The following is a 40764-nucleotide window of genomic DNA, read 5'->3' on the forward strand; positions in this document are numbered from 1 at the left end:
ATAGTTTGCATTTCAGTAGTCAGTTCGTTAGGTGCGGGAACGTAGATCTCCATCACGAGCTGCCGCCCGGCCTCAAAACCTTGGAATTGGACTTTCAGATACTGGGCCTTCAGCCGCGGAATAGCCGCTTTTGCAATTCCAAACGGAAATACGACCAATCGATCTAGCGTGGATTGAAGGCTTTCTATGTCGGCATCCTCAACAGGTCCGTGGATCGGCCGGTACGCATCGTTGCTTACCAATACGTCCAAGCGATTGCTTACGGCCCAGGCGGATTCGACGATCGCTACCGGAGTTTGATCAGGGATTACAAAGACGTCCGGGTTGGCGCTTCGATAGTTCGCTTTCGTTTCTGAAGAAATGAAGGCAACGTCATGCACTACAACCTGAAATCCAGCCTTGAGTAGGGTGTCGACCGCCGCAGGACCTGCGAACGTGAGCGCGTTTGTGATGAGTGCAACAGGCTTTTTCAATTCGAGTCTCCAGTTTTTATGGATTGTCTTTGCCGTCTTGGAGAGGCAGTCCACACAGCAAGCTCAATGTCGCGGTACTGGTTCCTCGGTGCGCCCTAAATGGGCTTCCTGAAACCTGCCTTTCATGGTGCTCGGCTACGCTGCCATGTAGCCAGTCAATCCTGCGGTTATTTCACTGATTACTTGCTGAGCCAATCATTCTCCAACTGCAAAACTCAGTTGATAACCACTATATATTTAATAGCTTCTTGCGCAATAGGCACGGGGGCTAGAGGCCGATTTGGCTTAAATCTCTCAAACGTGGCAGCTTGATTGCGGATTTCCGGAAGACCCAGGCTGGCTTTTGCGGATTTCAGCACCTTGCAGTGCAGCATATCTTATTGAATACTCAATTAAATCAATCACTTAAAAAATTCGCTCGGGCGGCGGCAAGCGTGGCATGGCTTGTGCAATGGTGTTGGTACAAATCAACCCATGGAGACAAACATGTTCAAAAAATCAATCCTTTCCCTTGGCGCTACCTTGGCAGTCATGGCCGGTTCGGCGCAAGCGGCCGACGATGTCATTCGCCTCGGCAATCTCAAACTCGCGCACTTTGGCGCTATCTCCTACATCAAGGAAATTGGTCCCAAATGCGGCATCAAGGTTGAGGAAAGCACGTTCGCCAAGGGCCTGGACGTGATGCAGGCCATCATCGCGGGCGAACTTGACGTTGGGGCAACAGCCTCAGAAGCGGCCATTTCAGGTCGAGCCAAAGGCGTGCCGATTTATGTGGTGGCGGGCTTTGCCACCGGCGGTGCCCGTTTGGTCGCGCGCGCCGAGCTCGGCGTCAAGTCGATAAAAGACCTGAAAGGCAAAAAAGTCGGCGTCACCCGGGGCAGTATTCAGGAAGTTTTGCTGGCTGCCGAGTTGGCACAAAACGGTCTCACGTCCGCCGATGCACCGGGCAAGGATGTGCACATCATTTACCTGTCGTACCCCGACCTGAACCAGGCGCTCCTCGGTAAAAACGTCGATGCCATCATGCAGACCGAGCCCCAGGCGTCGCAGTCCATCAACAAAGGTTTTGGCGTAGAGGTCATGAAACCTTACGACACCGCCATCGGCTCGCCTGTGCGCACGCTGGTCATGACCGAAAAGTTTTACAAGGAACGCCGCCCTCTCGCCGAGAAATTTATGCGTTGTTTTGTAGAGGCCACCAAGACCTTCATCGACAACAAAGCAACGGCTCAGAAGTACGTGACACAAACCCTATTCAAGGGCCAGATCACCGCCGAAGACTTCAATGACGCGATTGGCAATTCGCCCTATTCCTATGACATCACGGCCGCCCATATCCAGACCACCACGGACGTGATGCTCAAGCAAGGAATCGGAAAAATGACCACGCCACCGGTCGCCAAAGACTGGGTCAAAACCGATCTGCTGGACCAGGCCAAAAAATCCATGAACCTCAAGTAAGGGGATGCCTGCTATGACTAAATTTAATTGGCGAAGTTTCGGCACCGGTTTGGTTGTGCCGCTGGTCCTGATTGCGCTGTGGCACACCAGCGCAGCGCTGGGTTGGGTCAACCCGCATGTATTGCCTTCGCCGCTGGCGGTGGTGCAGCGCTGGGTGGCCTACCTGCTTCCGCAAATTCCCTTCGCGGAAGCGACCGGCAGTTGGCTGGCCTGGGCGGTGTCGGGCGAGTTGATCGTCGACTCCATTGGCAGCATGGTACGGGTGGTGTCCGGCTTCTTGATCGGTGCGGCGCTGGCGCTGCCGCTGGGCCTCATCATGGGCGCGAGCCCGCGCATTTACGCGCTGCTCAATCCGCTGGCGCAAGTGCTGCGCCCGATTCCGCCGATTGCCTACATTCCGCTGGCGATTTTGTGGTTCGGGCTGGGCAATCCACCGGCTATCTTTTTGATCGCCATCGGGGCGTTTTTCCCGGTGCTGATCAACACTATCGCAGGCGTGCGGCAGGTGGACGGCATCTACATTCGGGCCGCCCGCAACCTGGGCGCCAACCAGCGCACGATGTTCCTGCGCGTGATGCTGCCCGCTGCAGTGCCCTACATTTTATCGGGCGTGCGCATCGGGATTGGTACCGCCTTTATCGTGGTGATCGTGTCTGAAATGATTGCGGTCAACAACGGGTTGGGCTTTCGGATTCTGGAAGCGCGGGAGTATTTCTGGTCCGACAAAATCATTGCCGGCATGATCAGTATCGGCATGCTGGGCCTGGCGATTGACATGGGCGTGAACAAATTAAACAACTATTTGCTGCGGTGGCACCGCGGGCTGGAGCACTGACATGAGCGCAGGACATATCGTCGTCAAAGGCGTGAACAAGATTTTTAAAACCGCTGACAACGAGGTTGTGGCCCTCAAAGACATCAACCTGGACATTCCGCAAGGCCAGTTTGTGTGCCTGCTGGGGCCTTCGGGGTGCGGCAAATCGACCTTGCTGAATGCGGCGGCGGGGTTTTCGATGCCGACCAGCGGCAGCATCAGCGCCGATGGCAAACTGGTGACCGGGCCGGGGCCGGACCGGGGCATGGTGTTTCAGGAATACGCACTTTTTCCGTGGATGACGGTCGAAGAAAACATCCGCTTCGGCTTGGAGATCAAGGGCATGGGCAAGACGGAGATGGAGGCCATCATTGCCAGTCTGATGCAAAAACTGGGCCTCTCGGAGTTTCGCAGCCGCTTCCCCAAAGACCTGTCCGGCGGCATGCGCCAGCGGGTCGCCATTGCACGGGTGCTGGCGCTTGATTCGCCTATTCTTTTGATGGACGAGCCGTTTGGTGCGCTCGATGCGCTGACCCGACGCAACTTGCAGGACGAACTGCTGCGCATCTGGGCTGAGCTCGGAAAGACCGTTATTTTTGTCACCCACAGCATCGAAGAAGCCATTTACCTGGCCGACCGCATCGTGGTGATGACCTACCGCCCGGGCACCGTCAAGCGTGATATTTTGGTCAACCTGCCGCGTCTGCGCGACCCGGCATCGGCCGAATTCAACACGCTCAAGCGCGAACTCGGTCAACTGGTGATGGAGGAGCAACAGCGCCACCATGATTTCGAAATTCTGGCCGCAGCGGTGGATTGAGCATGACGAATACTGACCAAAACACCCCCCGGATTCCGGTCGTGGATGACGCCCAACTGGGCTTTGACGAGGTGGTTTCCGCCATCCGACTGCGGCGCGGCGGCACGCTGCTGAATCTGGACCGGATGCTGCTGAACAGCCCGGCCTATGCCATTGGCTGGAACGGCTTTTTAGGCGCCGTGCGCAATAAGCTGTCGCTGGATGCCCGGCTGCGCGAACTGGCAATTTGCACGGTGGCGGTGCTGACCCGCGCCGACTATGAATATGCCCAGCATGCACCAGAATTTCTGAGCGCCGGAGGCAGCCAGCGCCAGCTGGATGCCCTGCGCAACTTGGGTACCGCCCTGGAAAACACCGATCTGTTCAACAACGCTGAACGTGCCACGCTGGCGCTGACGCAAGAGATGACGCTGAACGTTCAGGTGAGCAAAACCTGTTTTACCGCGTTGCAGCAGGTCTTGCCCGATGCCCAGCAGCAGGTGGAGCTGGTGGGGGTGATTGCGGCCTACAACATGGTGGCCCGCTTTCTGGAGGCCTTGCAGGTCGCGCCCGAATAAACTCGGGCTCCCCACCCACTTGAGATTCAGCATGGCATTGACCTGGCGGTTTAAGTTCGCAGCCTTCGCCCTCGCCGCACTGGCCTGCATTGCAGGTGCGTTCGTGGCGGGCGAACGGCTGGCCAGCACGGCCGCGCAGGAAGCCAGTGACCGGCAATTGCAAATCATCAGTCTCGACCTGGAATCCATCCTGGAACGCTACGAAGCCTTGCCCTTTGCACTCACGTTTCAGCCCGAAGCCGCGCAAGCACTGCAACAACCTGATGCCCAAATGGTTCGGCACCTCAACCAGGTGCTGAGCGCCATCCAGCAGCAGGCCAAGGTGGCCGCCATCTACCTGATGGACCCGAGCGGCAAAACGCTGGCCACCAGCAACTGGGACACGCCTCAAAGCTATATCGGCAAGAATTTTGGATTTCGGCCCTATTTTCTGGATGCGATGCAGGGCAAGGCGGGGCGCTTTTATGGCATTGGCAGCACCACGGCAGAGCCGGGTTATTTCATTTCACAACCGGTTTACCCGACGGCCTTGCCGCTGAGCACCGCGAAACCGATCGGCGTCATCACCATCAAGATCAGCTTGGGCGACTTCGCGCGCACCTGGAACAGCCTGATAGAGCCCGTGACGTTGTCGGACCGGTGGGGTGTTATTTTCTTGAGCAACCGGCCCGCCTGGCAGTACCACAGCATTGATGCGCTCAGCTTGCCCGCCCAAAAGGAAATCGTCGATACCTTGCAGTACACCGGCCACCACATCGATCCGGTGCGCTCGCTGCCCACTGCAGTTCATGCCGAGTTTGGCCCGCCCATCGTGCATTCGGTGGGGCGTCTTGGCTGGCAACTGATGACCTTCCCCAACCAAGCCTTGATAGCCCGTAGCGGCCTCCTCTGGGCCCTGACGGCGAGCATGCTGCTGGCGATTTCAACCATTTCCTTTTGGGCGGTTCACCAGCGCAAGCGACGACTGGAAGAGCGCGGTCTGGCGCGCCTGGCCTTGCAAAACGCGGCGGAAGACCTGGACCGCAAACTGGCGCTGCGCACCGAAGAGTTGACCAGTGCCAACCAGTCCCTCAACACCAAATATGCCAAGCTGAAAGAAGCCGAGCATTTGTTGCGTGCTACCCAGGACGAATTGATTCAGGCCGGCAAACTCACCATGCTCGGCCAGATGGCGGTGGGCATGACCCATGAGTTAAACCAACCCCTGACCGCCATTCGGGCGTTCTCAGACAACGCCATGACATTTCTGTCGCGCGGCCAAGCCGACCGGGCCCTTGAAAACCTCACCCACATCAGTGCCGCCAGCGAACGCATGGGCGCCATCATTGGCCAGATGAAGGGCTTTGCGCGCAAGAGCGACTCCAGCGTGGTGCCGGTTGATCTGGCGCATTCCATTTCGTCTTCAGCACACCTGCTAGAGAGCGAATTTCATAAAAACGGCTGTTCGCTGGCGATTGACATCCAGGCGTCGTTGCAGGTCATGGGCGATGCCATGCGCATCGAACAAGTGCTGATCAACCTGCTGCGCAACGCGCTGGATGCGGCGGCGGCTTCGGAAAAAAAATCGGTGCGCCTGACGCTGTCACGCGAAGCAGACGACGCCCTGATCCGAATCTGCGACTCGGGCAGCGGTATCCCGGCGGAGGTTGCCGCACGGCTGTTCGAGCCTTTTTTCACCACCAAGCCGCACGGCAAGGGTTTGGGGCTGGGGCTAGTGATTTCATCCTCCATCGTGCAAGCCATGAATGGGCGCCTGAAAGCGCAAAACAGGCCCGGCGAAGGGGCAGAATTCTCCCTGCACCTGCCGCTCACACTCAGGAAACCAGAATGACAGAAACCTCCGCGCCACGGCTTGAAGCACTTCTGATTGAAGATGAAGTAGCGGTGCGCCAAGCAAGCACTCAGACGCTTGAACTGGCGGGGTTCACGGTGCATGCCTGCGCCAGTGCAGAAGCCGCCCAACCTTGGCTGACGCCCGATTTTGCGGGCGTGATCGTGACCGACGTGCGCCTGCCCGGCCACTCCGGGCTGGAATTGCTGGCACACGTCGTGGCACTGGACGCCGATCTGCCGGTGATTGTGATGACCGGCCACGGCCACGTCAGCATGGCGGTGGAGGCCATGCGCACCGGCGCCTATGACTTCATCGAAAAACCCTTTGCGGCGGAGCGGTTGACTCACATCGCCCTGCGCGCGCAAGAAAAACGCCACCTGGTGCTGGAGAATCGTCGCCTGAAATCCGCCTGGGCATTGAACCCGGACCTTCCCTTGCTGATCGGCCAGTCACCCGACATGGAACGACTGAAAAAGACCATCGCCAGCTTGGGGCCGATGCCCATTGACATTCTGATCAACGGCCAGACCGGCACCGGCAAGGAAGTCGTAGCCCGCCAGTTGCACGCCGCCAGCGGCCGCAAAGGGCCGTTTGTGGCGATCAACTGCGGCGCCTTGCCAGAATCTGTTTTTGAGAGCGAAATTTTTGGCCACGAAGCAGGCGCCTTCACCGGCGCCCAGAAACGCCGCATTGGCAAACTCGAATATGCGCAGCACGGTACGGTCTTTCTGGACGAAATTGAGAGCATGCCGCTCGCCTTGCAGGTCAAGCTGCTGCGGGTATTGCAAGAGCGCCGCTTGGAACGTTTGGGTGGCAACGAAAGCATTGCGCTGGACTGCCGCATCGTGGCCGCCAGCAAGGCCGACCTGCTGAGTCTCTGCGCCAAGGAACAGTTTCGCGAAGACCTGTATTACCGCATCAGCGTGGTGAGCATTTCGTTGCCACCGCTGAGCCAGCGGCGGGCCGACATCCCCTTGTTGCTGGCCTGTTTTCTACAGGCCGCCGCCCTGCGCTTCCAGCAACCCGTGCCGACCTGGACGACGCTTCAGATGCAGCAATGGCAAGCCCGACCCTGGCCGGGCAATGTGCGTGAATTGCGTAATTTTGCCGACCGTCTGGTGCTGGGGGTGGCCCAGCTTGACGGCAGCACACCCACTTTGAGTGAGCCAACCCTTGCCAGCCATGCACTGGCCGACAAGATGGACCACTTTGAGAGCGCACTGATCGCCGAGGCCCTCCAAAGGTGTGATGCGAATGTTGCCGACGCCGCCGAATATTTGGGCCTGCCGAAAAAAACGCTGTACGACAAAATTAAAAAATACCAGCTCAAGACTGCGCGAACCAACTGAATTTCTTGGCCCAACTCAAAACGCATGGCGGCTAACAATATCGATGAACGAATAAAAAAACCAGAATCGGTGAATAAGTCACAACTTTGAGGGAATAATTTTTTCAAAAGTATTGGCAGTAATTTGTAACAAAGTGAAAATTGCATAAAGCTTGAGGTGAATCAAACTTTATGGTTTTTTAAAAGCATCTTTACCAAGCCCTGTGATAGCAAACATCACTGGCTTGTAGGTGTTTTCTTGTTCCAAATGCGAAAGGGTGCCATGAACATGCTCTTAGCCGAATCGAGGGTAACGACGCGAACGTTGCTTGTTGATGACAACGTCTTGTTTCGTCGAGGCTTAGCTTCGCTTATTTCATCAGAACCTGATTTTTCGGTCATTGGCGACCTGTGTGGCGGCAAAGAGGCGGTTCAGGCGTCACTCAATATGCAGCCCGACCTCATCGTGCTGGATATCCTGCAATTTGGCAGCAACGGGCTTGATGCGGTGGCGCAGATCAAGCGGCGCCAACCCAAGACCAAAGTCATCATGCTGACCAACTTCAGTTCAGAAGACTATGTTCGCGCCGCATTGCAAGCCGGCACCGATGGCTACGTTCTCAAAGACACCAGCCTGGAGGAGTTGCTGATCTCCATGCGCCATGTTGCGCTTGGGAAGAAGTACCTGAGCCCGGATGTCTCGGGCAGCTTCATGGATACCTTTTTAAATCCTGAGAAAGTCCATGAAAAATCTTCTGGCATGAACAAACTCACCCAGCGCGAGCGGAGCATTCTTCAACTGGTTGCTGAGGGACGTACCAATAGAGGTGCAGCCGAGTTCCTCAACCTGAGTCCCAAAACGGTCGAGAAACACCGATCAAGCCTGATGCACAAGCTTGACCTTAAAAATGCGGCTGAACTCACGCTGGTGGCCATGGATTTGGGCATCGTCTCCCGGCCAAAATCATTGTCTCGTCTGGTCGGCGACCGACGCGCTCAAAATTTCTTCATGTAACCGGATTAATTCGAAATCAGGGGGTGGTCCACTCCCCCGCTTGCACCAACGCCATACCTTCGGTTGCAGCAAAACGAACGATATAGCCCCCTTTTGAAGCAAAGCGTTGCCCCGGCGCCAGACTCAGATGGGGGTAGTAACCATTGACTAAGCGGTGACTCAGCATTCCTTCAACGCGCTCTACAAGGTAGTCAGGAACGAAGCTATCCAGCATATCCGTTAAGGTCTCGGCAAGAATGCCGCAAGCGATATAGGTATCGGTTTGCACCCTCTCAGAAACCACTTCAAGCTGCTTGATCTTGAACCAAGCCAGTGGGAAATTCATGCGGACCTTACGTCCCTCTGGCAAATCGAATGGATACGCCATATGCACATGGCTGCGCCACAGCGCAGTCAGCGGCGCTTGCTCCAAACCACCCAAGGTGCCCGACACCAGAACACTGGAAACCACGGGTAAGGCTGGTGGCAGCATGGCCAGATCAGGTGGACGAAGCCACAACACCAGTGAATCCTCCGGCTTTAGTCCAAGAACTGAATTAGTCACCTCTATACGGTCCTCTGAACCAACCGGCAATGTTCGATTCTCAACAACCATGCCCGCTGACTTGGCAGCAACTTCAAGCGCATGCGCAGCAGCCAAGCCAATATCATCTTGACGAAACACCTGCACAACACGCCGCGCTGCAGGGCGAGCACCACCCTCAGCAGTTGGTCGAGTCAGAAAGCCAGCCATCAAATCGACCTCCAGCAAAACGCCGCGCGAAAAATAGACCGGGTAGAAATCACCTTCAGAGACGACTGGTAGCTCTACATTAGGAAGCAGGCAGGGTAATTTCGCGGCCTGACAAAAACGGTGCACTGGGGCCCAGGTACGACCCGCCAGTCCTGAGATCACCGCAAAAACAGGCTCAGCCGCCAACTTGGCGCGCAACTGTTGTTCCCATTGGTCAGGCTTGCCGGTAAGTTGCCAAACATGCAACTGCCAACGGCGCGAAACCCGGTACTCAATCTCGCGGTTGGCTTGCATGGGCCGATGCCCGCCCCGAATAAACGAATTTTTATCGGCAAAGAAGCGTTCCATCACGTCCAACATGGCCTTGCGTTTGATCGGGTCGGCATCCGGCGTCACGATGGTGGCAAAGTGCAGCGTGTCAATGCTTACGCCAGGAACCACCTCGGCATTTAGCGTTTTGAGATAGGCCACGAGTGAGGCCATGCTGGCATCGTCAAGGTCGAAGCGCGGCATCAGGCTATTGAGCACGCGACCATTAGGGGCCCTGCCCTCCCGAATGGCGTGGGCAAGGGTTTCATCGGTATAGGCCGCGCGGGTAGACCGGTAACCCGCAACGTGCGGCAGGCTCATGTCCTGCACGTTGGTGGAATGCGGTCGCAACAAATATTTTCCAATGATAGGGGGCACCACGATGCGCCCTTCGGTGGTGCCCAAGCCACTCGCTCGATGGCAAGTGATGCAGGCTGCAAGCATCCCGTCAACACCCACACCTGCACCCCGATCTCCGTGCAACAGGGCCCCAGAAGGTAATACGCCTTTTGTGTAAATGGCAGCACCACGCGATGTTTCGGACTCTGTACCCCAGGCAGTTGTCGCCCACAACTCGAGCAAACCACTGAAGATCAGCATCCAACAAGTAGACCGCCACCTACCGCACATCGTTGATTGCCTTGTGAGTATTACTGTGGTTTTGAAAAGTGAGATTCGCCCAACATGGGATTCAAGGCCACTTTCTCGATAAAGATATTTTGCGTCCCAGCCAATCCCTCTACGCCGGTCTCAAGTCGGTGCGCAACCAACAATCCTTCAACTGGTTTGTAGTCACGGAAGTAGGTCACCACGGTGCGTAACTTGCCATCCATTCTGCGTGGAACGCTATCAATTTTGACATCAAGAAAAGTCTGTGCATCAATCCACAAGTGCCGTTCATCGCCATTCTTCAGAACCAGCTTGAGCTTGTAGGCGCTACGGCCATCAACCAACTCCCCCCCCTCAAGGGCCACGCTCGTTCCCTTGGCAGGGTAATTGAACAAGGGCCCGTCCAACTCCTGCTGGCTGGCGGCACTTTTTAGTTCATCTTGACTAAACGGCTCGACCTCGTGGCGGCCAAGATAGGGCCGCAGCTTCCAGCCATTAGCACCGTCGTAAACCTGCACTGCCATCTCACCCTGAAACGGAATTTCCAGCCGGGTCATTGAAGGTCGTTTCAGGTCCATCTGAAACGGCAACTGAATGACCTTTGGCGCCTGCGCAAGCGGCTTGCCTACCTGTAATGCCTTGCGCATTTCGGCCTTGGCTTTTGCTCGTTCTTGCTTACTGACCACCGCCACCTGACCACCATCTGTACGGGTCTTGCCGGCGTCTAGCCTGCCGATCAAGGACATGGAACCGACTCGCTGCCAGGCTTGCAGACCACCTCGTGCTGTGGTGTTGCGATCGACAATTTGCTGCACAGAAAGAACCGGTAAATCCACAGCAACGGGCACCGGAGATATGCGTGCATCAGCGGCAGCTCGAGCTGCGGCGATGGAAGCTGGTGTAGGCTTCATGATGGGATTCAGTCCCGCAGTCCCTGTTGAGTGGGGCGCGGGAGTAGCCGCAGCCAAAGTGGTCAGTGCCAGAGTCAGCGCAGCGGCAAGCATTGAGGTTTTCAACTTCAACATGGTTACTTCTCCCGATTAAAAGCCTATTGAGGAATCAGAACTAATCCACGATCAGTCCATCGACATGCATTGCACCGGCCACCACGCTAACGCGGCTGCCCGATGTCACCAACTTACCCGGATTGCCAAAGATCATGAAATAAGTGCGGTCAGCGATGGGCGCTGCACCAGTGCGCAGTTCGCCCACGTTTTCCATCGCCGGAACCGACAGCACGTTGCCGGTAGCCTCATCGCGCAGGAAAGCCCGCGTCTGGCGATCATTGAGCAGCTTGGCTTTCTCGGGGTCCAGGACGCGGTACTTGAATGACAACATATAGCCCGATGAAACCGGTTTTACGCCAATAATCTCAACGCCCCAGTTGCGCTTGTAGTACAGGCCCTGGCGGGCACGCCAGGCGGCGGAAGTAGGCGCAAAATCTCCCCCCAGTTTCGCAGTGGCGACTGGAGCGGCAGCGGTCTGCGCGAAGGACTCCGATACACCAAAGCTGCTGGCGAGAAGCCCCGCAAGCAGCATTTGATAACCGTTAAGCGATGCGTTTTTCATGGCATTGATTCCTAACCCATATTCATGCTTGATTCAGGGTGATGAGGCTGGTCAGACACCAGCCTCATACCTTGCTTTACTACAGTTTCAAGGAACCGTGCCTCCCGAGAAGTTATCAATGCGGGCGCCGGATGGAAGCTGCATACCGATCCGGCCACCGCCCGAGGTCCAAAGCGCCACATTGGGAAGCGCTACCGCACCGACAAATGTAGTGCTCTTCCAGACGTAGACCATGCCTGTTGCATCGACTAAGGCTTCCAACACGTTCCCGTTAGCGAATGTCGAGTTCGCGTTGGTCAAGGTTCCTACAATGCCGTAGGACAACACACCATTGGTTGTCGTCTCGATGATCACCGATCCGTTGTTGTAGCGGACACGAACAGCGTTGGTCGGATTAGTAGCAGTACCGCCACTGATCTTCAGGAGCAGGCTATCACCATTCACTGTTGTGTTTGATACCGTAAATGCCCCTGCCTGCTGTGCACCGAAGCTACTAGCCGGCGCATTGTAGAAAGACGCACCTCCGAGCAAACAATTCAACCCCGTGCAGAACGCTTGGTTAGTATTTACCGTGATTGAAGCAATACCCAGCGCATTGCTCCAATTCGTGCCAAGATTAACCGCATTCGCCCGATTGAAGTCATCAAGCACCGTCAGCACAGGACGCGGTGGTGGGATGACATCGGTATCTGTCGCCGTATTATTTGCCGGAGTCGGATCGCTGATACCCGGCGGCACCGTGACAGTGGCGGTGTTCACCAGGCTACCCGTTGCAGTTGGGCTCACGGTCGCATGCACCGTGTAGGTCGCGATACCACCATTGAGTAAATTCACAGCCTCACTGATGTTGCCGCTACCACTGGCCGTGCCGCAAGTCGAACTCGCAGAAGCAACACAAGTCCAAGTCACCCCCGTCAGATTGTTCGGCATGGTATCCGTCACCGTGGCTCCTGTCACTGCCGTCGGTCCTGCATTGGTCACTATGATGATATAGGTGACTGCAGCGCCTGGGTTTACAAAGGTCACACCGTCTGTCTTGGTGATTGACAAGTTGGCCTGAGGTAGTGCAGCTGTCTCGTCAGCACCGATGTCGTACGGTACAACTCGCGGATCTCCATCAATGTCAAGCGTAACCCCAGACACCGTCGTTCCTGCATCCTTGGCCGGTGAGTTATTGGCGATGTGGTAGTTACCGAACGGTACCCGGCTGGTTCCAGTCGTGTCAGTCGGCTTCGTCACGTACAGCGGGCCATAACGCATCGTGATGTAGTTGTTACCTTCATCTGCGGTAGCCCCGACCTGCAAGCTCCGTGGATTGTTAGGAACGATGACAGGAACGTACTCCGGTGTTTCACGTGAGCCGTTGCAGTACATGTCAAGCAATAGCGGATCATTTTCTTTGTTGTTCGCTCCTGCGTAGCCAACCGTGCTGGTCAATACGGAGAACCTTGGATTCAATGCGAGCGCCAGCACTGCTGGACCTTGAGCCGTGACACCGGTCTTGCCAAAGACATTGAAGTTGTTGTTGCTGACACCTCCGCCAGACGGTGTGTAGGTGAAGGTTGTCGTGCTCGTGACGGTTACGGTAAAGGGTCCGTTGTAGCGTCCCGAGTTGGTTCCCGTGAACCCTGCGATCCTGACGCCACTCACAGTTCCGTTCCCACCTAGACCATGACCGGCACTGATGCTGATCATCACCACCCGGGTGTTACCAGTCTGGGTGGCACTCGTTACATTGAGCGGCAGTGGCTGCGTGCCCAGAGGCGGCTGTGGCGTAGTGTCACCCACCACACCCACGTCCCAATACGCTGGCGCTCCTGCGTTGGTGTTCACGCATTGACCAGTCGCTGTCTGTTCGACCAATGTATTGCAGGTCGTGGTGTCACCGGCATTGTTTGAAGAGCACAGCGTTGCTTTTCCGGTCACCACCTTGTAGAAGAACGAGCGGTTCTTCCAGACGATGTTGTTTGCCAGGTCCGGGTTCGAGGCTTTGTTCACATCCCTGTGGAGGCTGTCCAGGGCGGAAAGCAGTTGCGCACTGGTGGTCTCCGCGCTGATACCTGCGGGGTTTGGTCGGCCGGTGCCGGCAACCACGTGATTGCCGTCCGGCTGCCAGATGGCCTCCACGCCACCCGCCACAAGCACACCGGCAATGCCGGCACTGTCGTTGGAGGCGACGGTGTTGTTGTCGACCACGCTGTTGTTCAGTGTGTCAGCCATCGAGATACCACCACCAGAGTAACCAGCCACGTTGTTAGTGATCATGTTGTTAATCACAGTCGCCTTGAACCAGCGAGCCGGTGTGCCTGGATTTGCCACCACATCTGCACCATTCACCTGTTGCAGCCGGATGCCACCACCGTGCCCGCCTTCGGCCGCATTACCCCGGATGACATTGGAGTCAATAAGAACATTGCCAGTGCCCAGTGTGAGCGCAGGCGCCACGGCAGGCTCGCCGGTGACCACGATGCCGCCACCGTGCGTGGGGCCAGTTTGTTGCAGCGTCTGGTTAAACAAAATCTGGTTATGGGTAATCTCGCCGTTTTGGCTGAAGCCAATGTGGCCAATACCACCGCCGTCAGACGCGCCGTAGTTGCCGCAGATCCAGTTATGGTCCACGCTGTAGCCGTCAGTACCGCTGCAGATCGACAGGCCACCACCGGCTCCGCCGCCGCCGGCATTCGATTCAACCGTACCGTTCTGGGTAATCGCGTTGTGGTGAATCTTGACGTTGTTGTCGTAGCCAAATCCAATGATATTGCCGTTGCCCGTCGTGGGCAGTGCGTCCTGCAACAGGTAAGGCACACCGATGCGCACGCCACCATTGAGTGAACCTGCGTTGCCATAGATCCGATTATTAGAAATCTCCAGGTTATGTGCCCAGCCGTTTACATAGATGCCGCCGCCCGAGTCCCCTGCGGTAAAGGTCATACCGTCGATGCGGGAGGACGCACAGTTAAAGTTGCTCTCGCGTTTATTGTGGAATGTTGCGCCACTATCAGTCGAAAAAGTCGTCGTCGGATTAGTGGATCCAGTGCAGCTAACCTGTGAAGGATCGGCAGCTAGCACGGTAATGCCAGCACCCTCTTCCGTCCCCAGTACCGAGGGTTCGAGCAGCACAATTCCTCCGGTCACCGTCTGGGTTGGCAAAGGGTCAACCTGCGAAATTCCGGTCTGGTTGCCGGTGGTGACATCGACCGAGAACAGGCTGTTGATCAAGGGCCTCCAGTTTGCCAACTTGGTCGTCGGGTACTTTGCTGCGTTAACAATCACAGAAGCCGCGCCAACACCTTGCAGGCGAACTGGCTTCCACATGACCACGAGCTCGTTGTAAGTACCTGCATCGACCAGGATTAGATCGCCAGGCGTGGCCGCGTCAATTGCGGTCTGGATTGAGCCGCCGCTAGCTACGCGCTTAGGTGCAGTACCGCCGACCGTCACCGTAACCGAGTCGATACTGCTGACACCGTTGTCTGCAGTGATGACCAGTTCACCTGTGCGGGTACCAGCGGCCACCGTCACAGAAATCGATGTATCAGACCAGGACGTGACTGCCTGGGTCACACCGTTGATGGTAACTTTGCCACGTAGTCCTTGGGCACCAAATCCATAGTGACGAGTCACCAATTTTTGGCTTGTGGGTCCGGTCAACGCAAGAGGACCACCATAGGCCGGATTCTGAATCTGCACATCGCCCAGCGCCTTGATCGTCAGGGTTCTGCTAGTTCCACCAATGGCCGGCACGTAGGGGCCAAAACCTGCATTGCTGTCTACCCGCGCAATGGCCGGGGTCGCGTCCGGGTACTGGCAGTCCACCGGGTTGTAGCTGGCGGCAAAGGCAGCAATCGGTACCACAGGTGTATCCAGATAAGTGGTACGGCCTGGCATGAAGGGCAACGTATAGCAGAAGTTGCTGTACGACGGGTTGTACTGCGGGTCGGTGATCATTCGGACCTTACCTGTCACTGGATCAATGACACCGGTGGGATCAGGAATCGGACCGGGATCATTCATGCAGGTGATCAGCATGTTGGGGCCATAACCCGACGGTGTGGGTGGATTAACCAGCCAGCTTGACGGTGTCATGACGTTATAGGAACCCCATTGGTCAGAATAGTGCCTGCTGATCTCGCGGCCATTGAAGTCCTTGATGGAGATCGCCGTAAATGGCACCGAGGCTTTTTCACCGAAACTTGGCGAACTCATGTAGTACTCCGCTGTCGCATCGTCCAGAATGACACCAGCGCCATTGGCCGCCATCGGCACCTCGGTAAACACAAAGAATGTGGCACTGGCCTGCATCTGGTCGCCCAGCTTGACCAACTTGCGGTCACACAGCGGCCGGTCTTGCCCCGCAAAGGGGGCAACCAGGCCACCGGCCGGGAACAGGCTCAGGTAGTCAGGCACGCGGTGCATATCGCCCACACACTCGGGGAAAGTCGTCCACGATGCGGTAACACCCAGGTTGTTAGTGGCGTTGTTGGCGATGCCGTCTGCGTTCTTCAGGTTGTACGGATTGGCATTGTTCAATGTAGCCTGGTCAGGCAGGATAAAAATATTGCCTAGGCCACCAAACTGCTGAGCTGGGCTAACGGCTGCTGGACTGAAAGCATCACCATTCAGGATGTTTTTGTCTTCTTCCTTCACAACTTGAAAGCCGGGAGGTGTGACGGACTCAACCACATAGTCACCAGGAGGCAGGCTGACCAGTGTCTGACCTGCCAATGTTTGCGCTGCTGTCAAAGGATGCGCAGCCACATAGGCAGCACTAGGGAAAGCGTAGCGACCGTCATACGGTGCCGCCTGCACTTGGTTCCAGTTGTGCCAGCCGTCAAAACAGCGACCCAGATCATTGCTGCCAAGTGTGTAGGCTACGAATGGATCATCCGGCTTTTGACCAGGGCATTGCAGGTTCACTTGTTTGCCGGGTGGGTAAGCCCCGCCGACCACGCCTGTTGTTCCAGGCGCAGGCAAGCCGCTGATCGGGTCACGCAAGACCTGATCGGTGCCCAAAATGTACTTATTGCCATCCGCACCTAAAACCGTATTTACCCAATCATCGAAACTTGAGGTCTGCGTCGAATCGACCTTTGTGAGCGTCACCGTTCCATCCTTCAGTTTTTCCCTAAGATACAGGTTCATGGTGACCCGTGGCACCAGCGGCTCCCACAAGGTCTGGACGTTATACCGCTGGTCGTCGAAAGGGCGCGTTGTTGAGTAAACCACGGTACCCTGTATGCCGCCGTTTTCATTCGTTGCGTAAGGCGTGCGACCCCAGTTGATGGTATTGCGTTGGCTGATGTAGCCCTGCATGCCGTAAGAGTAGGCGCCTGGGAGTTCAACGCGATTGCTCGACTCGCCCGTAGCGTATTTGGAGCTATAGATGCCCTTTCCATCGCCGCTGACATCAGCCGGTCCACCACCATCCACGATCACGTTGACGCCGGATTGTTTGAAGCGTGTGGTATCAGCCTCTGTCACATACCAGTTAAACAAAGGGAATTGCTCAGCCAGCAGGCCGTTGCCGTTGCTGTCGGTGGCTGTCTGGTTGGAAATACCGCCGTCGCGATAACGGGTCGTCATCGTCACATTGGAAATACCCTTCTCACCCGGGTCATAGACACCATTCTTATTGGCATCCATGTAGATATTCTGGTCGAATTGCGTAAACCAGCCGAGCACGGGGATATTTTTGAGCACCATGTTGCCTTTCACATTGACGGCCACGCCTTGAATGATCTGGTCAAGCCATTGATCCCAGACCGTCAGCAAGTAGTCGCCAGCGGGTACGTTGGGCAAGATGTAGTTGCCGTCAGGGTCGCATTGGGCAATAGAGATGGCCGATCCGGCGCCTGCCTGCGCATTAAGGGCAACCTGACAGGTTGACGAATTCAGAAGATCGTAAGAACCCGAGTCATACAGCGTCAAGTCGTTCGGGTGCGTAATACGCTGGTTGGTGATCTTGCCCGTGACTGTGTAGGCAACCGTCCCGACTGGTATCGCAGCTTTGCCTGCAGCCGTGACCTTCGCCGGATTCACAAAACCGATCGTGGCGTGAAACCCTGGAGGTCCAAATTCCTGGAAGTACACAGGCTCCTTGACGCCTGCGAAACCATCGATGGCTTGCGTACCTTCCAGTGTTTCAGTCTGCCACCAAACTTCACCGGCTCCCTGACGGGCAGCCGCCGGGTGCGCCAGGATGTCATAACGGGCTGGCGTGAGGTTCATGATCAGCGCGTGGCCTGCCAGAGCATATTTCGCTGAATCAGCCGTCGCGGTGCCTGCGTTGGGGTCATTCGGACAGGTGTAGACCAGGCCCACCACGTTGCCGTTCGGATTCGATGCGGCTCCACTGGTATTGATGTTCAGCTCATCCGGGCACCCGGCCCGACCCAGCAGCGCATTGCTCAGTGGCATACCGAAGGCGTCATAACTCTGCTGCCCAGCAGTGTCACCTGAGCGTCCCACGGCATCCATCAAAATTATGTTAAAGCCACCCAACCCGGCCTCGGTCGTATCAGGCTGACCATTGAGAGGTAAGTTGTCTTCATAGACATAAATACTCAGCTGGCTCGGCACCCAGTCATAGGCATTGGCTGCAATGTTCAGCGGTGCCCAAGCAGCGCCGACTTGCGGTTTGATCTCTGCGCCGCCCATGCCGTGTCCTGACGACTTACCGTCTGCAGATCCCGCCGCGTCACCGGGCAGAATGGAGATGTAGTAATGCTTGTTCGGATCAAGCACGGCTGCACCAGGAAGCACCGCGTTCGCCAGTGCCTCGGCATCGGTCACGACGTGGCGTGCACCTAAAGTTCCCGTCACTGGATCACGCGTTGTACTGCCGGTCCGAACCTGCTGGCCACTGCCGCAGCTCATGGGGCCGACACAGCCCGTCGCCACCACATTCATGTGGCTGCGATGGAAGCTGGTGCCCAGTGAGCGCGTAGTGACCGGTGGTGTGCCTTTGGGGTCGACCTTGAAGGTCAGGTCTTCCTGGATGATCCAGCGATAGTCGGTGACCGGCACGTTGGTGGCCGGATCAAACACATTGACAGTCAGACCGGTGGCCATGCCTGATGGTACGAATGTCACGGTGACGTTTGCAGACGCACTGGGTGTGCCCTGTGAGTTCACAGCCACGTAGGTGAAGCTACAAGTAGCGCCAGCCCCTTTGGTGGCGCTGAACGAGCCATCGGGATTCATTGCTACTAATGCACAAGTGCCAGTGTTGACCAACGAAGCTTTCAAGAGATAGCCGGTTGGATCGGTATCGTTTGCCAGAACACCTGGGCGCGACACGCTGAACTTGGTTGAAATCGTGCTTATGTAACTGTCTGCCGCAGCAGTGGGTGCTACGCCTGTGCCGGTAGATGCAACGCTCAGTGTCACAGTCGCTGTGTTGGTCAATCCGCCGTTACCGTTGTAGGTGAATGTATCGATGCCCATGAAGCCAGCGGTCGCTGTGTAGACAAAACTGCCATCCGAATTTAGGCTCAAGTTACCGTGAGTGGGCTTGGTCACAACAGCGACTGCCGCAACCGCAATGTCGTTGAGCTTTACGTTTCCATTGATCGAGGCATTCAACGGCACCTGGAAGGTGTCATTGACAGCAGTCGGGGTCACCGCGGCCGGTAACTTACCGGCTCCAGTGGAACCGGCGCTTGCCACTTGCAAAAAACCCTGCATGCCGCTGTCGGGCTGATTGCCACTGGTCAGATTCAACTGTCGATCAAACATGGGGAAGGTAGCCGCGCTGTAACAAAGCGAGCCAGTCGCACAAGTGGTGTCGGTCGTCGTGGCGGGTCCGGAAGTGGCTGGTTCAACCAGCACGTCATGTGTCTTGCCGGCCGTCAGCAACACTTCATTTTGTTGCTTCGGATTGCCGGGGGATAGGTTACCGTCTTCAGCCACCAGCGCCATGGGCAAGCCGACAATGGTTGGAATGTGGGAGCGCGATCCGGCATTGAGCATCCGTACCAAAAGCTTGCCGCTGCTGGTCGTAAGCCGGGCCGCGCTGGTGCCCGCCAGTGCAAATGCAGAGTTCAGCGGCGCCGTCTTGTCGAAGGCTTTTCCATTGATAAGGAAGTGAGTCGGGGTGTAATTCACTGCTGCCGGGTAACAAGGCGTGTTGGCAGAGCAACTCGGGTCGTCAAAGCGTTTGGTGAGAACCGCGTCTGCCAAGGCCGCAGCATCCACTGCGGCGTTCTGCACCGGATCAATCTCGCTAAAAAGCAGTGCCACGTCGGCATCATAGGCTACGCAACTGTGAGATGTTGTCGTGGTATTTGCCAGGCAAGCCAAGGAGGTAGGATAGGCTTTGCCAGGAGCAAAGGGGACGACCGCTGAGGCTTGCACTGGTGGCTGCGTCACGATCAGCACACCATAGAGTCCCATCGGAGCCTGGATCGACGGCAACGTTCCGGTTTCATAAAGGTAGGTGCCGGGTTTGAGGTTAGCCCAAGTCAAAGTGGTTGTCCCGCCGCCAATAACTTCGGTAGCAAACGACATAACCCGCTTGCCTTGCGACGGTGGCGTGAATGCAACATCGGGTGCGCCGTTGCCTGGCCAGGTAGTCGAGCTTTGCGTAGCGTGGACTGGACTGTCCATCTTGGTCGGCAAGCCCAAGCCACCACCCAACTGACCAAGAATCACCAGCGAGGTGGGTGTTGGCAGGCTGTTCGTCAAATTGATCGTCAACGAGTTAACAGCCGAACTCCCGGCATCATAGGGGACAACAATCGTTGGCCCGGGCGCCCACGCGGCAGAGCACGAACCAGTTGTGCAGTAACCCCACATAGGCACCGTGGTTCCATCGGGTAGCGTGGTGCTCATTCGCTGGGCCGTCAGATTGATGGTCGTTGTTGCCGCACCGGCCAGACTGGACAGCAAAACAGTCGACGCGACCAGTGCGGTGTGTAGCAGCGCTTTAACAAAGTTGGTTTTCATAATTTTTCCCTTTTTGGCTTGTCGCTTTACTGGGTTTCGTCGATCGTCGCAGTGAATGGATCAATCAGCAGCATCATCATCATTCCGCCCGGAAACACGTCGTTGGTGGTGATCTCGCGTTCGTTATGCGAGTGCCACATGTAGGCGTAGCCACCTTGCGGATTTTGGTTAAGCGTGCCCGGTGCTTCGGGCGTCTGGTTGCCCGCGCTTTGGAGCCCTAGATAAGGTGTGCCGGCATACCACTGCCCGTTAACCACAATGGTCGGGTCCGGTTGCGTCACCGGGAACGGCTTGCCGTGGTCACCGCAGTATTCGTGGGTAACTGGATCAAAGCCTGCCGATTGAGCTGTCGGATCGCCTGCGATGGAAGACAAGGGTTTCCCGTTGCAGGTGTGCGCCTGCGTGCCATACACATCCCAGTTCAAGCCCTGGCCGGTCCAGGTAAAGATCGCATCTACCGTTTGACCGGAAACAGTCGGTATCGTGAACAGCAGGGGTCCGGCCAACTTGGTTGCGTCCGTACTGCTCACAATCATGTTGGCGTCACGTGCCAACACCCGCGCATGGTTACCGTGGAAGTGAAACGGATGCTGCCAGTGGCCCTGACCAATGACGCGCATCAGCACGTTCTCTCCCGGGTGCATGTGGGGGTTGCCGTTGTAGGGTTGGTTCGGGTAGCCCGGCGCATAAGCGGCATCCATGTTGTCAGGCATCGAGCGGCCGTTGACCATGTAGTAGTTCGGCCGGTAGGGCTCCATGATGGCTGCGATCTGCGGGCACGGTGCCGTCGGGCAGGCATCGACCTGCGCCTTGACTTGCTCGTGAATATTGGAGCTCAGTTCGGTGAACTGAAACAGATACTCGCGGTCGTAACAACTATCGGGATGACCATAGGCAGATTTCGCAAGCGAGTACGGCCCTTTTGCTTTTGGGCAGCTTGCCGCAATGACGTTCGCGGCACCTGGCTGCACGATCATTGCACCGGAGAGTCCCATTTCGATCTGCAAATCAGGCTGGGTGCCACTGTAATAGGCGTATGTACCCGGTTTTCCGGCGGTAAAGGTATAGCTCACCGTGTTGGCGGTGGCGCCATTCGGCGCTTCCTGCGTCAGCACGCCGCTGGCACCCCCCGTGGCCACGACCGTCATGCCGGGGAAAATGATCGAGGTAGCCCCGGCGCCAGGTGGCAGCAGGTTCGTCAGATTTACTGTAACCGTATCACCTTCCGTAACAATCATCGTTGGACCAGGCATCTGCATCAGTGGGCAGTTACCACCAGTGGGAAGGAAGGCCGGAACAGGGAGTGCCGGGCTAGTGCAACCGTAGCCCCAGGCGTAGATAACCGCGCCGTCAGGCTGACTGATCGTCGAAGCACTGGCCGTGAGGTTGAACGTCGGCGTCGTTGTGATACCGCCAGAGATGCCATGCACAGCCGCATGAGAGATGCTTGCCAGCGCTACAGAACTCAAAACTGCCACAGCCAACTTCAGCAGGCGCCTTGCGGCGAGTTGCATTTTTATCGTCGAGTGATTCATGATGGATCTCCTACTGGACGACGATTTCAGTCATCATGCCGCCGAAGTTTTCGGCGTCATTGGACAAATGGTCGAGGTTTGTGCTGTAAAGGAAGTACGTGCCCTTCGGTACGCCAGTGGCATCAAGAATGACATCGGTGGACTCACCACCACCCATGGTGATCGAGTTGGTGTCGTAGTACATGTTGTTGCCAGCCATGTCCCGTAGCAACCTGGCGTTTTGTGCAATCACTTTCATAGGAATGCCCAGCGTTGCCAGCGTGGTGTGCTCGGTGACACTCAGGTTGGACAGGCGTAGCAGGGCGCGGGTCTTGCCGGTGGGTGCCGAATCGAGTGTGATAAGTGAATGCAGTGGCTGCGAGGGCCTGGACGCACCATCGGCGCCCTCCGTTGCCATAGGTCCATTGGGTACCTTTCCACCTATTCCAACTGCGCTTCGGTTGTCGACGTTGGCATTGATCGTATCCGGGTAGCTGCGACCGTTGAGGAGAAAGTACTTATCCTTCATGTCTGCAAAGGCCTCGGGGTTGAAGGTCATGCCAACAAAGTGGAAGTTGGGGTCGAAACCCATCATCTGGATTGGCACGTCGTAGTCATAACGGGTGCTGCCATCGCCGTCGTTGTATGCGTACGTTGCGCCGCCCACCGGCTGCATCGCCGTAGTGATTGCCGGCAGTGGTGTGGCGCCAGTACACAACAAGTCGGAACAAGAATTGGCCGTGGCGGTTGACGTATCAGCGACACGAGTCCTGTTGGCATTATTGGCCGTCAGCAAGGCTGTGTAGAGGCTTGCTCCGACAGGCACCCGGTTCTGCCGCGGGCGCACAAACAACTGACCCACCATGCCCATCTGCAAGTGCTCGGGCGGCGCAATGTGGCAGTGCCAGAAGTAGGTGCCAGCATCCGGTGCCGTGTAGTAGTAGGTGAAGCTGCCGGCGATGTTGATGGCCACCGAGGCGTCGGGCACGCCGTCAAAGAAAGCCGAGGCGTTGGGGTAGCCGTGGAAGTGAACGGTGTGCTGTTCAAACAGGTCGGGCCGCATGATCATGCCTACGTTGGACAGCGTCAGGAAGAACTCATCATCTTCGTCAATGGCCATCATCGGCGCGGGCGCATTGCTGTACAGCACGCCGTTGTTCATGATGTCGGCGGGCTCGATTCGGGCGCGCCGCGCATCTGTCGTACTTTTAAAAACAGTCGGGCTTTGCGTTCCTGGCTGGCCGGTCAGAATACCCGGCACGGACGTCGTTGGATCGCCTAAGCCAGACAGCGGCGCAAAGCCAAAAAGATATATCTGGTGGCCGTCGCCCATGGTGGCGTAGCCATCGCCGCCGCCGATGTGCTGGCACTTGATGCTGCCGGGCTGACTGCCGCCAGCCGGATGCAGCGGGGTTTCGGTCGGACACTGCACCCGAAACGACTGCGCCATTGCAGAACCCATGAACGTCATGGACAGCGCGGCTGCCATGACGCCAACACGGAATGACAACCGCCTGTGATTGACTCGCATGAGACTTCTCCCAAAAAAATCTACCCAATAAAGCAGTTAATAAGCTGCTCACCGTTGGATACAACTATCGGTTTTTTTGAGAAAAATTACTTTACAGGTCCACCCTATAAACGAGGTAGGGAACACCCTACTTTTTGACTTTGACAACCCACGAAAGTCAAGCTTTGCTTAATCCTTCTACCACCGTCGGGTAGCGCAGCGTCAGGCGCAGTTCTTTTTTCAGGCGCGTGTTGTTCATGCGACGGGATTCGCTCATGAAACTCAAGAGCATCAGGGACAACTTCTCTTTGGCCGAGTCGCGAGCCACACGCGGCGGGCGTGGCAGCCCATACAGATCGGCTGCCAGATCAAAGTAGTCCCCCATCTTGAGGCAGGTGTCGTCATTCACGTTGTAGACCCGCTGAGACTGCCCACGCCACAGGGCGGCAAGACAGGCGCGCGCCAGGTCGTCGGCATGAATATGGTTGGTGTAGACGTCATCTTCGGCCCGCAGCACCGGCGTGCCCTTGAGCAGGCGCGGGCGGGGCGTACCACCGTCACGGTTGGGGGCATAGATTCCGGGAATGCGCAGAATGCTGCTGCGCACGCCCGCAGCGCGGCCCATAAAGCGAATCGCAGCTTCAGCAACAATTCGCCTTCTAGCCCTTGCTGTATCTGCGTTAGTAGCTCTTGTTTCTATAGCAACATCGCCTTGGCAATCGCCATAGACACCGCTGGTAGAGCCATACACCAGCGATTCCGGCAAGCGGCGCAAGCGCAAGGCACGGGTCAACGCCACGGTGCGGGGGTCGCCCCAGCCTTCGCCCGGCGGCGGTGCCAGGTGAATAACGCGGGTCGCCAGGCCCGCCAAGCGGCGCAGCGAAGCCGGCGCATCCAGGTTGCCAGATAAGGGTGTGATGCCCCGGGCACGCAGTTCGTCGGTGCGACTGTCTGTGGAGGTGAGCGCCAGCAGGCGCACTCGGCCGCGCAAGACTTGCGCGACGCGCAGCCCAACATCGCCGCAACCGACGATCAGAACCCGCTCCCGACGAAAACGGGCAGGCAAGGCCCCCGGGCGGGTGGCGTAAAGAATGGAATGGGGGGTTTGGTTTGAAGGCAAAATCGGGGGCTTATAAAGTGTTTAACAACCATGCATTGCTCAAGGATACAGACAACATGACGCGCACCGAAACCGGGCCCAACAATTTCCAGATCACCGTTCAGCCCAGCGGTCGCACCTTTAGCAGCACCCCCGAAGAAACCATTTTGGGAGCAGGCATTCGTCAGGGCATCGGCATGCCCTATGGCTGCAAAGATGGCGCCTGCGGCTCCTGCAAGTGCAAGAAACTTGAAGGCAGCGTGACGCATGGTCCGCACCAGGACAAAGCCCTCAGCCACGAAGAAGAAGCCAACGGCTTTGTCCTGACCTGCTGCGCCACCGCCCACAGCGATGTGGTGCTGGAGTCGCGTCAGGTGACGCAGGAAGGCGCCTTTCCGATCAAGAAAATGCCGACGCGCGTGAGCCTGATGGAAATGAAATCAGACGACGTGATGCTGCTCAAACTGCAACTGCCTGCCAACGACAACTTCACTTACCACGCGGGCCAGTATGTGGAATTCATGCTGCGGGATGGTTCGCGGCGCAGTTATTCCATGGCCAACGCGCCCCACATGCTGGCCGGGGGTCTGGAACTGCACATTCGCCACATGCCGGGCGGCAAATTCACCGACCAAGTGTTCGGCACCATGAAGGAGAAAGAAATCCTGCGCATCGAAGGCCCGTTTGGCAGCTTTTTCCTGCGCGAAGACAGTAGCAAACCGATCATTTTTCTGGCCTCGGGCACTGGCTTTGCGCCGATCAAGGCCATCATCGAACACCTGCAGCACAAAGGCATCACACGCCCCGCCACGCTGTACTGGGGTGGTCGTCGCCCGGCTGACTTGTACATGGATGCGTGGGTCAAGGCCAAACTATTGGAGATGCCCCACCTGAGTTATGTGCCCGTCGTGTCTGACGCCTTGCCGGAAGACGCCTGGGCCGGCCGCACCGGGTTTGTTCACCAGGCGGTTTTACAAGACCTGCCCGATTTGTCGGCGTACCAGGTTTACGCCTGCGGCGCGCCGATTGTGGTGGACTCGGCCAAGGCCGATTACACGCAAGCCGGGCTGCCCGAGGAAGAGTTTTTTGCCGATGCCTTCGTCACTGAAGCCGACAAGGCCCGGGAACTGGCAGCAGCCTGACCGATAAATCAACGCCCAAAAAAAAGGCCACCACGCGCTTTACGCGGTGGTGGCCTTTTTTGGTTTATCAGGTTTACTTGGCGGGTGCCGCAACCTGCTTGTCATGTTTTTGCTTGTAAATCGCCTTGCTGTCACGGTTGGCTTCGCGCTGCAATTTCTTGCGCTCTTGCGGTGTGACTTTGCCATCGGCCTTGGCCAGCAGCTTGTCAGCTTGCAGCTTTGCCTCGCGTTTTTCCAGACGCATCGTCTCTTTTTTATTCAACTGGCCTGAGGCAACGCCTTGCTCGATGCGCTTTTCCTGGTTGGCCTGGCGCTGATCAAGGCCGGGCGTTGCAGTCGCGTTCCTGGTGGTTTGAACGGCTGGAACAGCTGGTGCCGGTGCGGGTGTTGTTTGGGCAAAAGCAGCGCCGCTGGCAGCAAGAACCAGTGCGGTCATCAGAGTCTGAATCTTCATATTTAATTCCTTGGTGGATGGCGTCATGGAGAAAATCTCCATGTGAATGCAACGCGCACCCAACTCAGGCGGGCTGACAAACCATTGGTAAAGACTTGTAAACGAGGGTCGAAACCGTGCTCACTTTCCCTGAAAAACTGGCTTGCGTTTTTCCTTGAAAGCCAGCTTGCCTTCTTCGTAGTCATGGCTGTTGTAGACCACCCTGCGCAGCCCCTGAATACGCTCGAAACTTTGTGGCGACATGGCATGGGCGCCGGCCAGAATGCGCAGTTGCTCCTTCATCACCGAGATCGACAAGGGCGCATTCTCGGCAATGTTGCGGGCCATGGCATAGGTGTAGTCTTCCAGGTTATCGACCGGGATCACATGGTTGATGATGCCCATGCGCTCCAACCGGTCGGCCGGCATGGGTTGCGCGGTGAACAGCATTTCTTTGGCAATGTGGATGTGCGCTGCATTCAAAAAAGTCAACAACCCTGTCACGTTGTAGGGCACGTTGAGCTTGGCCGGCGTGGCCGCAAAGGTAGCATCAGGCGTGGCGATGATGATGTCGCAGGCCAGCACGGTCTCGCAAGCGCCGCCCCAGACACTGCCCTCAATCATGGCGATGATCGGGCCTGAAAAATTTTCAATCTCCCGAATCAGTTGCCGCAGCGGATCGCGCCAGCCCAAGGGATCCTGCCCGCCTACCGGCAGTTCAGACACATCATGACCGGCTGACCAGACCTTGGCACCCGATGCTGCACGCAACACAACACAGCGTACCGCGTGGCGTGTGAAAACGGAAAGCGCTTCGATCACCTGGTCGACCAGACGCTCCGAGAGCACGTTGCGCTTGGCATCGTTGTTGAGGGTGATGGTACCAATGGCACCTTCAATCTGGATTGTGATCATGACGCTACCTCTGGGGTTAAAGACGGCTTAGAAGTTCTGCTTTTTTAGCCAGGAATTCCTGCTCCGTCAAAATGCCACGCGACTGCAGGGTCGCGAGTTTTTCAATGCTGGTGAAGATATCGCCGTCGTCGCCGGGGTTGGCAGCCGCATTGTTCATGGGCGGGTTGTAGGCCGGTTGGTTGTTGGCGTAGCTCGGTGCCACCGGGGCGGGCGCCATCCGAGGTGCAGGGGCCACGCCATTGATCGTCACCACCGGCAACTGGTTCAAATCCACGTAGCCGTACTGGCTGGTGAAACTGACGGCGCTGCCGCTTTGCTGGGACACGCCGCCAATCTGGTGGTCCAGGGTGTCATACACGATGACTTGTCCGTTGGTCTCGACGGCGAGACGGCGAGCTTGCGAGAACCAGGCGTAACGCATGCCGTTTTGGCCACCCGAACTATTGGGGAAACGCAAATCAGGGCCCCACCAGTCTGGCGGCGGTGGCATAAACATATTGTTGCCATTGTTGGTGTCGCCTGACGAGCTGTTGCTGCCGCCCCAGGCGTTGACCTGGGTGCTGCCGTTTTGGCTCTGGCTCTGAAAACTGCCGGTACGAACCAGACCGGACTGGTTGCTGATGAGGCGCGCCAGTTCGGCGCACAGGTTGTCCACGCGGCCTTTGAGGTAGTTGTTGAACATGTCGCCGATCATGGTCATGCCGCCTTGCATCCACTGGCCTGAGCCACCGAATTCGGGGTGGCTGAACTGGGCCATGCTGCCATTGCCGTTGATGACAGAGCCCAGCATGGACAGCACAGCGTCAAAACTGAACCCATGGCGCTGGGCCACGTCTTGGATGGCCTGCTGGCCGGCGGATGAGAGTTGAAGCATTTTGTGTGGGGAAGTAAAGGGAAGTTTGAAGCGGAAAAATCAGACCTCAGGAAGCAGCATCTGATCAGGCCGTGCCCATGGTGCCATTGAAATATGACACCTGAGCTATGCAGGAATTATGCCCGACCACCGGTTTGGCAATACCCTGGTCCGGTTGAAATTTTCGATTGATTGGGCTGGCGCTTAGTCCACCTTGGCGCCAGCCTCAAACCACTGTTTGATGAACTGACGTTCCACCTCGCTGATGCCGGTGGCGTTGTTCATGGGCATGATGCGCGTCACCACCACTTGCTGGTAGATGTTTTGCGCATGCAGCTTGACGTTTTCCGGCGAATCAAGGCGCACGTTCTTCATTTGCACCTGCGGGCCGTGGCACAAGTAGCAGCGCTGAGACAGCATGCTTTGCAATACTTTATAGCCATTTTGACCTCTAGCCCCCGTGTCACCTGCGCTAGCAGCTACTGAATCGATAGCACCACCAGCATTCACGACCGGCACAGGTCGCAGCCAGACGATCACCGCCACAATCGCGGCCACCCCTACCAGCGCATACGGCAGCGGATGGGCATTGCGCCCCAGTTTGTAGCCATGACGCAGCACAAAAAACTGCCGGATGGCGGCCCCGGCGAACATCATCAAGATCAGCACAAGCCAGTTTTGTGGGTGCGTATAGGTAAAGCTGTAATGGCCACTGAGCATGGCAAACAGCACCGGCAAGGTGAAATAGGTGTTGTGCACACTGCGCTGCTTGCCGCGCTTGCCGTGCATCGGGTCCACCGGCGCGCCCGCCTTGATAGCGGCCACCACTTTGCGCTGCCCCGGAATGATCCAGAAAAAGACGCTGGCGCTCATGGTGGTGGCCAGCATGGCCCCCACCAACAAGAAAGCCGCCCGCCCCGCAAACCAGTGGCAGGCCAGCCAGGAAGCAAGGCACACCAGGCCAAAGACCAGCGCACCGACGATGGCGTCGCCATTTTTGCGCTGCCCAAACACGCGGCAAATGCCGTCGTACAGCAGCCAGAACACCACCAAAAAGGACAAGGCAACGGCAATTGCCATCGTGGGCGCCCAGTCCATCAAAGATTTATCGATCAGGTAGGTGCTGGCGCTCCACAGGTAAGACACCGTGAACAGCGAGAAACCCGACAACCAGGTGCTGTAACTCTCCCAAAAGAACCAGTGCAGGTGCGCGGGCAACTTGGGCGGCGCCACATTGAACTTGACCGGGTGGTAAAAACCGCCGCCGTGTACCGCCCACAACTCGCCGCTGACACCCTGCTTTTTGAGGTCATCATCGACCGGCGGCGTCAGGCTGCTGTCCAGAAAAACAAAATAGAACGACGACCCGATCCAGGCGATGGCGGTGATGACATGCACCCAGCGCAGCAGCAGGTTGGCCCAGTCGAGGTAATAGCTTTCCATGCATCGTGTCCTTATTGGTGCGGGCTACTTTAGCCGCAAGTTGGCAATGATTGCAATATTTGTGCCGCCACGGCCACTGCAATCACCTCAGGTTCTTTGCCAAAAATACCCGGCACCCCGATGGGGCAAGTGACCTGCGCCAGCTCAGTGGGTGAAAACCCCCGTGCTTCAAGCCGGTGCCTGAACGTGGCCCACTTTGTTTTGCTGCCAATCAAGCCGATAAACGGCAAATCGGCCCTCGAGCGTTGACGGGTCAGGCAAGCGGCCACCACTTCTAGGTCTTCAGCGTGGCTGAAGCTCATGATGAGCACGCGAGAGTCCGGTTCCAAATCCGTCACGGCGGCCTGCACCGGATCGGAGTGTTCGCACGTCACACGAGTGGACACCTGTTCGGGGAAAATTTCATCGCGGCTGTCAATCCAGGTCACTTTCACGGGCAAATGACCCAGTACACGCACCAAAGCATGACCAACATGGCCGCCGCCAAACAAGGCCACCGGAGTCAGTTCCGGCTGCAATCGCCGTTGCAGTGCGGCGCGGTCGTCCGCACCCACCGCCTCAAACTGCAATTGCACCTCGCCGCCGCAGCACTGCCCCAAAGTGGGGCCAAGGGCATAAGCCAATACCGGCTCCCCACCGCCACCCAACAGGCGTTTTCGGGCCTCGCCCAGCGCTTGAAATTCAAGGTGACCACCGCCCACCGTGCCCTCAAATCCTTCGGCAAAAACCGCCATCCACGCACCTTTTTCGCGGGGCACTGAGCCGCGTGATGCATGCACCATGACCAATATGGCGGGTTCATGCTTGAGCCGCGTCAGGAAGTTAACGAGTGAAGTCACAAACCATTACCTTTTCATGTCTAATCTTGCCCACAGCGCATCGAATTTCGGGCACAGTATGCACTTGAGTTTTAACCCATGCGCTGACGACCCAGCCCTTATTTGCCAGACTGCGAGACACCCCATGAAACCACAAGCCCTCCACAGTCGCACGCTACTGGCCGCCCTCGCTGCGGGTATCGCCGCCATCATGGCCGCTTGTTCCTCGCCGCCGCAAGCCCCGAAACCGACGCCGGCACCTATGCCCACTGCACCGCCGGTTGTGATCAAACCCGCTGAGCCTGCCCCGCTGGCCAGCAATGCGTCTCGGGCCACCACGCCGAAGGCTTACCGCCACGATGCAGCCACCCATCTTTACGGACAAAACGCGAATCGAATCTACAAAGGAAAAATGCCGCCGCTGCTCTACGCCATTGGCGTGCTGGAGGTCGAAGTGGATGGTCAGGGCCGAGTCACCAGCACCCACTGGATGCGCTCACCCAGCCATGCCCCGGAAGTGGTGGACGAAATTGAGCGCACGGTGCGCATGGCAGCGCCCTACCCGGCACCGGTGCGCATGGGCCGCGTCACCTATACCGACACTTGGCTGTGGCACAAAAGCGGCCTCTTCCAGCTGGATACGCTAACCGAAGGACAGCTTTAATTTCAAGGGAACCGTGCCTGCGTAACTTTCATTAGCCGCGGTTCAGATCAACCTGTGCGTCCATAACCAAATGTGGATTCTTCATCAATTGGTCTTTCCAGCCGCCAAGGTGGCGGCGCGACTGAATCAGGCCACGAATCGCGCCCACATGCTGCGGGTGACCAATCGTGATGGCGCCAATCAATAGATCTGAATCAAAGCAAAGGCGGGTGTAAATAAAGTTGGCTTCATCCACCACTTCGGTACTCTCTCCCCCGGCGATGCCCTGCCACCGACCGAAGGTGTGCGAAATAAGGCCAACGGAGTCCAACACATTCATGCTGAGGCTGCCAATGTAGGCCACGTCCTTTCCGGCCATATTCAGCGCCGCGATACGTCCGTGCTCGGTGGCAGTAGGCTGCAAGGCGTGCACCGCCCACTCGCCGGTGGAGAAATCACGCCCTTGCGCGACATCGCCAGCCGCGTAGATGCATGGAACCGTGGTCCGCATGTGCGCATCAATGACGACACCGTTACGGATCTCAACACCGGTATTCTCGAGGAATGACACGTTCGGATGCACCCCGGTTGCCAGGATGATGAGATCAGCATCGATCGAGCCATTGTCCATGACCAACTTTGGACCGGGTTCGATACGAAGAACACGGCCGGTGGTGATGACTTTCACCCCACGGCCCTCCAACCAGCGCTGCAGCATGCTACTGCCGACCGGTGTCATCATGGAACGCAGAATTTGCCCGGAGCGACCTGCCACAACAGAAAGCTGGACGCCTCTGCTCACCAATGCCTTCATGCATACCCCAGCAACAAAGCCCGCGCCCAACATCACAACGCGCGCCCCGGGCACCAGCTTGGGCGCAATCTTATGAGCGTCGTCCAGAGTCCAGCAGGTCACGACACCCGGCAAATCGGTGCCAGGCAGGGTGGGCAGCGAGGGCGAGGAACCTGTTGCAACAAGTAGCCTGTCGTACACAAGTTGGGTACCGTCCTCCAAATCGACCTGCCCACCGTCAGGCCGGGTGTGAACTTGAAGCGCCTTGCAATTGAGATAGCGAATACCAAGCTCTTCAAAGTGGTGGTGCGAGCGGCGTTGACGGGCACCATCGTCGTCGATAGTACCGTTCAGGATGTAGGGTATGACCATACGTGAGTAGGGCTCACCCGGCTCGCCACTGACAAGTGTGATGTTTGCATCAGCATTTGTTTCACGCAGAGTTTCAGCAGCCCTCACACCCGCAGAACCAGCGCCAATAATGACAAATTTCATGGTCATTCTCCTTCATGTGTATCCGTTTAAATGCACCCAAGGGATTTACTGCCAAGTTGAAATCTTCGTACCTTTCGACCAGCGGAGGCAGCATTTGCACCACTGCGCGATTGACCGGTTCAAGCGCAAACATACGGACGGAAAACCGTCCTTCCAGGGTTTAAAGCCGGGTCATGGTTTCAAAATTGGTTTACGGTAGATTCCGCTTAACGAAACCAATATAGGCTTCGTATGCAAGAAATCCTTGACCACGCTCAAGGAAACTGACGCACCATCGCGATTTTTTGCTTGGTTATTTATGGGTCAATGGCTGGAATTCGCCGATGGCCTGGAGCATGAAGATCATTGAACGACTGCAATGATGCAAATCGTAGTTCGGGCGATCAGCGAAAAGCGACTATCAGCAGATGCGCGGCAATTGCTCGCCTGACAGCCAATCCACCACGCGGCGGCCACCAAAGCGGGTGTTCATTTGCACAAAACAATGGGCATCCTGGGTGACCACCCCTATGCGTTGGGCCGCGTGACCGAGTGGGTGAGCGCGCATCGCCGCCAGCAAGGTCTCGGCCACCTCTGGCGCACACAGCGCAATCAGTTTTCCTTCGTTAGCGACATACAAGGGGTCCAGCCCCAACAACTCACACGCGGCTTGAACTTGGGGCAGCACCGGAATGGCGGCTTCATCAATCATCATGCCGACCTGCGACTGTCCTGCAATCTCATTGAGCGTGGTAGCCAGGCCACCCCGCGTGGGATCGCGCAAAACGTGTAGCGCCGTCGGGTCTGGCAAGGCAGCCAACATGGCTTGCACCAGCGTGTGCAGGGCCGCCGTATCAGATTCAATCGCTGTCTCGAATTCAAGCGACTCCCGCAGGGACATCACGGCCACGCCGTGCTCCCCCACCGTGCCTGAGACCAAAATAACATCCCCCACCCGGGCCTGGCGTCCATCAATGCACAGCCCCTGCGCGACCACACCCACGCCCGTGGTGCTGATGAAAACACCGTCGCCCTTGCCGCGCTCCACCACCTTGGTGTCGCCGGTAACGATAGGGACGCCCGCCGCCGCCGCCGCCGCGGCCATTGATTCAACGATGCGTTTTAAATCTAAAAGAGGGAAGCCTTCTTCAAGGATGAAACTCGCTGCCAGATAAAGCGGCTGGGCGCCCGACATGGCGACATCGTTCACGGTGCCATGCACCGAGAGGCAGCCAATATCGCCGCCCGGAAAAAACAAGGGCGAAATCACATGGCCATCGGTCGCCATCACCAAGCGCCCTCCTAAAGGGAAAGGCAGCAAAGCGCCATCGTGCCCCTGGCGCAGGTACTCGTTGTCAAACGCGCGGGCAAACAACTCGTCGATCAGTTGGGCAGCGGCACGGCCACCCGCACCATGCGTCATGTCGATGTGCCCGTGCTTGAAGTCCAGCGGCCGAAGGTAGTTTTTTTTCACAGTTGTCATGCAGATACCACCGCGATGTCGCGAAAACGGCCATAGGAATAGTGGGCGGCGCAAGCCCCTTCGTTGGAGACCATGCACGACCCCATCGGGCTCTCCGGCGTGCAAACCGTGCCAAACAGTTTGCAATCGGCCGGGCGCTTGACGCCGCGCAAAATAGCGCCGCATTCACACTGCTTGTGATCAGGTACCGAACTGTAGTGCAGGTCAAACTTGCGCTCGGCATCCCAATCGGCATAGGCCGAGCGAATCTTCAAGGCACTGCAAGGCACCTCGCCCAAGCCACGCCACTCAAAGCTGTCGCGCAACTCAAAGACCTGCGACATCAGAGCCTGGGCAGTGAGATTACCTTCGCGTGTCACCACCCGCGAAAACTCGTTTTCCACCACCGCACGGCCCGCATTAACCTGGCGCACCAACATCAAAATTCCCTGCATCACATCCAGCGGCTCGAAACCGGTAATGACCACCGGCTTGCTGTAGGTCTCGGCGAAGTGCTCATAGGGCTGCGTGCCAATGATGATGCTGACATGGGCCGGGCCAATGAAGCCGTCGATAGGAATGGTGCCGTACTGGCGCGCCTCGGCCGCCTCCAGAATGTGGGTAATGGCCGCAGGCGTCAACACATGGCAGCACAACACGCTGAAATTTTTGACAGCGCGCGCCTGTGCGTCACGCAGAACCAATGCCGTCGGCGGTGTGGTGGTCTCAAAGCCGATGGCGAAAAATACCACTTCACGCGTCGGGTTTTGCTCTGCGAGATGGAGCGCATCGGCAGCCGAATAGACCATGCGAATATCGCCCCCCCGGGCTTTGGCCTTGATCAAAGACAAACCCTCTGAAGCCGGTACCCGCATGGTGTCGCCATAAGTGCACAGGATCACGCCGCGCGTCATGGCCAGTTGAATAGCCATGTCAATGCGGCCAATCGGCAGCACGCACACCGGGCAACCGGGTCCATGGATCATCTGCACGTTGGCCGGCAGCATATCGGTCAGGCCGTAACGCGAAATGGCATGCGTGTGGCCCCCGCAAAACTCCATGAAGTTGTAGGAGGTTCCCGGCCTGACTTCAGCGGCTATGTTGGCGGCAATATGGCGAGCACGGTCACCATCGCGAAACTCGTCGATGTATTTCATGGGGCAGCACCGGCCTGCGACTGCGCCAATTCGGCAAACAGCGCCAGTGTGATCTGTGCCTCTTCGGGGTCAATCTTGCCAATGGCATAGCCCACGTGAACGATCACATAGTCATCCAGTTGCGCCTCTGGCACCAGATCAATGCCGACTTCCTTGCGGACACCTGCCAGGTCGACCACGGCACGTAGTCCAGGAAGCAGTTCCACCACACGGGCGGGAATCGCTAGACACATAAGATTTCCTTGGTCGCGGGTTGTTCACCCGCACAATTTTTGAATGGTTGCGCGGCAACCCAGGCTTGCCCGAGGGCCAGACCGGCATCGCCGCATGAGATTGATCTGGCGCCCCAGACCTTCAGTCCCGCAGATTTCAACTGGGTCGTTAGTCGCTGAGTCAGGATGCGGTTAAAGAAGCAACCACCACCCAGCACCACATCGTGCAAAACCAGTTCCTGAGCCAACCGGATGGACTGGTTGGACAGCGCATCTGCCAGGGTCAAGTGGAACCGAGCAGCAGCTTCGTCCACGGCATCAGGATCACTCAAATTGACAGTAGCCAGCGTGGAAATCAACAACGGGCGTAAATCAATTTGACCTTCCGGCGTCACACACCAGTCTGCAGGCCGGACTTCCATCGGGTTAGCCTGCAGCCAACGACTGGCGGCTTGCTCCAAAGCGATCGCTGCCTGTGCCTCAAATGTCTGACGGACCGAGAGACCCAGCAAGCCTGCGGCCGCATCAAACCATCGTCCTGCCGCCGAACTGGTGGGGCAGTTAATAGCGCGCTGCAACATGGTCTGAATGGTCCGCGCCGCCTGCGCGCCAACCACGGGGCCGAAACGGGGCACGATCTGCGCGGTCAAACCGCAGGCGTGCAGGGCCGCCGCCGCCATGCGCCAGGGCTCGCGTGCGGCGACATCGCCACCGGCCAAGGCCAGAGGGAGCAAATGACCAACACGCTCAAAACCAGTATGCGTGACATGCAGTAACTCGCCGCCCCAGACTGCACCATCGCTGCCCAGCCCCACGCCATCCAGTGCGATGCCGAGTACCGGCTCGGTCAGCCCACGCTCGGCCATGACCGCAGCAATGTGGGCGTGATGGTGTTGCACGGCCATCGCCTCAACCCGAAACTCTTGTGCCAAGCGTTGCGCCAGATGGGTGCTGAAAAAGTCGGGGTGCAAGTCGTGGGCCACAGCGTCGATTTGCCCGCCGACCTGCGCCACCAGCGCCCGCGCAGCGTCTTCCAAAGCAACGCAGGCCCGGGGGTCCGACAGGTCGCCGTGTTCCGCAGACCAGAGCGGGGCGCCCGGGGAATCGGTATCCAGCAAGCAGGCCGTGTTTTTCAGAAATGCGCCGCAGGCCAGGATGCGTGCCATGGTCTAGGCTTGGGGGGGCGTTGACCCCGTCAGCAACCAATCGAGCCAGGCTTGCATCCCTTCGCCGCTGGTGGCGGAGAGTTCCAAAATGGTGATGTGGGGGTTGACCCGGCGCGCATAGTCCTTGCACCGAGCCACATCGAATGACACATGCGGCAGCAGGTCGATCTTGTTGAGAATCATCAGCTGAGCGGCCGCAAACATGTCGGGGTACTTGAGCGGCTTGTCTTCACCTTCAGTGACCGAGAGGATGACGACCTTGGCGTTCTCGCCCAGATCCCACATCGCTGGGCACACCAGATTGCCCACGTTTTCGATGAATAGCAACGTTGGAGCCGCAGGCGCGTGACTGTGACTGTGACCGTGGTGGTGTGGGAGACCCAGCGAGTGCGCAGGGTGGTGCTCATGCTCGTGGTGGTGTTGCGCTGCATGAAGATCCAGCCGTGCAAACCCTTGCGCCACCATCGGCGCGTCCAGATGACATCCCTTGCCAGTGTTGATCTGGATGGCGGGTGCGCCGGTGGCGCGAATGCGGTCAGCGTCAAAACTGGTTTGCTGATCGCCCTCAATCACGGCCACCGCCACGTCGGGTTGCTGTTTTCGCAACGCTTCAATGGTGGCGCAAAGCAGCGTGGTTTTGCCCGACCCGGGGCTTGACACCAGGTTGTAGGCGGCCACGCCATGCGCCGCAAAGTGAGCCCTGTTTTGTGCGGCTACCGCATTGTTGGCACCCAGCACATCGGTCTCCAGCTTGATGGCGCGCGCCTGGCTCATGCCAGGAACCGACACCCTGGCAGAGCCAACACCAAAATGCAGATCGCCCGTGGCGGGATGAACCACCAAGGCTTGATCTGACGGCGTGGCTCCGGGCGTGCTGCAACCGCATACGACACACATAACATCTTCCTTTACTGATTAACTGAATCGTCAAACGACCTGTAAGTCCATGATTCGCAATTCTGACCCACTCGTGACCTGCAATTGAAACCCAGCGCAGAGCGGGCAAGGGTCTATGCGGGATTGGATCTGCACGCTTTGGCTGCAATGGGGGCACCACGCCAAGGCGGCGGGCTCTTCAATTTCAATGATGGCATTTTCCAGACAGGTACCGGGCGCAATGGATTCCAGGGCGAAGCGCAGGGCTGAACTATCCACCCCGCTCAAAGCACCGGCTTCCAGACGCAGTTGCATGACACGCTTAAACGGGTCGCGCGCCCGGGTTTGCTCCAGCATCTGCAGAATGCCGCCAGCCAGACTGAGTTCATGCATCACGACGCCCTCAAGACCCCCGGTAGGTGGAATAGCTCCACGGGCTCACCAGCAAGGGCACATGGTAGTGCTGATCAATGTCGGCAATGCCGAAATCAAGACTTACTTTGCCCAGAAAATTAGGTTCAGGCAACAAAACACCCTTCTCCTTGAAGTAGTCCGCCACCCAAAATGTCAGACGATAAGTCCCCGTTTTCAGCTTGTCATTGACAATTAGCAATCCGTCGGGGTTTCGACCGTCGGGGTTGAGAATAAATTGTTTGACCAAACTCACCGTCTCACCCTCGGTCGTGTACAGCGCCACCTGCATGCCCGCAGCGGGTATGCCGTGCATGGTGTCCAAAACATGCGTACTCAAACCCATTTTGTTGTCCTTTAATGTGCGATTTGACAAGTTTATACAGCTTCAGTGGTACTAAGATGTCAGACCCCAAGGGCGAAAACCCTGCAAAACTCATGACACCGAAGGTCCTGGCCTGAATTTATGAACCACGACGACCGTACCGCACCTTACCCGCGCGACCTCATCGGCTACGGACCCCACCCGCCCCACGCCGCGTGGCCAGGCCAGGCGCGCATCGCGGTGCAGTTTGTCTTGAATTACGAAGAAGGCGGCGAAAACAGCACGCTGCACGGCGACGCCACTTCCGAGCAATTTTTGTCCGAGATGTTCAACCCGGCTGCTTTTACGGCGCGCCACCTGAGCATGGAAAGTATTTACGAATATGGCTCGCGCGCAGGCGTCTGGCGCCTGCTGCGTGAGTTTGAAAAACGCAACTTACCCCTGACCGTCTTTGGCGTGGGCATGGCCTTGCAGCGCCACCCTGATCTCACCAGCGCGTTCAAGGCGCTGGGGCATGAAATTGCCTGCCACGGCTGGCGCTGGATCAACTACCAGACCCTGGACGAAGCCACCGAGCGGGAACACATGCGCTTAGGCATGGAGGCCATCAGCCAGCTCTCCGGCGAGCGCGCCTTGGGCTGGTACACCGGGCGCGACAGCCCTAACACCCGACGTCTGGTGGCCGACTACGGCGGCTTCGAATACGACAGCGACTACTACGGCGACGACCTGCCGTTCTGGATGGAAGTTGCGAAGACCGATGGCAGCGTGGTGCCGCAACTCATCGTGCCTTACACGCTTGACACCAATGACATGCGCTTTGCGTCGGCCCAGGGTTTTGCCCAAGGCGATGATTTCTTCACCTACCTCAAAGACAGCTTTGACGTGCTCTACGACGAAGGCGATCCCGCCGGTCTGAACTCCCCCAAGATGCTCAGCGTGGGCATGCACTGCCGCTTGCTGGGCCGACCCGGGCGCTTGCGGGCACTACAAAGGTTTCTGGATTACGTGCAAAGCCACGCCCAGGTCTGGATTTGCCGCCGGGTGGACATTGCCCGGCACTGGCGGGCCACGCACCCGTACTTGCCAGCATCAACCGTCAAGAAATAAAACCATGGCATTGACCCTGCAACAACTCAACACCGCGCCGCTGCCTGAAGCGCTTGACCTGCTGGATGGCTTGTACGAGCACTCGCCGTGGATTGCCGAAGCGGCCCTGACCGAGCGCCCTTTTCGCTCCCTGGCCCATTTAAAACATGCGATGGTGAAGGCGCTGGAGGCCGCCGGACGTGAGCCGCAACTGGCCCTGATCCGCGCCCACCCGGAACTCGCGGGCAAGGCGATGGTCAGCCACACCCTCACGACCGAATCCAGTGCGGAACAGGGCCGCGCCGGGCTGACCCACTGCACGCCAGAAGAATTCGCCCGGATTCAGCAACTCAACGCCGACTACAACGCCAAATTCGGCTGGCCGTTCATTCTGGCGGTACGCGGACCGCGCGGCACCGGCCTGAGCAAACAGGACATCATCGCCACCTTCGAGCGTCGGCTGCAAGGCCACCCAAACTTCGAGTTGCCCGAGTGTTTGCGCCACATCCACCGCATTGTTGAAATGCGTTTGAACGACAAATTCGGGGTGACCCCCACGCTGGGCAACGAGGTGTGGGACTGGCATGAAGACCTGGCGCAGTTCAGCGATGTCGGCGACGCAGACCCGAAACAACTCACCGTCACCTACCTGACCGAGGCGCACCGGGCCTGCGCCGCCCGCTTGCGGGCGCAGATGCTCGATGACGGGTTTGATGAAGCCCACATTGACGCGGTCGGCAATGTCGTGGGGCACTATTATTCTGATAGCTGCTCGCGCAATGAAAACGGGGGCTACAACCCTAAAACATCTAAAACACTTCTCACCGGCAGCCATTTTGATACGGTGCGCAACGGTGGCAAGTACGACGGCCGCCTGGGTATTTTTGTGCCCATGGCATGCGTCGGCGAACTGGCCCGCCAAGGCAAACGCCTGCCCTTCCATCTGGAAGTGATCGCGTTCGCCGAGGAAGAAGGCCAGCGATTCAAGGCCACGTTCCTGAGTTCAAGCGCCCTCACTGGTCATTTCGACCCCCAGTGGCTGGACCAGCAAGACGCCGACGGCATCACGATGCGCGACGCCATGGCACAGGCCGGACTCAACCCGCAAGACATCGCACAACTGAAGCGCAAGCCCGCCGACTACCTGGGCTTTGTCGAAGTTCACATTGAACAAGGCCCGGTGCTCAATGAGTTGAACTTGCCCCTGGGCGTGGTGACCTCCATCAACGGCAGCGTGCGCTACGCCGTGGAGATCACCGGCACCGCCTGCCACGCCGGCACCACCCCGATGGACCGGCGCCAGGACGCCGCTGCTACCGCCGCTGAAATGCTGCTGGCGGCCGAAAAACGTGCGGCCCAGGACGGCGACTCGGTCGCCACCGTGGGTCAACTCGACGTGCCCAACGGGTCCATCAATGTGGTGCCCGGGCGCTGCCGGTTCACGCTGGACATGCGGGCGCCCACCGATGCCCAACGAGATGCCATGGCACACGACGTGTTGGCGGCGCTGGCCCAGATTGGCGAGCGCCGACAAGTGCACTACGTTATTGAAGAAACCATGCGCGCGGCCGCCGCGCCGAGCGACCCAACGTGGCAAGCGCGCTGGGAAGCGGCCGTGACCGCCCTCGGTATTCCCTTGCACCAACTGCCCAGCGGCGCCGGCCACGACGCCATGAAACTTCATGAAATCATGCCGCAAGCCATGCTCTTTGTGCGCGGACAAAACGCCGGCATCAGCCACAACCCGCTGGAGTCCACCACCAGCGACGACATGCAACTGGCGGTCGACGCCTTCTCCCAGCTGCTGGCCCAACTGGCCCGCGACCTTCAACCGGCTGTTTGATCCCCCTTGAAAGCTTCACCCATGACGACCTACGACCAACTTGACGCCTGGATTGACGCGCACTTTGACGAGCAAGTCGCGTTCCTGCAAGCGCTGATCCAGGTGCCCACCGACACGCC

General features: G+C 57.7%; 31 protein-coding genes and 1 pseudogene. 11 read left to right on the forward strand and 21 right to left on the reverse strand.

Annotated elements, in window-relative coordinates; translation table 11 throughout:
* Positions 1-473: pseudogene (locus WCG50_RS05230) on the reverse strand (hypothetical protein); the annotation flags it as partial.
* Positions 474-947: 474 nt separating this feature from the next.
* Between WCG50_RS05230 and WCG50_RS05235 the strand changes: the two are divergent.
* The 7 genes from WCG50_RS05235 (at position 948) to WCG50_RS05265 (ending at position 8301) form a co-directional block, all read left to right on the forward strand.
* Positions 948-1934, forward strand: coding sequence for an ABC transporter substrate-binding protein (locus WCG50_RS05235; RefSeq protein ID WP_336898519.1), 987 nt, complete (start codon positions 948-950; stop codon positions 1932-1934).
* Between the two features lie 13 nt (positions 1935-1947).
* Positions 1948-2769, forward strand: coding sequence for an ABC transporter permease (locus tag WCG50_RS05240; protein WP_336898520.1), 822 nt, complete (start codon positions 1948-1950; stop codon positions 2767-2769).
* Between the two features lies 1 nt (position 2770).
* Positions 2771-3568 carry an ABC transporter ATP-binding protein gene (locus tag WCG50_RS05245; RefSeq protein WP_336898521.1) on the forward strand — a complete coding sequence of 266 codons (798 nt, stop codon included), beginning with the start codon at positions 2771-2773 and terminating at the stop codon, positions 3566-3568.
* Positions 3569-3570: 2 nt separating this feature from the next.
* Positions 3571-4125: a carboxymuconolactone decarboxylase family protein gene (locus WCG50_RS05250; RefSeq protein WP_336898522.1), complete on the forward strand. Its 555-nt coding sequence runs from the start codon at positions 3571-3573 to the stop codon at positions 4123-4125.
* A gap of 31 nt (positions 4126-4156) precedes the next feature.
* On the forward strand, positions 4157-5956 hold the full coding sequence (locus tag WCG50_RS05255; RefSeq protein ID WP_336898523.1) for an ATP-binding protein: 1800 nt from the start codon (positions 4157-4159) through the stop codon (positions 5954-5956).
* A complete protein-coding gene (locus tag WCG50_RS05260; protein ID WP_336898524.1) occupies positions 5953-7308 on the forward strand; it encodes a sigma-54 dependent transcriptional regulator in 1356 nt (451 codons plus the stop codon). Before WCG50_RS05255 ends, WCG50_RS05260 begins: the two co-directional genes overlap by 4 nt.
* A gap of 261 nt (positions 7309-7569) precedes the next feature.
* A complete protein-coding gene (locus tag WCG50_RS05265) occupies positions 7570-8301 on the forward strand; it encodes a response regulator transcription factor (protein WP_336898525.1) in 732 nt (243 codons plus the stop codon).
* A 16-nt stretch (positions 8302-8317) separates the two neighbouring features.
* On the opposite strand, the gene WCG50_RS05270 is transcribed toward WCG50_RS05265, so the two are convergent.
* The 7 genes from WCG50_RS05270 to WCG50_RS05300 form a co-directional block, all read right to left on the reverse strand.
* Entirely contained in the window at positions 8318-9943 is a 1626-nt protein-coding gene (locus WCG50_RS05270; RefSeq protein ID WP_336898526.1) for a cytochrome c, read from the reverse strand.
* A 50-nt stretch (positions 9944-9993) separates the two neighbouring features.
* Positions 9994-10977 (reverse strand): outer membrane lipoprotein-sorting protein, encoded by a 984-nt coding sequence (locus tag WCG50_RS05275; protein ID WP_336898527.1) that lies wholly within the window; start codon positions 10975-10977, stop codon positions 9994-9996.
* A 40-nt stretch (positions 10978-11017) separates the two neighbouring features.
* Positions 11018-11521 (reverse strand): hypothetical protein, encoded by a 504-nt coding sequence (locus tag WCG50_RS05280; protein WP_336898528.1) that lies wholly within the window; start codon positions 11519-11521, stop codon positions 11018-11020.
* Between the two features lie 87 nt (positions 11522-11608).
* Entirely contained in the window at positions 11609-20467 is an 8859-nt protein-coding gene (locus WCG50_RS05285; RefSeq protein WP_336898529.1) for an Ig-like domain-containing protein, read from the reverse strand.
* Between the two features lie 26 nt (positions 20468-20493).
* On the reverse strand, positions 20494-22002 hold the full coding sequence (locus WCG50_RS05290) for a multicopper oxidase domain-containing protein (protein ID WP_336898530.1): 1509 nt from the start codon (positions 22000-22002) through the stop codon (positions 20494-20496).
* 10 nt (positions 22003-22012) lie between these two features.
* Positions 22013-23470: a multicopper oxidase domain-containing protein gene (locus WCG50_RS05295; RefSeq protein ID WP_336898549.1), complete on the reverse strand. Its 1458-nt coding sequence runs from the start codon at positions 23468-23470 to the stop codon at positions 22013-22015.
* 199 nt (positions 23471-23669) lie between these two features.
* Positions 23670-24611 carry an NAD-dependent epimerase/dehydratase family protein gene (locus WCG50_RS05300; RefSeq protein WP_336898531.1) on the reverse strand — a complete coding sequence of 314 codons (942 nt, stop codon included), beginning with the start codon at positions 24609-24611 and terminating at the stop codon, positions 23670-23672.
* A gap of 56 nt (positions 24612-24667) precedes the next feature.
* On the opposite strand from WCG50_RS05300, the gene WCG50_RS05305 reads away from it, so the two are divergent.
* Positions 24668-25732 (forward strand): CDP-6-deoxy-delta-3,4-glucoseen reductase, encoded by a 1065-nt coding sequence (locus tag WCG50_RS05305; protein ID WP_336898532.1) that lies wholly within the window; start codon positions 24668-24670, stop codon positions 25730-25732.
* Positions 25733-25805: 73 nt separating this feature from the next.
* On the opposite strand, the gene WCG50_RS05310 is transcribed toward WCG50_RS05305, so the two are convergent.
* From WCG50_RS05310 to xdhC, 5 genes are all read right to left on the reverse strand, one after another.
* A complete protein-coding gene (locus WCG50_RS05310) occupies positions 25806-26213 on the reverse strand; it encodes a hypothetical protein (protein ID WP_336898533.1) in 408 nt (135 codons plus the stop codon).
* A gap of 93 nt (positions 26214-26306) precedes the next feature.
* Positions 26307-27080 carry a methylmalonyl-CoA decarboxylase gene (scpB, locus tag WCG50_RS05315; RefSeq protein WP_336898534.1) on the reverse strand — a complete coding sequence of 258 codons (774 nt, stop codon included), beginning with the start codon at positions 27078-27080 and terminating at the stop codon, positions 26307-26309.
* Positions 27081-27096: 16 nt separating this feature from the next.
* Positions 27097-27954, reverse strand: a complete 858-nt coding sequence (locus WCG50_RS05320; protein ID WP_336898535.1) for an SHOCT domain-containing protein — start codon at positions 27952-27954, stop codon at positions 27097-27099.
* Positions 27955-28137: 183 nt separating this feature from the next.
* Complete coding sequence (locus WCG50_RS05325; protein ID WP_336898536.1) at positions 28138-29376, reverse strand: urate hydroxylase PuuD; 1239 nt, start codon at positions 29374-29376, stop codon at positions 28138-28140.
* Positions 29377-29405: 29 nt separating this feature from the next.
* Complete coding sequence (gene xdhC / locus WCG50_RS05330; RefSeq protein WP_336898537.1) at positions 29406-30215, reverse strand: xanthine dehydrogenase accessory protein XdhC; 810 nt, start codon at positions 30213-30215, stop codon at positions 29406-29408.
* Between the two features lie 124 nt (positions 30216-30339).
* Between xdhC and WCG50_RS05335 the strand changes: the two genes are divergently transcribed.
* On the forward strand, positions 30340-30858 hold the full coding sequence (locus WCG50_RS05335; protein WP_336898538.1) for a hypothetical protein: 519 nt from the start codon (positions 30340-30342) through the stop codon (positions 30856-30858).
* 31 nt (positions 30859-30889) lie between these two features.
* Here WCG50_RS05335 and WCG50_RS05340 read toward each other — a convergent pair whose 3' ends face one another.
* From WCG50_RS05340 to uraH, 8 genes are all read right to left on the reverse strand, one after another.
* Positions 30890-32125 (reverse strand): FAD-dependent oxidoreductase, encoded by a 1236-nt coding sequence (locus WCG50_RS05340; protein ID WP_336898539.1) that lies wholly within the window; start codon positions 32123-32125, stop codon positions 30890-30892.
* 400 nt (positions 32126-32525) lie between these two features.
* A complete protein-coding gene (gene hypE, locus WCG50_RS05345; RefSeq protein ID WP_336898540.1) occupies positions 32526-33587 on the reverse strand; it encodes a hydrogenase expression/formation protein HypE in 1062 nt (353 codons plus the stop codon).
* Positions 33584-34723 carry a hydrogenase formation protein HypD gene (gene hypD / locus WCG50_RS05350; protein ID WP_336898541.1) on the reverse strand — a complete coding sequence of 380 codons (1140 nt, stop codon included), beginning with the start codon at positions 34721-34723 and terminating at the stop codon, positions 33584-33586. The genes hypE and hypD overlap by 4 nt, the downstream gene beginning before the upstream one ends.
* The gene (locus WCG50_RS05355; RefSeq protein WP_336898542.1) at positions 34720-34956 is read right to left on the reverse strand and encodes a HypC/HybG/HupF family hydrogenase formation chaperone; all 237 of its coding nucleotides are present in this window, start codon (positions 34954-34956) and stop codon (positions 34720-34722) included. The genes hypD and WCG50_RS05355 overlap by 4 nt, the downstream gene beginning before the upstream one ends.
* Positions 34947-36101: a carbamoyltransferase HypF gene (locus WCG50_RS05360; RefSeq protein ID WP_336898543.1), complete on the reverse strand. Its 1155-nt coding sequence runs from the start codon at positions 36099-36101 to the stop codon at positions 34947-34949. The genes WCG50_RS05355 and WCG50_RS05360 overlap by 10 nt, the downstream gene beginning before the upstream one ends.
* A 3-nt stretch (positions 36102-36104) precedes the next feature.
* Positions 36105-36998 (reverse strand): hydrogenase nickel incorporation protein HypB, encoded by an 894-nt coding sequence (gene hypB / locus WCG50_RS05365; protein ID WP_336898544.1) that lies wholly within the window; start codon positions 36996-36998, stop codon positions 36105-36107.
* A gap of 30 nt (positions 36999-37028) precedes the next feature.
* A complete protein-coding gene (hypA, locus tag WCG50_RS05370) occupies positions 37029-37370 on the reverse strand; it encodes a hydrogenase maturation nickel metallochaperone HypA (RefSeq protein ID WP_336898545.1) in 342 nt (113 codons plus the stop codon).
* A gap of 10 nt (positions 37371-37380) precedes the next feature.
* The gene (gene uraH / locus WCG50_RS05375) at positions 37381-37734 is read right to left on the reverse strand and encodes a hydroxyisourate hydrolase (protein WP_336898546.1); all 354 of its coding nucleotides are present in this window, start codon (positions 37732-37734) and stop codon (positions 37381-37383) included.
* Positions 37735-37854: 120 nt separating this feature from the next.
* Here uraH and puuE point away from each other — a divergent pair, with 120 nt between their 5' ends.
* Both puuE and uraD read left to right on the forward strand, forming a co-directional pair.
* Entirely contained in the window at positions 37855-38823 is a 969-nt protein-coding gene (puuE, locus tag WCG50_RS05380; protein WP_336898547.1) for an allantoinase PuuE, read from the forward strand.
* Positions 38824-38827: 4 nt separating this feature from the next.
* The gene (gene uraD, locus WCG50_RS05385) at positions 38828-40645 is read left to right on the forward strand and encodes a 2-oxo-4-hydroxy-4-carboxy-5-ureidoimidazoline decarboxylase (protein ID WP_336898548.1); all 1818 of its coding nucleotides are present in this window, start codon (positions 38828-38830) and stop codon (positions 40643-40645) included.
* Positions 40646-40764 lie beyond the last annotated feature (119 nt).

Origin of the sequence: Rhodoferax sp. (assembly GCF_037143375.1) — a bacterium.
Taxonomy (GTDB): domain Bacteria; phylum Pseudomonadota; class Gammaproteobacteria; order Burkholderiales; family Burkholderiaceae_C; genus Rhodoferax.

Coding starts and splice junctions, on each gene's coding strand:
- hypA (WP_336898545.1), bottom strand. CDS start 37,370: ATGCATGAACTCAGTCTGGCTGGCGGCATTCTGCAGATGCTGGAGCAA.
- WCG50_RS05280 (WP_336898528.1), bottom strand. CDS start 11,521: ATGAAAAACGCATCGCTTAACGGTTATCAAATGCTGCTTGCGGGGCTT.
- hypB (WP_336898544.1), bottom strand. CDS start 36,998: ATGTGTGTCGTATGCGGTTGCAGCACGCCCGGAGCCACGCCGTCAGAT.
- WCG50_RS05275 (WP_336898527.1), bottom strand. CDS start 10,977: ATGTTGAAGTTGAAAACCTCAATGCTTGCCGCTGCGCTGACTCTGGCA.
- uraD (WP_336898548.1), top strand. CDS start 38,828: ATGGCATTGACCCTGCAACAACTCAACACCGCGCCGCTGCCTGAAGCG.
- WCG50_RS05355 (WP_336898542.1), bottom strand. CDS start 34,956: ATGTGTCTAGCGATTCCCGCCCGTGTGGTGGAACTGCTTCCTGGACTA.
- WCG50_RS05320 (WP_336898535.1), bottom strand. CDS start 27,954: ATGCTTCAACTCTCATCCGCCGGCCAGCAGGCCATCCAAGACGTGGCC.
- WCG50_RS05325 (WP_336898536.1), bottom strand. CDS start 29,376: ATGGAAAGCTATTACCTCGACTGGGCCAACCTGCTGCTGCGCTGGGTG.
- WCG50_RS05285 (WP_336898529.1), bottom strand. CDS start 20,467: ATGAAAACCAACTTTGTTAAAGCGCTGCTACACACCGCACTGGTCGCG.
- WCG50_RS05340 (WP_336898539.1), bottom strand. CDS start 32,125: ATGAAATTTGTCATTATTGGCGCTGGTTCTGCGGGTGTGAGGGCTGCT.
- hypE (WP_336898540.1), bottom strand. CDS start 33,587: ATGACAACTGTGAAAAAAAACTACCTTCGGCCGCTGGACTTCAAGCAC.
- puuE (WP_336898547.1), top strand. CDS start 37,855: ATGAACCACGACGACCGTACCGCACCTTACCCGCGCGACCTCATCGGC.
- scpB (WP_336898534.1), bottom strand. CDS start 27,080: ATGATCACAATCCAGATTGAAGGTGCCATTGGTACCATCACCCTCAAC.
- uraH (WP_336898546.1), bottom strand. CDS start 37,734: ATGGGTTTGAGTACGCATGTTTTGGACACCATGCACGGCATACCCGCT.
- WCG50_RS05245 (WP_336898521.1), top strand. CDS start 2,771: ATGAGCGCAGGACATATCGTCGTCAAAGGCGTGAACAAGATTTTTAAA.
- WCG50_RS05295 (WP_336898549.1), bottom strand. CDS start 23,470: ATGGCAGCCGCGCTGTCCATGACGTTCATGGGTTCTGCAATGGCGCAG.
- WCG50_RS05270 (WP_336898526.1), bottom strand. CDS start 9,943: ATGCTGATCTTCAGTGGTTTGCTCGAGTTGTGGGCGACAACTGCCTGG.
- WCG50_RS05255 (WP_336898523.1), top strand. CDS start 4,157: ATGGCATTGACCTGGCGGTTTAAGTTCGCAGCCTTCGCCCTCGCCGCA.
- WCG50_RS05240 (WP_336898520.1), top strand. CDS start 1,948: ATGACTAAATTTAATTGGCGAAGTTTCGGCACCGGTTTGGTTGTGCCG.
- WCG50_RS05360 (WP_336898543.1), bottom strand. CDS start 36,101: ATGGCACGCATCCTGGCCTGCGGCGCATTTCTGAAAAACACGGCCTGC.
- WCG50_RS05310 (WP_336898533.1), bottom strand. CDS start 26,213: ATGACGCCATCCACCAAGGAATTAAATATGAAGATTCAGACTCTGATG.
- WCG50_RS05305 (WP_336898532.1), top strand. CDS start 24,668: ATGACGCGCACCGAAACCGGGCCCAACAATTTCCAGATCACCGTTCAG.
- WCG50_RS05265 (WP_336898525.1), top strand. CDS start 7,570: ATGAACATGCTCTTAGCCGAATCGAGGGTAACGACGCGAACGTTGCTT.
- WCG50_RS05260 (WP_336898524.1), top strand. CDS start 5,953: ATGACAGAAACCTCCGCGCCACGGCTTGAAGCACTTCTGATTGAAGAT.
- WCG50_RS05235 (WP_336898519.1), top strand. CDS start 948: ATGGAGACAAACATGTTCAAAAAATCAATCCTTTCCCTTGGCGCTACC.
- hypD (WP_336898541.1), bottom strand. CDS start 34,723: ATGAAATACATCGACGAGTTTCGCGATGGTGACCGTGCTCGCCATATT.
- WCG50_RS05250 (WP_336898522.1), top strand. CDS start 3,571: ATGACGAATACTGACCAAAACACCCCCCGGATTCCGGTCGTGGATGAC.
- WCG50_RS05335 (WP_336898538.1), top strand. CDS start 30,340: ATGAAACCACAAGCCCTCCACAGTCGCACGCTACTGGCCGCCCTCGCT.
- WCG50_RS05290 (WP_336898530.1), bottom strand. CDS start 22,002: ATGAATCACTCGACGATAAAAATGCAACTCGCCGCAAGGCGCCTGCTG.